Origin of the sequence: Shewanella sp. ENK2, from assembly GCF_043568515.1 — a bacterium.
GTDB lineage: Bacteria > Pseudomonadota > Gammaproteobacteria > Enterobacterales > Shewanellaceae > Shewanella > Shewanella japonica.
The window spans coordinates 865,073-912,500 of sequence record NZ_CP171406.1; the positions used below are offsets into that span (position 1 = coordinate 865,073).

A 47,428-nucleotide genomic window follows, 5' to 3' on the forward strand; every position below is an offset into this window, starting at 1 on the left:
CATGTGTTGCATCGATAATGTCTAGTACTGCAGGCTTTGTTAAGCCATCTTCACTGCGAAGCTGAACGCCTTCTTTAAAGATGTCCACTAGAGATTCATCTAAAGGTTCAGCCACTTCAACATAGTAACGTTTACCGCAATCTTTTTTAGGTGAAGTAATTTTATGAGACCAGAGTCCATCACTGGTGAACAGTACAAGGCCTGTGGTATCGACATCCAATCGTCCAGCAATATGCAAAGTCTCGACCTTTTCAATGTCCATCAAACTTAATACCGACTGATACTCTTCATCAATCGTTGAACAAATAGTATCGACTGGCTTGTTCATCATAATGTAGCGCTCGCCTATCACTTGAATTTGACGGCCTTCAATGCACACTTCAGTATCTTCAGCGACTTTATAACTGGCATCTTTCACCACCACACCATCACAGGTGACTTCCCCTGACTTTAATACTCGTTTCGCCAGTGAGCGAGTCAGCTCAGTACTTTCACAGATAAACTTATCTAAACGCATTATTACAACCAATTCTTTGTCTTAATTGCGCGCTATTATGAGCCGTCAGTGAATAAATGAACATCAAATATTCAGCCCTGTGGCTAAAACGGTAATTTTTAGTTACATATCTCCCTCTTAAAAGCTCACATTTTCTCAACAAAAACGACTTCCCCCTTGTTAAATGTCCTTTTCACCACTTAACATGGGTTTCACAACTATAAAGACTGATTTTCTATTTACACTTTTGCTATTTAAAAGAATAAATGAAAAATCAGCATCTAAAGCTCACTGAAGGGCTTATTAAAATAATGCAAAGGGAAACAACATGAAAAAGCTTGTTATTGGGGGTCTATGTGCCTCACTTATTGCTGGCCTGAGTGCTTGTAGTAATAATGAAGTGCAAACCACCGCTAAAACTGCCACTGCTGAAGCTGTTCAGACTGCGCTAACGTCTGGTATCGACTTCCAAAACATCGATAAGTCAGTTCGCCCACAAGATGATTTTTATGAATACGTTAATGGTGCTTGGTTAAAAACGGCTGAGATCCCAGGCGATCGTACCAACATTGGTGCCTTTTACGATTTACGTGAAAATGCCCGTGAAGATGTAAAAGCCATTATTGAAGAAGTCGCGGCAATGCCGACTCTCAAAGAAGGTACTGACGAGCAAAAAGTCGCTGATTTATACCGCGCCTTTATGGATGTTGAGACATTAAACAAATTGGGCGTCACCCCAATCCAAGCTGAGTTTGACAAAATTGCAGCGATTGATTCAAAAGCTGATTTAACTAACTTTTTTGCTTATAGCCAAGTTAATGGCTACGGCACACCGCTGGCTTTTTACATTAATGTTGATGCCAAAGACTCAACCCGCTACGCCACCCATATCTGGCAATATGGCCTTAGCCTTCCAGAAAAAGACTATTATTTTAACGAAGAAGAACGTTTCGTTAATATTCGAAAAGCTTTCGTTGAGCACATTGAGAAAATGTATAACTTAGCAGGCCTCGCTAACGGTAAAGCCGCTGCAGAGTCTATTTTAGCCCTTGAAACTGCCATTGCTGAAAAGCATTGGGATGTGGTTGAAAGTCGCGATAGCACTAAAACTTACAATAAAATGACAATAGCTGAGCTTGCAGAGCTGGCGCCGAACATTGATTGGAACCAATACCTGACAACTATGGGTGTTGCCGATCAAAAAGATATCATCATCAACCAGCCTAGTTACGTGAGTGGCTTGAGTGAAGTGATTGGTGAAACAGATTTAGACACTTTAAAAACTTACATGACGTGGAATGTATTAACCCACGCAGCAAGTAACTTGTCTGAAGAAATTGATGCAGAAAACTTTGATTTCTTCGCTAAGACATTAAACGGTCAAGAAGAGCAAGAGTCTCGCTGGAAACGTGGTGTGAACACGGTAAGTGGCACTTTAGGCGAAGTGGTTGGTAAAGTGTACGTTAAGCGTCATTTCACTTCTGCAGCAAAAGAGCGCATGAGCGTGCTAGTTGAAAACTTACGCAGCGCTTATGGTACTAGCATCGACTCGTTAGATTGGATGAGTGCTGACACTAAAGTGGCTGCAAAAGACAAACTTGCTAAGTTTAACCCTAAGATTGGTTACCCAGATGAGTGGAAAGATTACAGCAAACTGACGATTAAAGGTGATGACTTAGTGGGTAACGCTCAGCGTGCAAGCGTTGAAAGCCACAATAAAGATATCGCTAAACTTGGCGGCCCAATTGATAAAGGTGAGTGGCATATGACGCCACAAACAGTCAATGCTTATTACAACCCAACCATGAACGAAATTGTGTTCCCGGCAGCAATTTTGCAACCTCCGTTTTTCAACATGCAAGCAGATGATGCAGTTAACTATGGCGGCATCGGCGCAGTAATCGGCCATGAAATGGGCCATGGTTTTGATGACCAAGGCGCCAAGTTTGATGGTGAAGGTAACATGCGTGACTGGTGGACAGAATCTGACTTAGAGGCCTTTATCGCTAAAGGCAAAGCCTTGATAGCTCAGTATGATGGCTACCAAGTATTTGATGATTTACACGTTAATGGTGAGCTAACGCTTGGCGAGAATATCGGTGATTTATCCGGTGTCACTATTGCCTATAAAGCTTACAAAATGTCGCTAGATGGCAAAGAAGCACCGGTCATTGACGGTCTAACAGGTGATGAGCGTTTCTTCATGGGCTTTACTCAAATTTGGCGAGTAAAAATGAAAGAAGAAGCATTACGTAACCGTGTTGCGACAGATCCCCATTCACCAGGTCATTTCCGTGCATTAGGTGCACTGTCAAACATGCCTGAGTTTTACAGCACTTATGACGTAAAAGAAGGCGATAAAATGTATATCGAACCTGCTAAACGCGTCAAAATTTGGTAATGCTATAGAGCAATTGTTATTCATAAAGGAATAGCAGAGTATCTAAAGGGCATCTTATGGATGTCCTTTTCTTTTTCTAGAAAATAGAAATTAGACCCCTACGAAAATCCTCCTTCACACTATTTACATTGACTTTGTAAAGAAGCGTAAACCCTCCGAAACTCGGCAAAATATTCAGCATTGATTCAGCTTCAACCAGCTAAAGTAATCCCATATCTCAAAAGGGTTAGATGATTAACTCCGTTTACTGAATGCACTCAATGTTATCGAGTCTGTGGTATTGCAAATGAATAGAATTTTTCGAACTTTTTTTATCTTTTTATTATTACTAACAACCCGTAATGCTATTGCTGTAACGGTTGATACTAGCGCAGAAAAACCAATTTATGATGTTAGTCATGCTCTAGTCAATGATTTAGACAGTCTATTTAATTTAGCCAGCACAGCAGGTGCAGCCCCATTACAATATACCGATAACCTAGACCAACTGTATGAACGCGCACCGCTAGCACAAAATGAACTTAGCCGTTTATTAAACGACATTAGCCAAACTTGCCATACACAAGTGATAATCCCTGAGATAAAAACCTATCAACGTGCGCAGCAAAAGATTCAACGTAAATTTGAGGGTGATGCGAGTTATATTACCGATATTGCCAGAGCCACACTGGTTGCAGATGATGTCAGCACCCTGATGCGCAGTTATCACGCCCTTAACCAAAGCACTGAAGTTGTTCAGGTTAAAAACCGCTTTGCTGAGCCAAAAGCGTCTGGTTACCGCGACGTAAACCTGCTGGTTAAACTGCCAGAGTCTGAAATGATCGTAGAAGTGCAATTACACTTAGCTAAAATTGCAGACATCAAAAGTGGTCCAGAACATCAGGTATATCAGCAAACTCAACAAATTGAGGATATTGCTCAAGCCGAGCACCGTCCATTGAATGACTTCGAAATGATGCAAATTGTGCATTTACGTCAGTCATCTCACAAGCTTTACCACAAAGCATGGCTTAGCTATAAACGCCAAAGTCTTGCTCAATTTGACCCAACTCATATAGGAGACCAACCCCAAGCGGCTTAAGCCCACTATTTTCCAGTTTCAACGTTTGCCCCCTTCCTTTCGCACCTTACTTTAAGGTGCATTTTTTTGCGTTTTTGCCAGTGAGATAATTGGTTAACAGCGTTAATCAAGCTATACTCCCGCCATTATTGCCGATAACGGGAAAGACTGATGAATGACGTCATCGAAATGCTTCAAGAGTTAAGTGAAACGGTTCCTGTGCCACTTGAATTACCGACTTTCGAGCAACTGGTTGAAGTGGAAGAACAGATATTAATTTCACTACCAAATGATTTAAAAGAATACCTGCTTTTTGGCAGTGATGTGATTTATGGCGCCATTGAAATGGTTACAGCATCAGACCCTTACTCGCATACTTACTTACCAGAAGTCACGAGCTACGCATGGTCAGTCGGTATGCCAAGAGAATACATTGCTATCTGCCAGCAAGGGGATAACTTTTACTGTATCGACCAAGAAGCCAATATTCGTTTTTTCAAAAACGGACGTATGGCAGACATCATGTGGGAATCGTTATGGGATTGGATTCAAGACATCTGGCTTAAACGCAAATAGAGACTTGTTGGTGAATACTTTTCCCTTGCAAATTAAGACTGCAAAACAGATTAAATAGGAAATACCATGGCTAAATCAAACGCCCTAAACGCAATTGAAATGAAGTGCTTACGCTTATCATTGGGCTTGAACATTGAACAAATTGCTGAGCTAACTAAAACTACAGCAGATGCTGTCACTGCATGGGAAGCGGGTGAAGCCGATGCGCCTGAAGTTGCGCAAAAGAAGTTACTGGAAATCGAAGATACGATTGAAATGCAGGTCCTTAATACCACTGACGGTATTGAAGCTTTATTTAAAACTGAGCCTAAACGCCGTTTAGCGTTTGTGGTCTACCCAACACAAGCGATTTATACTCAGTATAATCCTGAGTTTTTAAGCTCACTGCCTTTCACAGAGCTTTATAATACTGCCGCTTGGCGCATCAAAAAAGAGTGCCAAATTGTACTTGAAGTAGAAGTGAGCCTCGTTCCGCTTGAGGTTGAAGCTTATAAAAGCTACCGCGCTGACAGCGGCATGAGTGAGTCTCGTGAAAGTCGAGCTAAATGGGCTGCAACGCAACTTTAGTCAGTCTGTGGCATGTAAAAAGGAAGCAATTGCTTCCTTTTTTGTTGTCATTTATTCATGTTAATCGCTACTCTTCTTGCGCAGCTTTAGCAATCTGTTCTGACTTTTCTAATGCTGATGTCATTGCAGGGCGCTGCTTCACTCTATCGCGATAAGCTGCAAGTTTTGGCGGAATCGTTTGCTCAAATACGGTTGCCCACAATAAAGTTTGCGTCAGTAAAATATCCGCAATGGTTAATTCATCCCCACAAACATAACCTGTCTCTGGCACCCATAATTCGGCAATGTTGGCGGCCTTATCAAATTCAAATTTGGCCACGGGGAGCATGGCATCTAATCGCTGCTCTTCTGGCAATGCAAAACGGTGTTTGCCCATGCTCCATAACGGCTGTTCTAACTCACAAATCACAAAGCTCACCCACCGATGGTGCAGTCCAGCTTGTTTACTGCCGAGTTCAGGTAAAAATTTACCCTTGCCATATTTTTCAGCAAGGTATTGCAAAATCGCAGCTGACTCAGTCATAACAAAGTCACCATCCGAAATAACGGGCATTTTGCCACTTGGATTAAGGCTTAAAAATGCTTCACTCCGATTATCACCTTTCGCAAAATTAAGGAATCTAAACTCCCATTCAACACCTAACTCTTCCAGTAACCATGATACTCTCAGCGCTCTACTTCGGGGCGTGCCATATAAAATGATGCCAGTGCTTACTTCTACGTTCATGTTTTATCTTCCTATGATGAGTTGTCGGTCCGCTTAACAAATGATTGAAAATCAGCTTTCATTAATAGTAAACAAAATAACAGTGCCAGATAGTCCACTTAAAGTAAAAGACGAGCCTGTGGCTCGTCTTACTATTTTCTAGTTTTAAGCTAGCATATGATCATTAAGTTAAAACTGAAATGCGTTAAAACTGATACGTCACTTTACCCTACCATAAAGCCCCAATGGCCGAATGAGTCGCCTGTTCGTATCCCATGAAATCAGCTGCACTAAACAACGTTTGTAATGACTTGTTCGACCTTAACCAAACTGAGCTAAACCACTACCATGTTTGTTTGCAATTATAGTTAAACTTTCCAGTAGACAATGCTTTATGATGCATTACTTCACTAGATACTAAACCCAATCGCGCCTCTCCATTTGTTGCGCAAGAGTTTCAAAACTATTTGTAAACACAATGTTACTTTTCCAATTAAGGAAAATATGACATAGTCGTAAGCTAATATTTATTAACGTTTTATTTCTATTAATTAAAAAGAAAAATCATGCCGAAAAATAAAACCATAACCGATAGCCAATTTTCTACATCGACATTATTGGCCAGTTTAGGCCCTGGAATATTAATGGCAGCAGCAGCAATCGGCGCGTCACACTTGGTTTCTTCTACTCGGGCTGGCGCAGAGTTTGGCTGGCAATTGGCATGGGTGGTTTTACTGGTTAATCTGCTTAAATACCCGTTTTTTGCTGCTGGCGCCCGCTATACCGCAGCGACAAACGAAAGCCTACTGCACGGCTATTTAAAACAAGGTCGTGGTTATTTATTGATGTTCACTTGCCTCAATACCATTGCAGCTATCGCCAGTACTGCAGGGGTGTGTATGTTAACCGCTGCCATGTTGACTCAATTTATTCCTTTACCCATCGATATCCTGGCATTTTTAGTTCTTATCAGTTCCCTTGCATTATTAATCCTTGGCCATTATCAACTCCTCGATAAATTAACCAAAGTCATTATGCTAGCACTAACTTTAACGACCTTAGTGGCAGTTGCACTGGCGTGGCAACACTATCAAGGCCCGATAGTCACAGAGCAAACGGTGAGCCCATGGCAATGGGCTTATGTTGGTTTTTTAGTGGCAATGATGGGTTGGATGCCTGCGCCAATTGAAGTCAGTGCGTGGAACTCCCTTTGGTTACTTGAAAAGAAAAAGACCCAAACTATTTCTAGTAAACAGGCTATATTTGACTTCAACTTAGGCTTTGTTGTCACTGCAATTTTAGCGATTATTTTCCTCGCATTAGGTGCGTTAGTCATGCATGGAAGCGGCGAAGTATTTTCAAGTTCAGGTGCTAAATTTGCCAGTCAGTTAGTGGATTTATATAGCGATGTCATGGGCGAAGAAACCCGATATTTAATTGGTTTAGTCGCTTTTTTATGTATTTTCAGTACCACTGTGACCGTTATTGATGGTTATAGTCGCACCTTAGATATTGGTTGGCAGCTGTTAAATAACAAGCAAGATTGTACTAAAAGATTAACCAGAGTCATGTTATTGGTGTCCTCATTGGGGCTAGTATTGATTTGGTTCTTCAAAGGGGCATTATTGCCTTTACTTGAATTTGTCATGACATTGGCATTTCTAACCACAGTCATTTTTGCTTGGTTAAATTTAAGGTTGATGACCAGTGAGACGCTTCCCGAGCAACACAGGTACGGTACAAAAATGAAAATACTCGCTGGGTTAGGCTTAGTCTATCTCGTTGGGTTTTCGTGCCTATTTATATATTGGAAACTCGCCATCCAGTCGTCGTGACCACAATAAATTTTTGTCTATAATGAATGATGTCAATCTCATTGCAGATAATCTGAACTATTTGGCCTTTTTCAGGTATAATCCGCGTCCGATTTTTATTTAACGACGAAATAACTAACTTTGCCGTTAAAAAACTGCGCAGCCGCGCCCAGAGACTTATATGATTAACAACGATATTATTCGCCGTCTACGTTTTGTATTTGATTATTCAAATGCCAAAATGATTAAGATTTTCGCTCAAGCCAATGTTGAATTCAGCACAGATGAAATAATTAGCTTATTAAAAAAGAAGCGGAAGAAGGCTACAAAGCCTGTAATGACAAGGTTATGTGTCAGTTCTTAGACGGACTAATTATCGAAAAGCGTGGTTTACGCCCTGGTAGTGAAGTTCCAGCACCAGTTAAAAACCTTACTAATAATTTAATTTTCAAAAAATTACGTATTGCACTAGAGCTTCGTGAAGATGATATTATTGAAATTTGTGGTTTAGCGGACTTTGTCATTGGCAAGTCAGAATTAGGGGCGTTATTCCGTAACCCTGACCACAAGAACTATAAGACATGCGGCGATCAGATCCTGCGTAATTTCTTACATGGCTTATCAATTAAACACCGTGGCGTGTAATCAAATTAGATAAACATTTACCTTAAAAGCACAGCATTGGCTGTGCTTTTTTGTGGCTTTTTACCTCTTGTTTAATGCCACTTCATCCCAATAAACAACTTGTTTAAATGCTTGAGCTAATAGCGTATTAAGTTGCTCAAAACTTCTCACTTCTGTTTCTTCACCGCTAATACATGACCAAACAAATCGATGACAGTTATTTGTAAATAAATCATAGTCCCGATATTGATAAATGGCTTGCTCTGCTCGAGCCAATGCTTTTGGCGCAACAAGGGGCTGATGTAAGTGGTTACACGCTTGAAAAATACAACTACCGGTTCGTCCTTGTAAAAAACGCTTAGCCGATATCACTCTAATCAAACCGCTTCCGTGCAATTCAACTAAATGGTCATCCCCCACCCAAATACCTGTATGCTCAATCACACCAAAGACGAAACAACATACAATAGCCCCAGGTGCGGCATCAACTTTGGCGTCACCTTTATGCCAAATACTAGGAGTTAACGGGCTCACTGACTTACCATTGGGCACTTTGGGCGCGCGCCCCATACGACGTTCATGCTGAATTGTTTTTCGCTGCTGGCGATCATCAGCCAGCATGATTGCACCAATAGCGGCAGTACCGAGCCAAATAAGAGGAAGCGCCATTCTCACCCCATCGAGTTACCATCATGTCTATACACAGCATGGCACTTAACGACCATAATGTCAGAACCAAAAATGTTACGACATTTTGCAATCTTAATACTGCTGAATATGCCTATGCTTCATTTAACAAACACTAAGATGACTCTGACGTCACTATTTTGCTGAAAAAAGTGTGAAATAGCTCACTTAACAGACCACAAAAAATCTTAGTTGTGTTAACCTTCATCGATAATTAAAAACGTCTATTTTTAGGCAGTCACAATTGGCTATTTATAGATAAAAATAACAGTCATTCGACACTGACAATAAGGTTTCCAATGGACGATAATAAACGCCCCCTCTATCTTCCTTTCGCAGGTCCAGCCATTCTTGAGTCTCCTTTGCTAAATAAAGGCACAGCCTTTAGTGAAGAAGAACGCATTTACTTTAACCTCGAAGGGCTTATTCCTTGGGTCATTGAAACCATTGAAGAACAAGCATCACGTGCTTACGAGCAATATAAAAGTTTTAGCAATGATTTGGATAAGCACATTTATTTGCGCAACATCCAAGACACTAACGAAACCTTATTCTATCGATTAGTTCGTAACCACATCAGTGAGATGATGCCTATCATCTACACCCCAACTGTGGGGCTCGCCTGTGAGCGTTTTTCAAAAAACTATCGTCGTAACCGTGGATTATTTATCTCATACGATAACAAAGATCGTATTGATGATATTCTCAATAATTCGACTCGCCATAAAGTAAAAGTCATTGTGGTAACAGATGGTGAGCGAATTTTAGGCTTGGGTGACCAAGGCATTGGCGGTATGGGGATCCCTATCGGTAAGTTGTCGCTGTATACCAGCTGTGGCGGTATTAGTCCGGCTTATTGTCTCGCAATCACATTAGATGTGGGCACAGATAATCCTAATTTATTAGATGATCCTATGTACATGGGGTCGCGTCATCCTCGTATTGGCGGCGAAGAATACGCCGACTTTATTGAAGAGTTTATGCAGGCGGTGAATCGTCGCTGGCCTGATGCACTGATCCAATTTGAGGATTTTGCGCAGAAAAATGCAATGCCGTTACTTGAGCGTTATAAAGACAGATTCTGTACTTTTAATGATGACATTCAAGGCACCGCTGCAGTTACCGTAGGCTCACTTCTCGCAGCATGTAAGGCAGCTGGAACCCAATTATGTCAACAGCGTGTTGCCTTTTTAGGGGCTGGCAGCGCAGGTTGCGGTATTGCCGAAGCCATCGTGGCGCAAATGGTGGCAGAAGGTATTTCTGACGAGCAAGCCCGTTCACAAGTATTTATGGTCGACCGTTGGGGCTTGCTATTAGATAACATGCCTACTCTATTAGATTTCCAGAAAAAACTGGCTCAAAAAACGGTGAATGTTCAGCAATGGGATGGATTTAGCGATCATATTTCATTATTGGATGTGGTTAATAACGCTAAACCAACTGTCTTGATTGGGGTTTCTGGCGCACCAGGTTTGTTCACTGAAGAAATCATTCGAGCAATGCACAGCCATTGCGAACGCCCAATTGTGTTCCCATTATCTAATCCAACAAGTCGTGTTGAAGCAACACCGAAAGACGTTTTGCATTGGACATCCGGTCAAGCACTCGTTGCCACAGGCAGTCCGTTTGAGCCTGTTGTCATCGAAGGTGAAACCTATGAGATTGCTCAATGTAATAATAGCTTTATTTTCCCAGGCATTGGCTTGGGCGTATTAGCCAGCGGAGCAACCCGGGTTTCAGATGAAATGCTTATGGCGTCAAGCCGTGCGCTTTCTGAATGCTCTCCTCTAGGTAAAAACGGCACAGGTTCATTACTCCCCGCCCTTGAAGACATTCAAGAGGTGAGTAAATACATTGCTTTTGCAGTTGCCAAAAAAGCCATTGAGCAAGAACTGGCGTTACCTTGCCCTGATGAGCTATTAACGCAGAAAATTGATAGTAATTTCTGGGAGCCTGAGTACCGTCGCTACCGACGCACTTCTTTCTAGTGCTGCAAATCAGCCACAAAAAAGCCTAGCTAAATTAGCTAGGCTTTTTTATATCTTCAATGGTAAATTTACATCACAACTCTGTCTTCTAAAGACTGAGCTAAGGCTGCATAATCATTGATATACAACTTACCTCGAACCAATTCAATTAACCCTTCTTGAGCCAATTTATTCAATACTTCATTGACTCTTGGTCGGCTAACGTTAGCGATTTCGCTAAGTTGTTGCTGGGTAATTTTAATTTCGATTCTAGGAAGATTAGTCGACTTCTTACTTCGTACTAATTCCAATAAAAAGAACGCAATACGCTCTTCAATTCCATAGAAAGACAAATGCATACCTTGAACAATTTTGGGGCTATTTGTACGCATAATACTGTACAAAAGTTTATAAACCTCATTGTTTCTTTTAGCCAACTCATTAAGTTCACTTTTTGGAAAAAACAAACTTTTGAGCGGCTCAAGCTCACAGGTGTATAAATTGATTTTGGGGTATATCTCAATAGCAACAGCACCCACCCACATTTGCTTACCAAAAATAAAGCTCGCTAATGGTCGGTTATCAATACTTGTCGTTGCAAATGTTCCTAATCCTTGAACACAATAATAAATACCGCGTTGTTGGTCACCGTCGATCAAAGTGGAATAACGATCAATTCCATCAATTTCGATAGCCAGATCCATGATTTCAGCTTTAGTGATTTCACTTAACTCACAAGGCCACTGGATCTGCTTAGTTGATAATAAAGACATTTACACTCCCAAAATGCGTAATCACTTGTCTTAAATAGCCATCACTTGTTTAAAGCTATTTAATAAAGAACGGTCAGTTCTTGCTTTCTTTAATTTCTTAATACTTTCTTTGAGTGACTGTTCGGCTAATCGGCCAAACACCCCATCATATTCTTTTTCATCGATCGCTTCGTCTGAGTCTGCTTCATCAGCAATTTCTTGAGCTACACGACTCAACTGCATCCAAGCATTGGCAATATAAAACCCATGAAACTCAGCTTGCGGCATCAATTTTTGCGCACTTGCAGGCAAACTCTGCCAACTTTTTCAAATAAGCCTGCATTATCTTGGATCAGTTCTTTAAATAAGCCTTCATAAGCCTCTAAAAGAGTTTCTGGCAACTTATCCATAGGCAAAACTTTATTTGCCACATTAAACGAAATCGCTTTTGCAGTAGCTTGATATTCAGCAGTTCTTTCAATCATTAATTATTTCTCAAGTTAAGATTTTTATTGTATTGCCGAGTAAAAATTCATCTTGCCACCCCAAATTCATCTAAAAAATCTACTACCATTATTTTATTTTGGTATTTTTTCACAATTATTTAAATGATGTTTGAGAAGGTTAACAAAGTGAATAGACACCTGACTAGTACATTTGTTTTAGTTTATAATAATTTAACTATTATAACCAAAACAAATGTTATTAAAGTAACACTAAGCAACTAATTTAATTAGCTTTAAATACAAACGACATACATTACATTTACTTTTAGCCACTTGATTGAACAATTATAATTATATGCCATAATGGAATAATATTTATAAACAACATGAGAAAAACCTAATCAACACTCTGCTTAAATATGCACTCGCTTTCGCTATTAGCGTGTCTTTGCTAACCCAAGTAGCAACAGCCAGCAGCGCCCCCACTCAACAACGAATAGATCAGTTATTTGAGATATTTTTTTGGGAGAAGAAGGCGATCTTGAGTTATTAAATAAGTATCTTGCAGAGCTTGATCAATTAATCCCAGCTGACGATATAAAGCAACGTGAAAAGCTTATCCCACTCCAATGTTGGTACCATCCTTCTGAAACGACCGAGGAGTTTCAAAAAGCCATCAAGCATGCCGAAGTATTAATGGAGGCGCATCAAAAAAGCTATCCTTCAGAGCTGCATGCAGATTTATTATTATGCCGCGGTTCACATTACCAATATTCAGGTAAACCAGAACAAGCGAAATTGGATTATGACGCAGCAATTAAAGAAGCGTATTTGATTGAAAATATGCGCTTAATAGCAGATGGCAGAAGCATGAGAGGCACCATGTTATCTTATGAAGGTGATTACACTGGTGCCCTTGAAGACCTAATCCCTGCTCAATCCATGTATGAGCAACTCAACCTAGCTTACTGGGCACGGGTTAATTTAAGTGAAATAGCCAATAGCTATCGCCGTTTTGGCGACCCGCAAATGGCACTGACATATCAACTCAAACTTGAAAAAGCATACCTAGACAATAATCAGCTAGTAGAAGCGTTTGATACCAATACGCAAATAGCGTACTCCTATGAGGCATTAGGTGATAATCAATTGGCTTTAGAGCGACATCAAAAAAGTTACCAATATTGGCACCAACAAAAGAATTCACTTTCAGCTGCTGCTTCTGCTGTAGATATGGCTGGAATATTAATCAAGTTGAACCAAGTAGATGAAGCTGTTGAAATTTTAGAGCAAGCAGAAAATACAGTCACAATTGAATTTGATGGCCTTTTTAGTTTCATGAAATTATTCAGTGCCCAAGCGGCACTGATTAAACAACATCCCGAAAAAGCGCTGGAATATGCTGAAGAAGCTGAATCAGGATTTAATGTTAGCAATAACGATCGTGGGTTAAGCCAGCTATACACTCTACGAAATCAAATCTATTTATCCATTAAAGATTACCAATCTGCTCATCAAGCACTAACAGATTATCTCAACGTTCATCATAAGCTTGATCAACTCAGTCTAACGAGTCGAAATAGTGAAATGAGAGCACGGTTTAACACCGATAAAATTGAAGCTGAAAATCAAAACTTACTCTCAATACAGCTCATAAAGGAAAAAGAATTAGCAGCGCTTGAGCAAAACAAACGATTGCAAAACATTATCATTATATTGGTCGCGATCATTTTAATCATCGTGACCATATATGCGGTAAAACAAGTCAAGCGCAAACAAAAATTCAAAGATCTTGCATTGACTGATGAGCTCACGAAACTGGCTAACCGACGCCATACCTACGCATTAGCTAAAACATATATTAACCAAGCAAAAACCGAGCATAGCCAATTTTCGGTTATTTCTTTTGATGCGGATCATTTCAAGAAAGTCAACGATACGCTAGGACATGACATTGGCGACAAAGTGTTGATAAAACTTGCTAAAATAGCAAAAGAGTTGATGCGTAAATCCGATACTGTTGGTAGAGTCGGAGGGGAAGAGTTCCTGATTTTATTACCTGGGGCAAATGAACAACAAGCTTATGATATCGCAAGTAGGCTTATTGTGAGAATTGCTGACGCTGATTGGGATACTATCGCGCCAGAGCTTAAACAAACGGTCAGTGCAGGCGTCACGCATTATCAAAATGGCGATAATTTTGAAAACATGCTTTTGCGTGTCGATAATGCACTTTATCAAGCAAAATCTGCAGGAAGAAACTGCGTTAAAACGGTATAACACATTGCTGTGTCAACGACATTATTGGCCTTTTATAAACAAGATTACGAGTCCAATTATTAAACTCACTTTTTGTCTATGTTTGATTTTATTAGGTTGTTTTACCCAACACGTTTTCGCTAACCCTATACAAAACCAAGCTGCAGACGATATTTTTAATCAGTTCAATAATGATGAACTGACAGGCACGTTATTCACCGATGAAAAATTGCTGGAGCTTAAAGCCCTTATTGCTCCTAATGACTTACCTCGCCTTCAAGCTCTTGAGACGTTTACATGTAAACAAGTTCGTGCACATGAAACTGATAAGTTGCACGCCTTAATCAAATCAACAGACTCAATATCAAACGGTCATTATTATGCGAAAAGCACCCCGATATTATTGAACCTTTGCCGCTCTAAAGCACTACGTTACCTCGGTAAGCATGAGCAAGCTAAAGCAATCAACCTAGCAATGCTAGCCTCAGCGACAGAGCTTAACGATGAAAATGTATTAGCGAGTGTTCATAACTCTATTGGTCAACAGGCGTTATTTGAAAACCAGTTTTTTAATGCTATAGAAAGCATTAGCAAGTCCTATGAGCTTCACCAGAAAATCGGTCATACAAACTCGGCTAATTTGAATATTATCGAATTGGCGAGTGCTTACAGGCGCTTAGGTGATAACGATAAAGCACTATACTATTATGGCATTGCCGAGCAGCGTCTCATTGAAAACCAAAGTCACATTTTACTGGCGATTGTTCAGCATTCATTGGCTTACATAAAACTTGATAATGGTGAATATCAAACCGCTTTAGCGTATTTTCAAGATGTATTAAACGTCGCCAATAAATCGAACAACCAGCTGTATCAAACGCGTATTAAAGTCGATATGGCTGCACCGTTAATCAAACTGTCACGATTAGAAGAAGCGGATAGTATTCTGACTGATGCACAAACCATTATTGATGAAGAAATGTTCTCTCATTATGGCTATATGCATGCTTATCTATTTGAATTACGTTTCTTGCAATCACACAATGAGCAAGCATTACGTCATTTTATAGAAGCTGAAAGAAGCTTTAAAAAATACAATAATAAAAAAGGGCTTTCCCTTATTTACCAACTCATTAGTGAATACTTTGCCCAACAACAGGATTACAAAACGGCTAATCATTGGCATCATCAATTTCTGACTATCCATCTTGAACTGGATAAAGCAACACAAGAAACCTATAACTCTGAAATGCGAATACGATTCGACTCTAAACAACTCGAAGATCAACAAGACCAATTATTGCAGTTTCAAGCATTGAAAGAACAACAACTTGAAGCCCTAAAAACAAAGCAGCGATTACAATACATAGCGTTAATGTTAACTGCGGTATTTTTTATTATTCTTGTGACGTTTTTAATAAAGCTAATAAAAAAATCAATTCAATACAAAAACTTATCATTAACAGACCCCCTCACTGAGCTGCCCAATCGATTATTCGCTTATCAAGTGTTAAATAAGTTATTAGCACAAAAAAACCAATTTTCGATTCTACTTTTGGATGTTGACCACTTTAAATCAGTCAATGATCAATACGGTCATGATGCGGGAGATCGTGCTCTTCAACTCATTGCCAAGCAATGTTTAAGTATACTGAATAAAGATTACACCTTATCTCGTATTGGTGGTGAAGAGTTTTTAATCATCATGCCAAGTACCGATAAAACGCAAGCCATTCGTTTTGCAGCCAACATTAACCAAAAAGTAAAATTAATAGACACGACCTCCTTGGCAATGAATAAACCTTTTACCGCCAGTATTGGTATCAGTAGTGTGACGTCATCAACCACAATTTCAGCTCAGTTAAAGCAAGCCGATATTGCACTTTATAAAGCGAAAAATAACGGGCGTGATAATACGGTTCATTTTCAAGATTGCTCCTCTCATGAAAGGGAGGAACAGCAATGAAGTATTATTTAAGGCTGCCCGCGTTGCTAAAAGGTTGCTTGGGTTTATTAAGCTTATTGGTATCAATCACATCTTTGGCCAATACAATGGAAGCCAATGAATTCAGTAACCCTGAATTTGATGCGCTGTTTACCATCGTTGATCATGGCGATATCAATGATGAACGCTATCAACAAACCATAGAGCAACTCACGCAAATGATCACTAAAGGTGACATGGTTAGAACCCATAAACTGTTACCTAAACAATGCTTAGCTTTTAACTTTTTTGAGCCAGAACAAAATGAGCAGGCAGCAAGTTTCATTATCAATGCCTATGAAAATTACCCAGAAATGCCACACGCCATTCGCATTGAATTATCACTATGTGAAGCAACGCTCCTGCGTTACCGTGGTGAAATAAACAACGCAAATGAATTAATAAAACAAGCGCTAGCTGACGCTAAACAAATCGAACACTTACGCTTAATAGCTGACGCTTACTCCATGCTAGGTCAAATTGCTTCTTATACTGGTGACTTTGCTATTGCGTTAGAAAACTTGCTGCAGTCTTATGAAATCTACCAAGGGCTTAACTTACCAACACTAGAACATTTAGGGTTACTTGATTTAGCGATTACCTACCGCAGATTAGGTGAAACTGACACAGCACTTAAATACTACCAGGAAGTTGAACGTCAATTTAGTTCAACAGGACAAACGGCCTTAGTCATGCTCGTAAAAAACGATATGGCTTACGCCTATGAAGATTTGCAACAATATCAGAAGGCAGCAGACAACTATTTATCGATTTACAATTATTATCAAAAAGTGCATACCGACCCCACATTCGTCGCCCGGGTTGCTGTTGATATGTCATCGGCACTTATACACCTAGGTCAATATCAACAAGCACTCAACTATTTAAATCAATACGAAAACATCGTCAGTCCAGCTGTTGATACCCATTATAGTTTCTTGCAACTACACCAAGCCCAAGCTAAACATGGACTCGGTCAAACAAAAGCAGCATTACCCCATTTAGAAAAAGCCATTGCGGGATTTGATAAAAATAACAATAAACGTGGCCACGAGATGTTGCTCAAACTACAAGTTGAAATTTATGAATCACTTGAATGGTGGCAACAAGCGTACGAAGCACAGTTAGCCTTATACGACATTCATGTATTGTTAGATAAAGCCCTTAAAAACCAAGCTAGTACAGAGATGCGCGTTCGATTTGATAGCCAAAAATTAGAAGCAGAAAACGCAGAGTTAGTCGCCTTTCATCAACTTAAAGATGAGCAACTTGTTATCAGACAGGATAATGAACGCTTACAGGTTTTGGCATTGATGTTAGGAGTAGCATCAGTACTCACACTAGTGTTATTCAGTGTATTTCTTAATAAAAAGTCTAAGCAATTAAAGTATTTAGCGCTAACAGACTTATTGACTCAACTCCCCAATAGATTGAGCTTTTATCGTAGAGCCAATAGTGCGTTTGATAAGCATATTCAAGATAAAACCCCTCTTTCTATTATTTCGATTGATATCGACCACTTTAAAAAGGTTAATGATAACCACGGTCATGTATGTGGTGATAGAGTATTAAAAGCTGTTGCTAATATTATTCGTAAACACATCCAAGAGGATGATATTGCAGGGCGTGTTGGAGGAGAAGAATTTATCATTTTGCTCCCCAAAGCCCGTTCTCAAGCTGCTGTTAGCTTAGCTCAGGAAATTTCAGCAAGCGTTAATTTATACCAATTCTTCAATTTTAGTGACAACCTTGAGGTCACAATCAGTGGTGGCGTCAGCACTAGCCACGGAGAAACCACCTTATCTCAGTTAATCAAAAAAGCTGATTTGGCGCTTTATAGAGCAAAACACCAAGGTCGAAACCAAATCGTTTACTTTCATGATGATGACTAATGCATAAACACGTATAATATCGATATCATCACAGTTGCAAAGCGTGTTTATGTCATATGTCTAATCTACCTTCGGCTACGAACACTCAGCCTATTCCAGAACCCCAAGCCGCAAGCATACCGCCAGTGTTAAGCCGTGCCCTCACCACACAAGAATCAACCAGCCTTGCGCGGTTAATTAAAGCATGGGCTATCGAGTTAGGGTTTGCTCAATTAGGCATCACAGACACAGATTTAGCAGAACAAGAACCTAAACTACAACACTGGCTAGACCAAGGTTACCATGGTGAAATGAGCTATATGGCCAACCACGGAATGATGCGGGCAAGGCCCCATGAATTGCACCCTGGTACCGTTCGAGTATTGAGCGCTAGAATGGATTACCTTCCTCCGCAGGCCGGATTTGCAATCAATCTTGCTAACCCAAATCTAGGTTATGTTTCTCGCTACGCTGGCGGTCGTGACTATCACAAACTCATTCGAAAACAGCTGAAAAAGCTTGGTGATAAAATTGTCGCTCATTGCCAAACACTTGGTGTTACAGGAGTCGACTTTCGACCTTTTGTCGACTCAGCACCTATCCTTGAGCGCCCACTCGCAGAGAAAGCAGGTTTAGGCTGGACCGGTAAGCATTCATTGTTGTTACACCCTGAAGCGGGCAGTTGGTTTTTCTTGGGTGAAGTGCTCACTAATGTGCCATTACCCATTGATATTCCAATAGAGCAAAGCTGCAATACCTGTGTTGCCTGTATTAAGTCATGCCCAACCAATGCCATTTTGGACAATAATGTTGTTGATGGTAGTCGCTGTATCTCTTATTTAACCATCGAGCTTCAAGGCGCTATTCCGCTTGAGTTCCGTAAGGCCATCGGCAATCGCATTTATGGCTGCGATGACTGCCAACTAGTTTGCCCTATTAACGCAAGAGCACCGCTGACAGAACAAAGCGACTTTCATATTCGCCAGCAATTAATACAACCGGATTTATTAACTCTATTTTCTTGGAGCGAAAAGCAGTTTTTATCACTTACTGAAGGTAGCCCAATACGTCGTATAGGCCACAAAAATTGGTTACGTAATATCGCTATTGCCCTAGGCAACGCACCTTATAGTGAGAATATTATTCGCGCACTTAATGCTAAAAAGCAGTCTGAAGAAGTTGATGAAATGGTCATTGAACACATCGACTGGGCACTTCATGAGCAGCAACAAAACCATGAAAACGTGGTTAATCGTAAAACACAGCGAGTGGTGAGAAGTATCGAAAAAGGCTTACCAAGAGATGCATAGTCACCATTAATAATGGCGCAATATCATAACTGAAATGCATAACTTCATTAAAGATGAGTAAACAAAATCAGCGACAAATGAGTATAAGATTACCATCCACATTTGCGCTGATTACAGATAAAAACCATTAACTTTGATCTAAGGTAAAGCCCACCTTAATTGTCACTTGCCAATGAGCAATTAACCCTTCTTCTAAATGCCCTCTTGTCTCTACGACCTGAAACCAACGCATATGCTTGATAGATTTATTCGCTGCAGCTATCGCATTTTTAATCGCATCATCTGAGCTAATGGGAGAAGATCCCGTTAATTCAATCAGTTTGTATGTATGGCTCATTATCACTCCGTTACTTAAATAAGAAGATTTATTCAGTATAGGTAATCTATTAAAGTCTGCTTAATTTCAGCATTATCAATGCTACTTCACTCAGCTTAATCAGCATTTGTCACCTACGACATTAGCTTCATAGAACTGTTCAAATGGCTCTCCTTTACAATTCGGTCGTCAACAAGCTCAGCCATCTGGGTGATGAAATTCATATCAAATGTTATTCAGTGCTCATCTCTTACTCAAAACGGCAAATTATTAAACATTGTAGGGACTTATAAACATTAATCTTGTAATTCCTATATCAAAAACGCCATTAAATTAACAAAAAACACACATTTCTGTAAATTAATTACACAGGCGTCTGGACGTCTAGAAGTTTATTGTGATAGTCTGTCATTAAGCAATCGAATTGATTTCACCCGTAAGTTGAGCAAAATTCATGTGAGGATAATATGATAGAGCTGAGACATCTTCGTACTTTGATGGCACTAAAAGAGAGTGGTAGCCTTGCTGGTGCTGCCAAAAACGGTTCGTTACCCAATCAGCGCTATCACACCAAATTAAAGAATTGGAAACCCGTATTAATTCAGCCATCTTTATCCGTAAAAGTAAGCCATTATCGTTTACTCAAGAGGGGGCAAGATTACTGAACCTTGCCGAAGAAATTTTACCTAAAGTGATGGTCACCGAATCTGATTTGAAAAAAGGTTTGGATGCAGAATCTCAGTCATTAAAATTGGGGATTGAATGCCACAGTTGTTTTCGTTGGTTAATGCCTGTCACTGAAGCATTTAAGCAATTAGCACCTGATGGTCGTATCGATTTGTCGAGCCGTCACTTATTTGATTCTTTAAATGCTTTAGAGCTGGGCGAACTCGATATTGTGCTCACCTCAGATCCTGTGCCAGGACATGCATTAGCGTACCAACACTTATTTGATTTTGAGGTTAAGTTGGTTGTTGCTAACGATAATCCATTAGCAAAAGAAACGTTTATTAAACCTGAACAACTGGCTAAACAAACCCTAATTTCATACCCAGTACCGCTGCAACGCTTAGATATTTATAAGCACTTTTTAGAGCCTGCTGGTGTTGAAGCGGGTGAGCAGAAACAATGTGATTTAACCGCAATGCTGTTACAACGAGTTGCATGCAATGACGGTATTGCCGCATTACCAAGTTGGTCAATTAACGAAAGCCATGGGCTAAACCTATCCTCTGTGAGACTAGGAGTAGAAGGCCTTAAACGGCCATTATTTGCGGCTTACCGTCGTAATGCCGCTAACACCAACTTGATTCAAAAGTGGTTGACCCTAGTTGCTGCTGAAGGGTTAAAGTTGCAAAGGTTAGCTCAACAACACTAAAGCAAGAAAGTGTTAGAGACACCATAAAAAATGCCACTGATACAGTGGTATTTTTGTTATTTAAGATTTGATATTTAAAAAACTGTGGATGAATGAGTTACATCACGAATCGATATCAGATAGTGGATTTATCAAAACATTACGTTTCGCTAAAACATGTCTTAACACCATGCCCGCAGAGTTTGCATTATCTGTCTGCTTAATATTATGAGCAATCATAAACTCATTACGTAAATCATCATCAAGCCCTAATGCTTCAAATGCTTCTATAGACAGGCTTTGTTGTTGAGTATCAATGAGGGTTTTAATCACTTGTAGTGAGATAGCTTTTTCTGATGCGGCATTTAAAAACGCAAATGCACTCAAGGTTATTACCTGACCAAAAACGCTGAATAAGGCTAAAGTTTGCACTTCATCAGCATCAATATCAATCGGTTGATCGCTTTCTTCAATATCACGTAGATGCTGCACCGCATCGACGGCGATACTTTCAGTTAACGCCCAATAGCCTTTGACCAATTTACTGTATGGTTCTTTAAGCTCATCAAGACGTTCTTTTAAATAAAATGAAAACGCATAACGATAAATATTCACTTGACCTAAACGGATAAGTGCATCTTTAATGCTGCGATTTTTAGTCGAAATAATACCACCAGCTTGAGCCGTATTACTGCGCCATAATAAGTGTGCAGCTAACGCAGGATCGCTAGAAACGATATCAATTAATACACGGATATCAGCTTCATTAATGAGGGCTTTCTTCAAAGGGATCAAAATACCGCGACGACCAATCACTTGTTCTTCGTTACCGATAATAGCTTTGACTTGAGTTAACACTTGTTGCTCAAGATAGGTCATATTGTAGTGCTTCCCTTTCAAATTTTTATATTTCTCTAACGAGATTTATCCACATAAGCAGCATAAAGGTCAAGTAATTAATCCTTAATCAAACAAAAAGCCGACAAGCGAGTTGTCGGCTTTAATTTTTCTAGTGTTTTATCCTGTTTGGATTTTTTCCACCGTTTAAAAAACAATCACTTCTAAAAACGGTATCCAGCAGTCAAACGTACAGAGCGGCCATTCCCTGAATAATAACCATTACCCCATGCAGAGTAATAGCCAGCGCTGACGTACTCTTCATCAAATAAATTATCCGCACGCAAACTTGCAGACCAATTATCACGAGTGTAGTTCAGTGCAAGGTTAGCTAACACATAGCTGTCTAATTTAGGGTCAACATTGGCATTATCACCTTCGATATAACGCTCACCGGTGTAAATGCCTTCAGCAAACACTTGCCACTCACTTGCAATGTCATAACTGACATAAGCACGTGCATTATGTTCAGCAACCCAAGACAAAGCCTTACCTTCATTTTCACCTTCAGTGAACTCAGCATCAATGTAATCATATGATGCACCTAATAACCAATCTTCTGATAATTGAACATCGAAGCTGGTGTTAACCCCAAAACGGCGAGATGCATCCGCATTAACGTTTGCACCGCCACCTTGTGGGCCATCTGTGCGCCCAGCGTCATAAACAATTTCATCTTCTAAATCGAGTACATAAGCGTTTAATTTGAAGGTGTATAAGCTTTCTGTCCAATCCCATCCTGCTTCATATGAACGACCAGTTTGCGGGTCCAACCCTATTGTGGTTACTGGTGTGTAAGCCTGCTCATCAACTTTAGCAAAACGGAAGTTATCATTAGCACGAATATAAAAGCGATGTTCGATACTTGGACGATAATTTAAACCTAACTCAAATGCATGGGCGTCATTATCAAGCTCGACACCGTTTGGATATAAAGTTTGATCGGTTAAATCATCAGTCACTTCACTATAGCGGCCACCCACGACGTAAGATAATGTACTTGTTAATGGCACCGAGGCTTGAACGTAAACGCTTGCCATTTTTTGTTCATTGTTTCTTTGAGTGTAAGCCAGATCAAAATCAGCTTCACCAACGCTTAAATCAATACCAGCGACAATGTCTAAATCACCTTGCTCTAACTGGTAATTACCCGTCGCTTTAGGTGAAAAGCTAAATAAGTTACGCTCGATTCGCCCAGCACTCCCCCATAAAAAGTTAGTTGTTAAGGTATCTGAATAATTTATATCAGCGGCTAAAGCCCACTCATTAGTTAATTGATACTCATAACCACTTCGCAGTGCTGTGGTCATTTCATGGGTGTAGTCATCATCTGTGAATGGTGCTGCTTGACTAGGATCATCTTCAAATTGCGCTAAGGTTAAAGCACCTGGTGCTTGACGATTATCGTCATAGTAGCTGGCTTCTACAAAAAACTGCTGTTTATCAGACTGATACTGTAAACGTCCTAAAATAGAGCCCGTTTCACTCTCGTTATTATCACGATAGTTATCGCTTTGGTTGTAGCTACCCGCTAAGTAATAACGCCATGCATCATTGATTTGACCAGTAATATCACCTTTAGCTTCATAGGTATCAAAACTACCAGCGCTTAGCTCAAGACCACCACCAGTTCCGTTAGGAGCTTTAGTGATAATATTAATGACACCACCCACGGCTTGATCACCGTATACGACACCAGCACTACCATATAGCACTTCGACACGCTCAACTTGGTTTAACGCTACCGCATTCAAACTAGGCGCTGAAATATCGATATTATTTAAACGGCGACCATCAATCAAAATAAGAGTGTTACTGGCAGCTTGCGATGCGGTAAAACCACGCATAGCAAAGGTCGTACCTGAATTATTATCAGACACTTGAATACCCGCTTGGCTGCGTAGTAAGTCAGTTAAGCTTACAGCACCGCTCATCTCAATGTCAGCGGGGCCAATGACGTGCACGTTAGCAGCAATATTCAGTGGGTTAGCTTCACTTCGACCTATGACCACAATGGTTTCTGTTTCTGCATTGATAGCAGCAGGCTCAGTAGTTGATGGTGTATTAGTCGTTTCAGCATTAGCAGTTGAAACAAAACTTGCAGCAGAAACACTTAATATCAGGCTCAGTGCAGTGGCGATTTTAGTTGGATTAGTACCCATTTACCTTTAACTCCTAAAAGGAAAAATGGGGCATATTTGCCGCAGCATAGATGCTAGCAATTTGAATGAAATCAAGTTCAATTAACACTCAATGATTCACTCATGGCTAGTAAGGCTACATTTCGAGATCTGCCCACCGAAATCTCAAAATCATTTTTTGGGCCGGTCTCCGGACTCAGGATAAAGTCACCATTGTGACTCACGAAGCTGAATTTTAAACGTTATAGACTTGTCAGTTCTCCAACAAACCTATTCAACGCACTCAGTTCTCACCATTACCGTTGCGGGGGCAGTACCAGGTTCTCACTGGTTTCCCGATTATCCCGATTCTATTCATCGAATGAAATAGAAGCTGGGCACCACAAAAAATTGACGATAAATTTGAATTGTTTACACGACTGTTCATCAGTTACATATAACAACAGATTACATTATAACGTGTTAATGTTTCTTTTTGATATAAAGAATGATGATCTATCATATTATTCAACTGCTAGCGAAATAAGTTGAATAATATGATTAGAAAAACGGCTTACAGGTTTGCGACAAGCATTTGTGGTGAGGCGCGTTAACGGGAGAACTTTACCGTAAGCATATTCGAAATAAAGTCACGGTGGTTTGAGGCATTGAGTGGCGGGTTAGACTGACTAAATACACTTCCTCGCATTGACTTATGCATTAAATATAAATCGTCAGTGTCTTTAATCACGGCGTAATAACCAATTTCACCCTGCTGCTTACGTGACGTTGCGCCGCCATATAAGTTTTTCATAGCCGTGCAACCAATAATGCCATGATATGCTTCTTTACCGCCGATTTGAGTCATCCCCAACTGGTTATAAACCACTTCTCCTTGGCAACTTTGTTGGTAGGTATCAGCAAAATTATCTAAAAACTGGGCGCTTTCGATATTGTCAGCTAACCCTTCAAAACCTTGAATACAAAATAAGTCAGACCAATCACTAAGAGACTCTCCAGCAGGAACAAACTCCGCTTTATACATGGTGCCACGCTCAGCATTGAAAGCCATTTTCCAGCCAGTGGGTAACACAAAAGAGACTTTATTTGAAAAAATTGACAGTTCTTTCTTAGTTGAACCGCCCTCTGAATCAAGGTTTGCAGTAATAGTATTAAGAAATGGTTGTGGCTCTTTGGCCATTACATTAAATGAAGGGCTGAATGATAACAGCCCCCAATTATTATTAGGGTAGCGCAAGCTTTCATACCGAAATCATCCTTGGTATTGGTGCTGAAAGGTGAAGTTTAGTTAATTTTTAATAAAATACAGCAAACTATGTCACCAAAATGTTGTATTACTGTATTATTTTAACTACTAATCTTCAAGCTAATCCTCTGAATCAGTTAGATTCAATTCATTTTCATCGTCAATAAGTGCTTCTGCAGCAATCGCGTCTGCAATTGATTTTGCTTTAATTTTCTTTTCTGTTTTGCGTTTGTTGCGCTCAGCCTGTGTGGCCATAAAGCCTGTCAGTTCTTTTTGGCCCCATGCTGTCGCTTCATCTTCTGTTGCAAAGCCATCATGACTTTTAGATACAACAGTCTTGGTTGCACTCATACGACGGGTGATTTCTGCTTTAAAGGTATCGCCAACGGCTAACACACGAAAATCGTACTTCTTACTTTTGCTCATTACTCGGTTTTCCTAGCTGATTACAGCTTAAATATGTCGCGTTACACGCGAATATGCTCAACTTGGCATTGCTGCCAATACGTAGTTTATTGTTTCACTAACTGGTTTGAACCAACAATCATCATTTCACATTTCTGACAGTCGAAAACCAGCTTTAATCTATCTTTCCCGATATCTAACACCATAGGATCAGCCTTAATACCCTCGACTTCTTTAGGGCATAAATTAAAGCTATATCGTAAACAGTGCTTAGTGACCATTAATGGCGCATCGGTTAACACTTGGTTCTTTTCATAGGTGTCTTCAATTTGAATCACACCGTGCTGCTGATAAAACTCTCGAGATTTATCGTTAGCGACATTTGATAGAAAGCTCAAATACTTCTGTGGGAAGCGCGCTTCTTTGTCGTGCTCGCCTCGAAGAGGTCGTTGATACCCATTAATACGCTTCTCATCTAAAGCCGCAGTAGCGTCACGACGTAGTCCATTAATTACCGATGCTGGTAAAAACCATCTGTTGGCACAGTTCACTTGTAACTGCCCTAATACATAATCACTATTACCTAGCTTTCCTAATTGGGTTCGAAGGCTGGCATCGGCTTTTGCATAGTCTTTTGCTGGCTCTTTTGCCCACTCAAGCTCGGTAGTAGCATAATGACCGTGGTTATCGTTAATGGTCAATGCAATGCCGCTATCGGTATCATTGAGTACCATATTCACTCGTATTTTTCTGGTGGCTGAATCTTTAGATAACAACGCATCAAATTGATGATCAAAGTTTCTAAATAGCTCAACACCCACTTTCAAATCTTTACTAACATCAGTTAAAAACAGGGTATTGCCGTCAGCACGATTAACGCGCAACCCTTTGGTCTTGTTATCAGAAAGACGCTGTTTTTGGTAACCATCGATGAAAAAACATAAACCGTCACCATTATTAAATTCGATGGTTTTACCCGCTTTAGCACTATCAACTTTAATAAAGTCACGACCGACGCCAACAATTGTGCCGACCTTTTCACCTATGTATTTAGGCGAGCTAAAATGTTCAATCAACGCGGTGCGCTGATTAATAAAGTAATCCGTTTTACCACGGTTAAAGCTCTTTTCAGGATCAGGAGTAAACGTAAATTCACTGCGGCCATGGGACATCGACTCTAGATCGCTGCGGCGATCAATAATCGCATCTAACTGTTGACGATAATGAGCCGTAACATTCTTAAGGTAACTAATATCTTTAAGACGACCTTCAATTTTAAATGAAGTCACCCCAGCATCAATTAATGCTTCGAGGTTTTCTGTCTGGTTATTATCTTTAAGTGATAATAAATGCTCATTTTCAGCTAATACTTCGCCATCACGGGTCGACAAGTCACAAGGAAGGCGGCACATTTGCGAACACTCACCGCGGTTAGCACTGCGATTTGAAAACGCATGACTGATGTTACATAAACCGCTGTAACTTACACATAATGCGCCATGGACAAAATATTCCAATTTAAGCTTGGTGTTGTCAGCAATTTGCTTAATTTGCGGCAAGTTTAACTCGCGGGCTAATACCACTTGCGAGAATCCCACCTGCTCTAAAAATACTGCTTTTTCAGGGGTGCGATTATCCATTTGGGTACTGGCATGCATTGCAATCGGTGGTAAATCTAACTGCAATAATCCCATATCTTGGATAATCAGTGCATCGACACCCGCTTCATATAATTCCCAAATTAAACTTTGAGCTTGCTCAATTTCGTCATCCATTAAAATCGTATTTAATGCGACAAATACTTGCGCATGATAGCGATGAGCAAAATCAGCTAATCGAGCAATATCTTCAACACTGTTACCGGCATTATGACGAGCGCCAAATGCTGGCCCACCAATGTAAACTGCATCTGCACCATGACGAATGGCTTCAATACCATAGTCTGCGTTTTTAGCAGGTGCGAGTAACTCTAACTGTTTCTTTTCAGTAGACTTAGTTACAGGTGGTGTCGGCGAAAATATCTCTACAGAACTCATAATCGATGTTTATCTTTTTCTAGGTAATAAAAAATGCATCAAGATAGTAGCTAAACACGGACTAAAACCACGTGTATGTCACTATCATTGACGCACTGTTCAGTTTGCTAGTTTAGCAAAAAATAACCAGTTTCGTTGCTTTTACTTAAACAAATGCTGAATATTCTTAAAATCACTTTTCCCTTCAGCGATTTCTTGTGGGTTTAACCCAGACACTTCATGAGGGAAAACCAACCATTCTTCAGACTCATGGATGAAATAATCAGGTTTTAAGTCAACAGCGGTATTTTTGGGTTTGTAGTAAGGGCATGCTACTCGAATATCTGTTGGGATATTCTTGCGCATAAACTTTTGCAGTTTATCAATTAACGCATCCACACTGCGGCCTGAATCAAAAACATCATCAACAATCAATAAACCGTCTTCTGCATTGGCATTTTCAATAATGTAATGTAAGCCATGCACTTTTATTTTTTTGCTTTGCTTATCAGTTCCAATACCATAATAAGAAGACGTTCGTACTGCGATGTGGTCAGTTTCAACATTTTTGAAATCATAAAATTCTTGTACTGCAATACCAATAGGTGCACCACCACGCCAAATACCAACAATAAATTGCGGTCTAAAACCACTATCGTATACTTGCGCCGCAAGCTTAAAAGAGTCTTCAAGTAACTGCTGCGCACTGATGTAATGTTTATCTGTCATTGGATTGGGCCCCTATCGTTTTTATTGCGGCGAATTTTATACCAAGGATAGCTGCTTGTCTTTGAGCAATGTGACGAAACGTCATATTTGTTACTGAAACTAGACATATTTCAGCAATTATTTAAACCAACCCACCCAAATTGACGCTATTTTCATGGCTCAAGCATAAGCTCATTTTGAATATTTTTTCACCATTGACTCCCTGTGCATCTGTGGCATAGTAAATTAACTGCCCATTCATAGTGAAATAGCCCCTATGCTTGCTGCACACAATGCTAAGCCAGAGTCGTTTTCATCACATGAGTCATTATCTCTTAAAAGTGATAACCCATTAATTTGGCCTCTACTCACTTTACTTCAAGGCCAACATCAAAGCTGGAAGGTGCACCATCTTGCCAGTGCGTTACAAGCCAAAGGCTTGATGCATGATCTTGATCCTTTGCCTGAGAAGGATTTATTCAAACGCAACTTTTTATTGATGAATGCATTGTTTGAATTACAAAGCATGCTGTTACCTAAGCAGTGGCTTCAGGTTCAAGCAATGGATATAAAAATATGTCGTGTATTGCCCCATGACATTGTCCACCAGCAACAACATGATGAAGCGTTAAAAAACTATTACCTTGATTGGCAACATTACGACACTTGTGCCAATGTCGTAAAAGAAATGCTCGAGTCTTTTTGGTCAAGTTACCATGAGTATATTGGGGCTAATCAACAGCTCATGCACGACTCTCATGCTTTACGGATTTTTGAGTTAAACGAAACCGCAACCGACAAAGATATTCGTAAACAGTGGCGAAAGTTAGCCTTAAAACTCCATCCTGATCGCCCAGATGGAGATGCTGAGCAGTTTCGGCAAGTTTGTGAAGCATGGCAAACTTTACGCTCAAAAGCGGGATAACACCGCGTTTTACGCCTATTTATTTTTATAGAAAGCCGTACCACATCACATATTTAACTCTGAAATAAATCATCGTTTAGGTCATAATTCTTGTTAAGATTAAGGCAATTAAGTTTTGGCTTAATTAAGACTATTTTAAGATTTTTCACGACTACCAGCGGGTAACGTGACACTTTTATTGAGGCTGAAATGATTAAGATTAAACCTATAGCATTTACTATGGCACTTGCGGCATTCACAATCGCCTTAACCGGCTGTGGCAAACCTGCTGAAGTAACGAATGAAAAAGCGGTTGAAGTCACGACTGAAGCAGTGGCTGAAAAAGTTGCTGAGATTCCATCTAAGTTTGTTGAAGGACAGCATTACACTAAAATTTCTGATGCACCAGCTTCAAGCGAGCCTAAAATTTCTGAGTTCTTCTCTTTTATTGCCATAACTGTTACAACATGGAAAGTAAGTACCTGCCAGAAATTAAAAGCAACTTGAATAAAGGCATCAGCTTCGAAACTAAGCACGTTGACTTTATGAACAGCGACATTGGTACAGAAGTCATGCGCTCATTAGCTGTTATCCATGAAGTGGGTAATGCAGCTGTGCTTAATACTGCCATGTTCCAAGCGATTCAAGGTGAAGGTGGTCATCACGATCATAGCGCACCAGGCCACACACATGATGAGCCAGAAATTAATAACCGTGATGACATCAAAAAAGTTTTTGCAGCTCATGGTATTGATGGTGCAACTTACGACAAAATCGCAGACAGTGATACCACCAATAAAAAGCTATCACTATGGCGTCAACAGCAAGTGATGTTCCAAGTACAAAGCGTTCCAACTTTCATCGTCAATGATAAATACGCTATCAACATGAATGAAATGCGCACCCTTGGTGACCTAATTGATGTGATGAATTACTTAGCATTAGAAAAGAAGTAATCACCATCGCCAATCGATAACGCAACTCACTCAATTGCTGTTAATCGGACAACAAAAAGCCCAATCATTTGATTGGGCTTTTTACTATCTAAAATGAGTTTATCAATCGTTACTTACCGCCAGTTTTGATTTCCATAACACTGAGATAACGTCAAACCGCCCTCAAGAATTTCTTACCATATCAATAATATGAAATGCTGCAAAAATGATATGGATAACTAAAAAGCCAACAAAACTTTGAGCAAACATGATGTGATATTTTCGCCACATTAACGCATCGCTCGACCCTTGATAAACAAACCATGCGATGCCTGTAATACTGACCAGCGCCATCAACACTAAGCCTATTCCTTCAACGATACTAAAAATCCCTTTGCCGCCTGAACTGGGTAACCTTCCCTGCGGTATTTGCTTTATTTCTTGAACGAGTTGACCAAAATCCAATGTTAGCCACGGAAAAAACTGTCGCCAATGCCCATTTAACAGATTCTTCAATAAAAACAATAATCCAAATATGGCTGCAACCAAGCCAAGGTATACATGTAAGCTATCCCAAATACTGGCTTTCGCACGTAAACGACTGCCAATCAATATCCATGGGCTCGTTACCACTAAAAAGATACTCAAGGCCACGACGATAACATGCAGTTTATCTGCAATGGTGCGGCACCATCTACTCACTTGATTCATAACTATCCTCAGTATGTCTTTAGCCAAAAGCACGGATTATCTATTGCCATAAAATTGCTTTAGCGACTAAAAATAAAGCCAACATTCGATATGTTGGCTTTAAATGATGTTAAGCAGACAGGATTCTTTCGACATAATTGTCGACTTTAGCCCAATCTGTGTATTCCACCTTTGTGTGCGGGTCGGTTGGCCCTTTGGTGATCCACATAATAAAGCGAATAATATTACGATCCATCGGCCCATAGTATTGATAGTCAAGGTTACCACCAAACACTTCTAGTTCTTTAGGCTGCCATTCACTTTGTTTTAGAAATGCCTGCATATACATATTGGTTTCAGGCGTATTTTTACCTGGCTTTCTCGCCACTAAGCTAACTGAAAAGAAACCATTGGGCTTGGTATCAAGTAATGCTTTATTTGCAGCAACATACTGATAGAGCTCAGGGCGGTGCTTACCATGGCGAATACTTGCGCCAATAAAGACTTTATCAAAAGCCGATAAATCAGGTTTATCTTGCAGTGCTGATAAAGTCACAGTTTCACCTGCAGCCTCCAGCTTTTCTTGCATATAATCACATATCTTACGGGTCTGGCCGTGGACTGTTGAATAAACGATTAAAATATTGCTCACGTTAACCTCTAAGATAAACAAAGAACGAGTTTAAAGATGGGGATAGAATTAACACGTTTCCCCTGCTGTTCGATACGTTAGTTACAGTATCAAAAATGTCTTTTAATAGACTAACTGCATTTAAAGACTAGCTTAATTGAATCTCGAATAAATTTACATGAATCAGATCACGACATATTAGCAATAGCAGCTAATTAAATGATGATTTTTTGTCTCGCTCACAAAAAAGTGGCCATATCTGACGATATGCCCACTTATACATTTTGAAAATCAGCAATTTACAAATACGACATCACGCTTATCTTAATAATGACTTGCCGACTAAAGTGACATTAAGAATGACACTAACTGATCACGCTCAGTTTTGCTCAATGCCATGAATGCCTCTTGACTGTTTTGTGCTTCACCACCATGCCATAAAATGGCTTCTTCAACTGTCGCTGCACGGCCATCGTGCAAAAATCCAGCTTGCGGATTAACGGTTTGAGTTAACCCTAAGCCCCATAACGGGCGGGTACGCCATTCATTACCATTAGCCAAAAAGTCAGGGCGCCCATCAGCTAAGTCATCACCCATATCGTGCAATAACATATCTGTGAAAGGATAAATCACTTGGCCCTTTAATGAATCAATGATGTCACTGCCACCAATATCACCGCTAGTTTTAGTGGTAAAACTTGGAGTATGGCAACCACTACAGTTAATTGATGCAAATAAACGGGCACCTTCACGTACATCATAGTCATCAACATTACGTCTGGCTGGTACAGCTAAGGTTTCAGCATAAAAAACCACTGCATCACTAAACGCTTGGTCAACTTCAGGCTCACCATTTTCATCTTCACCGGTATCAACAAAACCTGTTCGGGTTAAATAGGAGTCGTGAAGGCTCGTACCTGCCACACTTTCATCAGGAAATAACGGGTTAGTAATGCCAATATCACCACGTAATGCTCCTAAAGATTGCACTCTTACACTTGGCGTATTGGCTTTCCAACCGAAACGACCTAGAGAGACAGGGTTGTCATCTCCGTTGCGATCTTTAATCGCATCAAAAACCCAATTCGGACGACCTGAAATACCATCGCCGTTGATATCATCGGCATCCGCTAGTTCTAGAATGGCAGCTTCAGGTATAGCTTCCAATAAGCCTAAACCAAATACTGGCATGCCATTGCGCCAACCCATTAACACATCATCTTGAAGTAAATTTGAGGTAATGTTGGTGCTTTGTTTTGTCTCACCAGGTGCGTCATATGGATTTTCGACTTCAAAAATCGGCTTTTTAAGTTCAACACTCGTGCCATCGTCATAAGTCACTGTTGTACGCTCGTATGACAAGTAAACGTCTGCCTGGCCACCAAAGGCATTTTCTTGCCAATCTGCTCGCGCCTTTAGCACGCCACGATGAAACAATTGACCACCAAAATCAGGAACAGGGATTGGAGCACAATAATTATTTGCAGCATTGCCTTGGGTACATTCAACATCTGCAGCTTTACTGATCCGCAAGAATATCCCCGCATCAGACCCTAGCTTGACCCGGGTTTGATCTGCTGACAGGAAAGGCGTTGAGTTACGTCCATCACGTTGATGACACGAGTTACAGTCGGCATTATTGAAAACAGGGCCTAGGCCATCTAATTCTGGATGCTCTATATTTGGCGCTGTGGTAAATGAAATTTCAAAGTTAGCATCACCTTCAAGGTGCAGTGCTAAATCGCCCTCTGATAAATTAGGTGCAGGTGTCGAAAAACCATGCCCAGAATTACCGGCATCATAGGTCGTTGTATCGCCACCACTTGCGGTAATATCGGTAAAGTCAGGATAGGTGACAACAGGTGGCTCTGGCGTCGGTGTTGGCTGCTCATCACCACTGCCACCACATGCTGATAATAGTAAGATGCTAACCATGGATGTCAGCACAATGTTGTTATGTTGATTGGGGAATTTTTGAAACTTGTTCATCTTGCACACTCTTAAATCAATAACACTGCAAAAGGCTTAAACAACACAATTTGGGACTTGCCTTGCTCTAACGGCAGGCTTATTAGTCAAAAGCTTAAATCGCTCTGCCCTTATCAAATTTAGAGCAAAGCGATTGCTTATCCGTTATGTGGCTTACTGAGGGTTCCACTCAGATAAAAGTGGGATAACATCTGACTCTAATGAGGTTTGTAAAGTAGTAAGTGCTGTTACTGCTGTTTCAACACGAGTACGACCTGCTTCATCAAGAATAGCTTGACGGAATGGCATATCATCATTACCAGCAATGGCTTGAATTTTTAAAATTGCATCATCAATTTCGCTAGAAATACGTACTGAAAGCGTGCTGTCAGCTGCGGCAACAAAATCAATAATCCCTTGCTTGTCGGCAGAACCAGTAAACTCACCATGGTATACATTACGAACACCTTGAATGTTGTCTGCAAAGTCAGTTAATGAATTCCAAGAGTATTGAGACTCAACTTTTGAAGTGTCAGCGTTTGCAAGTGAATCACCGAAAGGATCAGCAATTTTACCGTTACCGACTTCATCAACAATACCAATCATGCCGTTGATCAACTCTTCAATGACAGCAAGTTCAGAAGAGTAAACTGTGTTGTTATCACTGCCTGGTGAAGTTAATAAATCAGCATATGGTAATGCGTTCGCATCTTGCGGGTTATGAGAAATCTGCCAAGCATCATCAAGTTGTTTTGCATAATCTCTAAACACTTCAGCAAGTGCGATGACATATTCACGTTCAGCCGTCGTTAAATCACTGATAGACTTATTGTTATCAGCGACACCATCGCCAAACAATAGGTATTCCATGGTATGGAAACCCTGTACATCATCATTCCAGCTTTTAATTGTTTCAGCGTCAAAGCCTGTATTGTTATCTAGCTGAGTCTGTAAATCAGTAGTATTTAGTGGCCAGCTATCCAAATGCGGATCGATACTCAATGAATCAACAGGACCAAAGATGTGAGATTCACCTTGTTCCCACGGCTTACGTGCCGCTTTCCACGCCTCTTGAGCAGCGGTTAAATCTGCTTGTGATGTGGAATTTACGAGTGCTTGGGTCGCCAATAACAATGCATCACCCTGTGCCGCTAAATCAGCATAACCCGCTACAATGACGTCATTCGTTAAGTTTGTGACCATCTCAGTTGCAGCAAAGCTAAACCCAGTTTCAGGTACTACCGGATCTGGGGTAGATGAATCATCAGAACCAGAACCACCACAAGCGGTTAATGTACCCATTAAGGTTAGTGCAATCGCTGTATACTTAAAATTCATGTAAAACTCCATTTCAATCAATAATTTTGGCTGATTCATTTCAGCACTTTCATTTAAAAAAACATGTTAATGCACTGGTTATAGCGAGAACTGATAACCCACACCAAGTGCAAAAAAGTTAGTATCAGGAATACTGGCTACGGCCACTTGCTGAAGCCCGCCTTCTGCTTTGATCACAATTTCAGGAATTGGGAAGTAGTTAACTCCGATACTGCTCCAGGTATTTTCATAACGCTTAGTCGCAGTACCACTTTCCACTTCCATTAGTGGATTTGAATAATCGATATTGGCAAATACAGTCATAGGAATAGCTAAGTAGTCATCAAGCTTAAAGCCTGCTTCAACAAAGAAAGATTGCGATTTAGAGCCCAATTGCGCGAAGTTACCAGGCTGTAAACCTGGAGTGGTTTTATTCGCTAATGTAATTGCATCAGAGTCACTTAAAGTACCGTACATGTATTGACCACGTAGCACCCAAGGCCCCTCAACATATGCAGCTGCAGCTGTCACTATGCTCAACGTTCCGTCAACATTGAGCTTATTGCTTTTATTTCGATTGCCTGAGGTATTGCCGTAATAGTAAGACACGCCAATAGCACTACCAGTTTTAAAGTTGCCGTAATCGATTCGCCCAGCAAATGCTAAGTCGTCAGCGTTGACATGTTCAAACCGGGTTTGATGTCCTGATGCAACCCAATCATAGGTTCGAAAGTATTCAGAGTTTAAGCCGCTAACAATCTGGGCTTGATAATGAAAATCAGAGATTTCACCGTAAACACCAATACCATTCTCGTTCCACACGGCCGGGATCATGGCAGCTTCACTTTTGTGACGGAGTACAGTGAGGTATTGGTTTGGCTTGTGTAAGGTGCTCGTTAGGCCGATTGGCAAGTGAATATTACCGAACTTAACGCCAAAGGCTTCACTAGGGCGATATCGAATTTCCGCTTTTTCAACGACAACTTCGCCGCCTGCTTCTATTTCAGATTCAAATTCACCAAATTCATCAAAACCATCATACTCCAGCGCAGTGCCAGTTCCGCCATGCTCATATTCAATTTCAACTTCCATGCTCCAGTGCTCAGTAAACTGATAACCAAATTCAGTGACGATGCGCTCTAAGTCGAAACGGTTTCTTCTTTCTGGCGTGGTATCTTGTACATTGTCAAAATACTCATCACTCGTGAAATTCGCTGCCCCATAAGATTTGAATGAAAACTGACTGAAACGGTCCTCTGCTGCGGCAACGTTCGTAACAACATCAGAGACTGCTTTTTGCTGTTGATGCTGAGTGACTTCAATTTGCTTTTGAGATTCTGCTTGCTGGGCTTGTTCCTTTGCTATGGTTTGCAATTGCTGTTTTAGCTGAGCGATTTCAGCTTCTTGCTTGGCAATCGCTTTAGCTAAATCTTCTGCTGATATCGCAGCATATGTACTTGCAGAAGTGCCTAAACCAATCACACTGGCTATTGATACTGCCAACAGCGTTAACTTTTTGCTCATCTCATTCCCCACAATATTGCACAACCTTCGTTAATGTGGCGACACAATATATTAAATAAGAATCATTTTCATTATAATTTACATTTATCTTTGCAACTTTATTTACAGCGCATTTACACTTAGCGTAAAAATGTAATCTGTGTAACCATACAAGCACGATATCAAGTTCAGGAAACCTCCCTATGTCAGTCGCCTCCAGTAAGCATCCTCAACAACTTTTATTGTGGATGACTTTCGTTATGTCGATGGTTTTTGCAGTATGGCAGGCGCTGCTAAATAATTTTGTCATTGAAAAGGCGGCATTCACTGGCGCTGAAATCGGCATGCTACAAAGTTTGCGGGAGGTGCCAGGTTTTTTAGCTTTTACAGCGATATTCGTTTTGTTGCTGATCCGTGAGCAATCATTTGCCTTGGTTTCATTAGCCGTGTTATCTATCGGCATTGCTATTACCGGCTTTTTCCCGAGCGTTTTAGGCTTATATTTAACGACGGTGTTAATGTCAGTGGGATTTCATTACTTTGAAACCATCAACCAATCTCTTACATTGCAATGGGTGGATAAAAAAGATACTGCCAGATTTTTAGGTAAGGCGTTGGCATGGCGCTCTGCTGCCGCTTTAATAGGTTATGGCAGTATCTGGATTGTGATGACATGGCTGAAATTAGATTATGTATGGATGTACGCCATTATTGGCGGACTAGGGCTAACTGCCGTGCTGGTAATGAGTATCTATTACCCTCGTTTTGATATCGCCGAACCACAACATAAAAAACTCATTTTCCGCAAACGTTACTGGCTTTACTATGCCCTTACCTTCTTGTCTGGAGCCCGTCGTCAAATCTTTATGGTTTTTGCCGGATTTATGATGGTAGAAAAGTTCGGGTATTCGGTTTCGCAAATTACGGCACTCTTTTTAATTAACTATGTGGTGAATCTACTTTTCGCCCCTGCTATTGGTCGCTTAATTGGAAAAATAGGTGAACGGAATGCGTTAGTTATTGAGTATGTTGGATTAATTATTGTCTTCGCAACTTATGCTGTCGTTGAGCATGCTCAATTGGCTGCAGCACTGTATGTAATTGATCACCTGTTATTTGCAATGGCAATAGCAATGAAAACCTATTTTCAAAAAATTGCCGATCCAAAAGACATTGCGGCCAGTATGTCGGTTAGCTTTACCATCAATCACATTGCAGCTGTGATTATTCCTGCATTATTAGGCATACTATGGTTAAGCTCACCACAGTGGGTATTTATGATAGGCGTATTATTCGCACTGTGTTCCTTGATATTATCGTTAAATATTCCAGCCCATCCGCAGGCTGGAAATGAAACGAATTGGGGTAAATCAACTACTCTTACAACGAGTGAGAGATAATTATCACCCGCTTATTCACCGTTGAAGTATGAGAAAACGTTATGGCAGAAAGTCACCCTCAACAAACTAACAAAGACCAAAAAGCGAGTGTGTCTGCACGAAAAAAAGCATTATTGCTCGGAAAAATTCTCGGATTAGCCAGCGAAGATGATTATCGCCCTTCTCAAGCATCGATTACTGAACGTGCCCAATTTAGATTACAGAAACAGCAAGTTCAGCATCAGCTCAATCTTGAAACCATCTTTGCTTTAGCCCTCAACTATACCCCATCTGATGTTACTGGCGAGGACTTAGATCCTGACTGGAGTTACCAGTTTTTCCAGATGGCAGAACAAATTCAATCTCGACGAATGCAAGATTTATGGGCCAGAATTTTAGCCAGCGAAATTGTAAAACCTGGAAAATTTAGCCTAAGAACCCTTGCCACTCTCAAGAACTTGACCCAACGAGAAGCACAAATACTTGAAAAAGCATTGGGTATGTCTGTAAAAATGAATGCAGAAACTCGATATAAGCTATTAAGTGGTTATCGCATCAGTGGTGGTTTACAGCAGTATTTTAGGAAAACATCACAGGTGAATATTGGCTTATCTAAATACGGTTTACCTTACTCAAATATTTTAACTCTCATGGATACTGGCATACTACATAGCAGTGAATTCGAAACCGGCCTGCTTGATAAAAATTCCGATATTTTACTGTCGATGACCGAGCAGCAATTCAAAATTAGTCCAAAAAATAATAATTCACTCTTTAGTTACTATCGCTTCACCCCTGTGGGCGATGAGCTTAGTTTATTGGTACAGGCCAATGTAGAGAACGAATATGTGAGAGCGTTGAAAGAAACGTTAAAGGCAGGGTTTAGCGTAAAGTAAACTCTAGAGTAAATTGGTTTTGGCCTGAGTGAGCGAGTATACAAGCATGACATGCGATAGCCCCTCAGAAAACTTAGGCTAATTAGGTTTCACTTTTCAGTGATAGTAATGACTTCTCAGCTCCTTCGATATCTGTCTTATCCGAATCAACCACTCGCTCATATAAGTTAGAGTGCTGAGCTTTATGCATAGAGAATAGAAATTGCCTTAATGTTTCTCTAGATTCATCACTGACAACAATTGTCGCTGCTATAACGCCATTTTCAGAGCGTACAACTTGATATTCAATATCAAAACTAATGTCTTTGGTTAAAATTAACTTAGCCTGACGAGCTTCTTCAGTATCATCTATATTTGGAGCATATAACGTCAGCCCGGTGCTTGAAAGAGACAACACATCAATGGCGAGATTAGTATCAAAATCAATGATCCTGACATTATCAAGTTCTTTCATTCGCCAGCTTCTGTCAGCGCCTCGCGTATCAACCACCTCGGGGATCCCCAGCTTAGGGACAAACTGTCCAAGTTCATCCATGGCAATATTTAAAGGGAACCATAATCGGTAATGGCTAATTTCAGCCAATAAAGTCAGTTGAGTTTTACCTAGCAAACTAGCTAAAGTTGCAGGTATTTCAGTTGTCACAGAAACGGTTTCATTAGGACCTTCTGGCACTTTCTTAACGGCAGAAGGTGTTTTAGCGAATAACTCACTAAAACAAGCTAACTCTTCTTTGGTTAAGGTGCTGTCCATTATCACTCCTTGAAACTGTATTTGTTATAATTTGTAACAATTCTATCATGTGAAATCTTAGCGTACAATTCATAGCCAACTTTCTTGGCATAAATCCTAATTAAAATAATAGGTTCTACTGCATTCGACATCGTGCAATAAGCGATGTAACGACACGTTTTATGAAGGATCCGCTTTAAAAGTTTCACTCAAATTTTGCAGTGCACACTTTACGATTTTCACATCGCTCAACTTGGCAATCGCAACCCATAAACTTGGTACGAATGAGCGGCAACTTTAGTTCAAAACAGTTATCCCAATTCAAGTCTTAGATAAATTCAAGCAAGTAAAAACCGGCCCTATATATTCAATTCAAAATGAACAAGAAAAAATTTTGCGCAATTAGATTGCGCACAACATATATTTGCAGTATTGTATATTTCATTGAGTGAGTAGCTAAGATTAATCCAACTGAATCACTTAATTTAACGTTCATTATTTTTCAATTAGGAGTTTTTATGGATATCATTTATTCAGCATCAGCAACAACTACTGGCGGTCGTGATGGTCAATCAACATCATCGGACAATAAACTATCGGTAAAACTTAGCACACCTAAAGAACTAGGCGGCGCAGGCGGTGAAGGTACAAACCCAGAACAGCTTTTTGCAGCAGGCTATTCAGCATGTTTTATTGGAGCAATGAAATTTGTTGCAGGACAAGAAAAGATAAGACTTAGCCCAGATCTTAAAGTTCAAGCTACCGTCGGCATTGGGGCTAATACCGCTGGAGTCGGATTTGCCATCGATGTCAAACTACGCATTAGTTTACCTGAAATGGATAAAACTGCGGCTGAAGCATTAGTCGAAAAAGCACATCAAGTATGCCCTTACTCTAACGCTACCCGCGGTAACATCAATGTTGAGCTAGTTGTAGAGTAAATTGAATAAGTCAGTTACCATTTTGAGCTAGGCTATTTTTCACCATTTGAAAATAGCCTAGTGATTGTAGAAGTTAGCTATAACTTATCGCACACTTAATTTAAGACCTGGTAAAAACTATGGTTCAAGTCTTTAAGTCCTCAACAATTTACACCTTATCCAATAAAGCAATATCAAAGTCATCGAGGCTAATCGACAAATTTAATTGGGCAATTTGTGATTCAACTTTTTGAATATTTTGCTTAACAGCATCGAGGGTCAACGTATTATTATCTAATTCGTAAACCTGCTTTTGAGTGTGGTAGTAAAACAATAATATGGTAATCGCATCAGGTTCATTTTTATCAGCCGCAGCGACAATTTTAGTCAACTTTCGATAGATTCGGTTATGTAGCTGTTTCATTTGCCATACCCAATAAATATCATGCATAAATGGTTTAGTTTTAATGATATTCATAATAAGACTACAAAAGACGACAGCTAAGATAACTCCCATCAAATTTAAGTGAAAATTACCTGTAGACTCACTTCCCGCGACGGGCGTTTGCCCAAAAAAGCGATTAAAATAGCGCCAAAACCTAACGATAGTAAGGTTAAGCAACTCACCAACCCGATCAGTAATTTATTTAGCTGCTGCCTATATTGCTGCTTATTGATTGAGATTAACTTCATAATAATCCTAAACGTAAATGTCTAAAGCATTTTATCCCGAAAAATAACATTGCCCAAGAACTGACACACTCGACTTAATCAAGCATGTCATTGTTTTTGACGATACCGCACCACTAACATTATCGCCAATGCGGTAATGGCTCCGCCAACATGGGCAAAATGAGCAATATTACCAACAGAATATTTAGTTAATCCAAAGAACAGGTCACCAGCAATAATGAGTGGAACAAACCATTTAGCACTAATCGGCACAGGCAAGAAAATCAGCGATAACTTAGCATCCGGATAACGCATCGCAAAGGCCACTAACACGCCATACATCGCACCAGATGCCCCAACAACAGGCGCATGGTAAATAGACATAAACTCAACCAGCCTATCCTTACCCAAGGCCTGTACTAAGTGACCATCAGCCATACCTTGCTGCAAAATGGTTTGAATATCATTTGTGCTGTAACCTAACGTTAAAATGTCATTGGTGATAGCGGAAAACTGATAGTAATTAGCGGCAGTATAAATCAATGCTGCCCCCAACCCTGTTACAAAATAAAAAGCTAAAAACCTTGGCGTCTTCCAAGTCTGTTCAAGTGGGGTACCAAATGACCACAGTGCGTACATATTAAATAGAATATGCGCCACACTGCCGTGCATGAACATATGGGTGACTAACTGCCATAGAGCAAACTTTTCATTCAATGGAAAATAAAGCGCTAAGGACTGCAAAGGTTCAAACTTTAACAATGTACTCGCAATAAAAATAAGGACATTAATCACCATTAAGTAAATAATCAACTGATTTTTGGCTGGCATATTAAGTAACCTTATTGTTGATATTGTCATGATTTGACTAAATTCTACTACGTACTTTTCAACGCTTTTTTGATAAGTTTCCCGAACGGCTAATAGCAAGTAATAAGCGCCCTACCAGTAAACTGCCTGCGGCAGTAATCCCCAAACCTATAATAGAAACTCCTTCATACAAAGGCGGTACGCCACTACTTAACACCATACACCCACCGAGAAAAATGGCGCCACTTAATACCCCGTAAACCAAGCGATTAATAATCGTATCTAAACTTAGATGATTCAAATTAATATCAAAACGACCATTATTAATTTGCTGAGTTAATAACTCGATTTGTTCAGGCAAAGTATTAATGACACGTTGCCATCGATTAGAAGACGCCATGGTTTGTTTGAACATATATTGAGGCGACAACTGGGCAAGTTTCATCTTAATCGCATAAGGACGAATTGCGTCACCTACGCTTATGCTGCTATCTAATTGCTTAGATGCTCCTTCAAGCATGATGAGTACCCTCAGGAGCATCGAAACTTCTGTCGGAATAACTAGCTTATGATGGTGAATAATTCGAATAAATTCATTTAATACGGCAACTAGAGGGACTTCATTAATATCCACTTCCAAAAAGTCTTGTACAAAATCGCTAACATCTTTTTCAAGTAAGACTTTATCTAGCTTAGGCTGCGCCTGACACAATTTGATTATATGGTAAGTTAACTCTGCGGGATCTTTATCGGCAAGGGCTACTAATAAGTGCTGAAAGCGTAATTGAACGGCTTGGGTTAATTTTGCTGTCATCCCCCAATCCAATATACCTAACTGTCCAGACTCCAATACCCAAATATTTCCAGGATGCGGATCGGCGTGAAAAAAACCTAAATCAAAAATCATATCAAGATACACCTTGAGCCCGGTTTCTGCTAAAGCTCTAGTATCTACCTCAGCAGCATTTAGTTTGTCACCATCGGCAACGCTAAACCCCTTTAAGCATTCCATGACTAAAACATGTTTACCTGAAATGTCACGATAAACATGTGGAATATGCACTTTACTATTATCACTAAAGTAAGCACTAGCACGTTGCATACTGCGAGCTTCTTTCACGTAGTCGAGCTCATTCATTAGTGATTTAGTAAACTCAATAATTAACTTAGTCGGTTGATATAGTCTGAGTTCTTTATTGTATTGCTCAACCAAAGACGCCAGCATTTTTAAAATTTCGACATCTGCAACAATTTTATCTTCAATACCAGCGTGTTGAACTTTAACGACAACGTCTTGACCATCCACGGTGACAGCTTTATGCACCTGACCTACCGAGGCAGAAGCTAATGCTTCAAAACTAAAGGATTGAAATAAAGTATCGAATGAGCGACCGAACTCAGCTTCAATGGTTGAAATGATCTGTTGTTTATTATCGGCAGGCGTATCAGATTGAAGCTTAGTTAGCTCGTCAGCAATCTCTTGACCAACCAGATCAGCACGGGTACTGAGTATTTGACCAAGTTTAATAAAAGCAGTACCTAACTCACTGAATGCTAGACGTAAACGAACTGCAATAGAAAGTGACGCAAGTTGCTGACCGCTCTCATTCACAAATACACTTTTAATAAACTCAGGATTACCTTCTTTGACCCAATTAGCTAAACCATACTTTACCAACACAGTGAGGATCTGTCGCGAACGCGCCGAATGATTCATGAATTGCTTAACGTTAGTCAGCATCGCCCAACTCCCTGTTTACCCGATAAAATAAGCTTTAGTTGTCTAGATATTGATAAGACTTTAAAGTCATTACATCATCTAGCTAAAGCTAAGATAAAGCAACGAAAATCAATTAATGGTGATTCGGATAAAAGGACTGAAAAAGGAATTGTACGGTTAATAAAATAAATGTGCAGAAAAGACAAAGGCCTAGCATTTCTGCTAGGCCTTCTAAATTTGGCAGGGGTAGCAAGACTCGAACTCGCAACCATCGGTTTTGGAGACCGCTGTTCTACCAATTGGAACTATACCCCTGTTGACGAGATGCATTATGCTAAAACCACCGACAAAGGTAAAGCATTATTTGCTTCAAACACTACTGACTGTGGGTTTTTCAGCCAAATTAGTAAAATTGAATACGCTTTGGCTTTACCTTATACAAATCTCTTTATCATATACGTTAATACTTCATAAGCAGATCAATCTATAGTGCATAAAAAGATAAGATTAGTTGTGCTATTTGTATTTATCGATTTAATGAGCTGTGGCTTACTGGCTAATGCTTAAATGAGTAACACTAAGTAGAACGAACATATGTTGGCCTCGATAACTAGGAGCTCACTCTGGTTACTCTGAGGTTTATAGGTTAAGGCTCTATTATTTGTGGATGCACTAAGTTGATAGGGCATAATTCAATAATCACTGGTTCACTTCTGAGAGGTACCTAACATTTACTAAAAGCCTTGATATAAACATTCAGTATCTTATTAAGCGTGTTTAGTTGAGTTAGCATCCTTAAATATTGACCGCAAAAGTATCTTTTATAATGGGGATTGTTGGTAGATATCAGAAATCATTGATAACCAAAACGAAAAAAGCCTCTACATTGCTGTAGAGGCTTTCGTCTTTATGTTGGCGGAGCGGACGGGACTCGAACCCGCGACCCCCGGCGTGACAGGCCGGTATTCTAACCAACTGAACTACCGCTCCTTTAGCAAAATGCTTACGCGTAATGCTAAATGCTTTTTAAGTCGTTAACTTGTCAAAGTTAGTAGACTCGCTTTATCGTGATAAAGCTACTCTTTCGAGTAAATTAGGCGCTTGGCGATGACCTACTTTCACATGGGGAGACCCCACACTATCATCGGCGCGATTGCGTTTCACTACTGAGTTCGGGATGGGATCAGGTGGGACCACAATGCTATTGTCACCAAGCAAATTCGGTGTTAATCACTTATCGCAATTAACTAAATTCGGAAAGCTGTTTGTTTCTTTGAGTTTTCTACTTTATTAAGCGCTTTAAATTCTTTACTAAGTCTTACCTTCAACAGTAAGTAATAAATCTAGTTACCATCAACTCAGATAAAACTCATCTGGGTTGTATGGTTAAGCCTCACGAGTCATTAGTACAGGTTAGCTCAACGCCTCACAACGCTTACACACCCTGCCTATCAACGTCCTAGTCTCGAACGGCTCTTTAGAGGAATTAAATTCCTAGGGATGACTCATCTTAGGACTCGCTTCCCGCTTAGATGCTTTCAGCGGTTATCGATTCCGAACGTAGCTACCGGGCAATGCTATTGGCATAACAACCCGAACACCAGCGGTTCGTCCACTCCGGTCCTCTCGTACTAGGAGCAGCTTCCTTCAATCATCCAACGCCCACGGCAGATAGGGACCGAACTGTCTCACGACGTTCTGAACCCAGCTCGCGTACCACTTTAAATGGCGAACAGCCATACCCTTGGGACCGACTTCAGCCCCAGGATGTGATGAGCCGACATCGAGGTGCCAAACACCGCCGTCGATATGAACTCTTGGGCGGTATCAGCCTGTTATCCCCGGAGTACCTTTTATCCGTTGAGCGATGGCCCTTCCATACAGAACCACCGGATCACTATGACCTACTTTCGTACCTGCTCGACGTGTATGTCTCGCAGTTAAGCTGGCTTATGCCATTGCACTAACCGTACGATGTCCGACCGTACTTAGCCAACCTTCGTGCTCCTCCGTTACTCTTTGGGAGGAGACCGCCCCAGTCAAACTACCCACCAGGCACTGTCCCGAACCCCGATTAGGGGCCGCGGTTAGAACATCAAAACTACAAGGGTGGTATTTCAAGATTGACTCCACTCCATCTAGCGATTGAGCTTCAAAGTCTCCCACCTATCCTACACATGTAGGTTCAATGTTCAGTGCCAAGCTATAGTAAAGGTTCACGGGGTCTTTCCGTCTAGCCGCGGGTATACGGCATCTTCACCGCAATTTCAACTTCACTGAGTCTCGGCTGGAGACAGCGTGGCCATCATTACGCCATTCGTGCAGGTCGGAACTTACCCGACAAGGAATTTCGCTACCTTAGGACCGTTATAGTTACGGCCGCCGTTTACTTGGGCTTCGATCATGAGCTTCTCCGAAGATAACCCAATCAATTAACCTTCAAGCACCGGGCAGGCGTCATACCGTATACGTCATCTTGCGATTTTGCACAGTACTGTGTTTTTGATAAACAGTTGCAGCCACCTGGTATCTGCGACTCCCAACAGCTTAGAGAGCAAGTCTCATCACCGTCAGGAGCGTACCTTCTCCCGAAGTTACGGTACCATTTTGCCTAGTTCCTTCAGCCGAGTTCTCTCAAGCGCCTTGGTATTCTCTACCCGACCACCTGTGTCGGTTTGGGGTACGATTCCTACTAACCTGAAGCTTAGAAGATTTTCCTGGAAGCATGGCATCAACTACTTCACCGCCTTAGCGGCTCGTCATCAGCTCTCAGCCTAATGTTCACCCGGATTTGCCTAAGTGAACAGCCTACAACCTTAAACGCGGACAACCAACGCCGCGCTAGCCTAGCCTTCTCCGTCTCTCCATCGCAGTTAGCAAAAGTACAGGAATATTGACCTGTTTCCCATCGACTACGCCTTTCAGCCTCGCCTTAGGGGTCGACTCACCCTGCCCCGATTAACGTTGGACAGGAACCCTTGGTCTTTCGGCGTGGGGGTTTTTCACCCCCATTATCGTTACTCATGTCAGCATTCGCACTTCTGATACGTCCAGTGTGGGTTACCCCTTCACCTTCAACCGCTTACAGAACGCTCCTCTACCGCTTGCACCTAAGTGCAAACCCATAGCTTCGGTGTATTGCTTAGCCCCGTTAAATCTTCCGCGCAGGCCGACTCGACTAGTGAGCTATTACGCTTTCTTTAAATGATGGCTGCTTCTAAGCCAACATCCTAGCTGTCTAAGCCTTCCCACATCGTTTCCCACTTAGCAATAACTTTGGGACCTTAGCTGATGGTCTGGGTTGTTTCCCTTTTGACGACGGACGTTAGCACCCGCCGTCTGTCTCCCGAGTAGTACTCACTGGTATTCGGAGTTTGCAAAGGGTTGGTAAGTCGGGATGACCCCCTAGCCTTAACAGTGCTCTACCCCCAGTGGTATTCGCTCGAGGCGCTACCTAAATAGCTTTCGAGGAGAACCAGATATCTCCGAGTTTGATTGGCCTTTCACCCCCAGCCACAAGTCATCCGCTAATTTTTCAACATTAGTCGGTTCGGTCCTCCAGTTGATGTTACTCAACCTTCAACCTGCCCATGGCTAGATCACTCGGTTTCGGGTCTACGCCTTGCAACTAAACGCGCAGTTAACACTCGGTTTCCCTACGGCTCCGCTATTCGCTTAACCTCGCTACAAAACGTAAGTCGCTGACCCATTATACAAAAGGTACGCAGTCACGGTCTCAAGAACCGCT

33 protein-coding genes, 2 tRNA genes, 2 rRNA genes, 5 pseudogenes and 1 riboswitch (2 of these 43 cut by a window edge) are annotated in these 47,428 nt (G+C 40.7%); of the genes and pseudogenes, 17 read left to right on the top strand and 25 right to left on the bottom strand.

All coding sequences use genetic code 11. The features are described 5' to 3' along the window. Nucleotides 1–517, bottom strand: partial view of a 16S rRNA pseudouridine(516) synthase RsuA gene (gene rsuA / locus ACGEDC_RS03910; protein WP_394496577.1) — the 5' portion only. It extends 176 nt beyond the left edge of the window; the window shows 517 of its 693 coding nt (coding positions 1–517); it begins with the start codon at nt 515–517; its stop codon lies off the left edge, out of view. Between the two features lie 307 nt (nt 518–824). On the opposite strand from rsuA, the gene ACGEDC_RS03915 reads away from it, so the two are divergent. The 4 genes from ACGEDC_RS03915 to ACGEDC_RS03930 all read left to right on the top strand — a co-directional run bounded on the left by ACGEDC_RS03915 (nt 825) and on the right by ACGEDC_RS03930 (nt 5,100). Continuing rightward, complete coding sequence (locus ACGEDC_RS03915) at nt 825–2,897, top strand: M13 family metallopeptidase (protein WP_394496579.1); 2,073 nt, start codon at nt 825–827, stop codon at nt 2,895–2,897. Nucleotides 2,898–3,183: 286 nt separating this feature from the next. Beyond that, on the top strand, nt 3,184–3,978 hold the full coding sequence (locus ACGEDC_RS03920; protein ID WP_394496581.1) for a RelA/SpoT domain-containing protein: 795 nt from the start codon (nt 3,184–3,186) through the stop codon (nt 3,976–3,978). 150 nt (nt 3,979–4,128) lie between these two features. Next, nucleotides 4,129–4,533, top strand: a complete 405-nt coding sequence (locus ACGEDC_RS03925) for an SMI1/KNR4 family protein (RefSeq protein ID WP_055026254.1) — start codon at nt 4,129–4,131, stop codon at nt 4,531–4,533. Between the two features lie 66 nt (nt 4,534–4,599). Next, a complete protein-coding gene (locus tag ACGEDC_RS03930; RefSeq protein ID WP_119968399.1) occupies nt 4,600–5,100 on the top strand; it encodes a DUF4447 family protein in 501 nt (166 codons plus the stop codon). A 67-nt stretch (nt 5,101–5,167) separates the two neighbouring features. Here the strand turns inward: ACGEDC_RS03930 and ACGEDC_RS03935 are convergent, their stop codons facing one another. Continuing rightward, nucleotides 5,168–5,827, bottom strand: a complete 660-nt coding sequence (locus ACGEDC_RS03935) for a glutathione S-transferase family protein (protein WP_394496584.1) — start codon at nt 5,825–5,827, stop codon at nt 5,168–5,170. A gap of 545 nt (nt 5,828–6,372) precedes the next feature. Between ACGEDC_RS03935 and ACGEDC_RS03940 the strand changes: the two genes are divergently transcribed. Then, the gene (locus tag ACGEDC_RS03940; RefSeq protein ID WP_065108734.1) at nt 6,373–7,641 is read left to right on the top strand and encodes an NRAMP family divalent metal transporter; all 1,269 of its coding nucleotides are present in this window, start codon (nt 6,373–6,375) and stop codon (nt 7,639–7,641) included. A gap of 160 nt (nt 7,642–7,801) precedes the next feature. After that, a pseudogene (locus ACGEDC_RS03945) lies at nt 7,802–8,265 on the top strand (DUF1456 family protein). Between the two features lie 60 nt (nt 8,266–8,325). Here the strand turns inward: ACGEDC_RS03945 and ACGEDC_RS03950 are convergent. Further along, nucleotides 8,326–8,913, bottom strand: a complete 588-nt coding sequence (locus ACGEDC_RS03950) for a hypothetical protein (protein WP_394496587.1) — start codon at nt 8,911–8,913, stop codon at nt 8,326–8,328. A gap of 317 nt (nt 8,914–9,230) precedes the next feature. Here ACGEDC_RS03950 and ACGEDC_RS03955 point away from each other — a divergent pair, with 317 nt between their 5' ends. Then, a complete protein-coding gene (locus ACGEDC_RS03955) occupies nt 9,231–10,919 on the top strand; it encodes an NAD-dependent malic enzyme (RefSeq protein WP_055026260.1) in 1,689 nt (562 codons plus the stop codon). Nucleotides 10,920–10,987: 68 nt separating this feature from the next. On the opposite strand, the gene ACGEDC_RS03960 is transcribed toward ACGEDC_RS03955, so the two are convergent. Both ACGEDC_RS03960 and ACGEDC_RS03965 read right to left on the bottom strand, forming a co-directional pair. Continuing rightward, a complete protein-coding gene (locus ACGEDC_RS03960) occupies nt 10,988–11,671 on the bottom strand; it encodes a Crp/Fnr family transcriptional regulator (protein WP_055026261.1) in 684 nt (227 codons plus the stop codon). 30 nt (nt 11,672–11,701) lie between these two features. Then, nucleotides 11,702–12,135 (bottom strand): annotated as a pseudogene (locus ACGEDC_RS03965) (DUF3069 domain-containing protein). A gap of 483 nt (nt 12,136–12,618) precedes the next feature. Here ACGEDC_RS03965 and ACGEDC_RS03970 point away from each other — a divergent pair. The 4 genes from ACGEDC_RS03970 to queG all read left to right on the top strand — a co-directional run bounded on the left by ACGEDC_RS03970 (nt 12,619) and on the right by queG (nt 19,520). Further along, nucleotides 12,619–14,376, top strand: a complete 1,758-nt coding sequence (locus ACGEDC_RS03970; protein ID WP_394496590.1) for a sensor domain-containing diguanylate cyclase — start codon at nt 12,619–12,621, stop codon at nt 14,374–14,376. A gap of 82 nt (nt 14,377–14,458) precedes the next feature. Beyond that, entirely contained in the window at nt 14,459–16,321 is a 1,863-nt protein-coding gene (locus tag ACGEDC_RS03975; RefSeq protein WP_394496593.1) for a diguanylate cyclase domain-containing protein, read from the top strand. Then, nucleotides 16,318–18,231 (top strand): tetratricopeptide repeat-containing diguanylate cyclase, encoded by a 1,914-nt coding sequence (locus ACGEDC_RS03980; RefSeq protein WP_394496596.1) that lies wholly within the window; start codon nt 16,318–16,320, stop codon nt 18,229–18,231. Before ACGEDC_RS03975 ends, ACGEDC_RS03980 begins: the two co-directional genes overlap by 4 nt. A gap of 56 nt (nt 18,232–18,287) precedes the next feature. Continuing rightward, on the top strand, nt 18,288–19,520 hold the full coding sequence (queG, locus tag ACGEDC_RS03985; protein WP_394496598.1) for a tRNA epoxyqueuosine(34) reductase QueG: 1,233 nt from the start codon (nt 18,288–18,290) through the stop codon (nt 19,518–19,520). A 127-nt stretch (nt 19,521–19,647) separates the two neighbouring features. Here queG and ACGEDC_RS03990 read toward each other — a convergent pair whose 3' ends face one another. Next, the gene (locus ACGEDC_RS03990; RefSeq protein ID WP_055026266.1) at nt 19,648–19,857 is read right to left on the bottom strand and encodes a dodecin; all 210 of its coding nucleotides are present in this window, start codon (nt 19,855–19,857) and stop codon (nt 19,648–19,650) included. Nucleotides 19,858–20,303: 446 nt separating this feature from the next. Between ACGEDC_RS03990 and ACGEDC_RS03995 the strand changes: the two are divergent. After that, nucleotides 20,304–21,214, top strand: a pseudogene (locus ACGEDC_RS03995) (LysR family transcriptional regulator). A 102-nt stretch (nt 21,215–21,316) separates the two neighbouring features. Here the strand turns inward: ACGEDC_RS03995 and ACGEDC_RS04000 are convergent. The 6 genes from ACGEDC_RS04000 to ACGEDC_RS04025 form a co-directional block, all read right to left on the bottom strand. Further along, on the bottom strand, nt 21,317–22,072 hold the full coding sequence (locus ACGEDC_RS04000) for an HDOD domain-containing protein (RefSeq protein WP_055026268.1): 756 nt from the start codon (nt 22,070–22,072) through the stop codon (nt 21,317–21,319). A 182-nt stretch (nt 22,073–22,254) separates the two neighbouring features. Continuing rightward, a complete protein-coding gene (locus tag ACGEDC_RS04005; RefSeq protein ID WP_119968392.1) occupies nt 22,255–24,252 on the bottom strand; it encodes a TonB-dependent receptor in 1,998 nt (665 codons plus the stop codon). Nucleotides 24,253–24,395: 143 nt separating this feature from the next. Continuing rightward, nucleotides 24,396–24,632, bottom strand: a riboswitch (cobalamin riboswitch). Nucleotides 24,633–24,820: 188 nt separating this feature from the next. Next, nucleotides 24,821–25,468: a hypothetical protein gene (locus tag ACGEDC_RS04010; protein WP_394496602.1), complete on the bottom strand. Its 648-nt coding sequence runs from the start codon at nt 25,466–25,468 to the stop codon at nt 24,821–24,823. A 129-nt stretch (nt 25,469–25,597) separates the two neighbouring features. Next, nucleotides 25,598–25,903 carry a DUF3622 domain-containing protein gene (locus tag ACGEDC_RS04015; protein WP_055026271.1) on the bottom strand — a complete coding sequence of 102 codons (306 nt, stop codon included), beginning with the start codon at nt 25,901–25,903 and terminating at the stop codon, nt 25,598–25,600. A gap of 86 nt (nt 25,904–25,989) precedes the next feature. Beyond that, nucleotides 25,990–27,918, bottom strand: coding sequence for a peptidase U32 family protein (locus ACGEDC_RS04020; RefSeq protein ID WP_394496605.1), 1,929 nt, complete (start codon nt 27,916–27,918; stop codon nt 25,990–25,992). Between the two features lie 141 nt (nt 27,919–28,059). Further along, nucleotides 28,060–28,626: a phosphoribosyltransferase gene (locus ACGEDC_RS04025; protein ID WP_055026273.1), complete on the bottom strand. Its 567-nt coding sequence runs from the start codon at nt 28,624–28,626 to the stop codon at nt 28,060–28,062. Between the two features lie 256 nt (nt 28,627–28,882). Here ACGEDC_RS04025 and ACGEDC_RS04030 point away from each other — a divergent pair, with 256 nt between their 5' ends. Together ACGEDC_RS04030 and ACGEDC_RS04035 are read left to right on the top strand one after the other, a co-directional pair. Continuing rightward, on the top strand, nt 28,883–29,530 hold the full coding sequence (locus ACGEDC_RS04030) for a DNA-J related domain-containing protein (protein WP_080916523.1): 648 nt from the start codon (nt 28,883–28,885) through the stop codon (nt 29,528–29,530). A gap of 312 nt (nt 29,531–29,842) precedes the next feature. Continuing rightward, nucleotides 29,843–30,465, top strand: a pseudogene (locus ACGEDC_RS04035) (thiol:disulfide interchange protein DsbA/DsbL). A gap of 162 nt (nt 30,466–30,627) precedes the next feature. On the opposite strand, the gene ACGEDC_RS04040 reads toward ACGEDC_RS04035, so the two are convergent. From ACGEDC_RS04040 to ACGEDC_RS04060, 5 genes are all read right to left on the bottom strand, one after another. Then, entirely contained in the window at nt 30,628–31,155 is a 528-nt protein-coding gene (locus ACGEDC_RS04040) for a cytochrome b/b6 domain-containing protein (protein WP_394496608.1), read from the bottom strand. Nucleotides 31,156–31,264: 109 nt separating this feature from the next. Next, the gene (gene hemG, locus ACGEDC_RS04045; protein WP_055026475.1) at nt 31,265–31,786 is read right to left on the bottom strand and encodes a menaquinone-dependent protoporphyrinogen IX dehydrogenase; all 522 of its coding nucleotides are present in this window, start codon (nt 31,784–31,786) and stop codon (nt 31,265–31,267) included. Between the two features lie 321 nt (nt 31,787–32,107). Next, nucleotides 32,108–33,700: a di-heme oxidoredictase family protein gene (locus ACGEDC_RS04050; RefSeq protein ID WP_394498235.1), complete on the bottom strand. Its 1,593-nt coding sequence runs from the start codon at nt 33,698–33,700 to the stop codon at nt 32,108–32,110. A 207-nt stretch (nt 33,701–33,907) separates the two neighbouring features. Then, complete coding sequence (locus ACGEDC_RS04055) at nt 33,908–35,071, bottom strand: imelysin family protein (protein WP_055026485.1); 1,164 nt, start codon at nt 35,069–35,071, stop codon at nt 33,908–33,910. 78 nt (nt 35,072–35,149) lie between these two features. Then, on the bottom strand, nt 35,150–36,574 hold the full coding sequence (locus ACGEDC_RS04060; protein WP_394496611.1) for a hypothetical protein: 1,425 nt from the start codon (nt 36,572–36,574) through the stop codon (nt 35,150–35,152). A 182-nt stretch (nt 36,575–36,756) separates the two neighbouring features. Here ACGEDC_RS04060 and ACGEDC_RS04065 point away from each other — a divergent pair, with 182 nt between their 5' ends. Next, nucleotides 36,757–37,953: an MFS transporter gene (locus tag ACGEDC_RS04065; RefSeq protein WP_394496613.1), complete on the top strand. Its 1,197-nt coding sequence runs from the start codon at nt 36,757–36,759 to the stop codon at nt 37,951–37,953. Between the two features lie 41 nt (nt 37,954–37,994). Continuing rightward, nucleotides 37,995–38,828, top strand: a complete 834-nt coding sequence (locus ACGEDC_RS04070; protein WP_394496615.1) for a TIGR03899 family protein — start codon at nt 37,995–37,997, stop codon at nt 38,826–38,828. 82 nt (nt 38,829–38,910) lie between these two features. On the opposite strand, the gene ACGEDC_RS04075 is transcribed toward ACGEDC_RS04070, so the two are convergent. Further along, a complete protein-coding gene (locus ACGEDC_RS04075; RefSeq protein ID WP_282168081.1) occupies nt 38,911–39,579 on the bottom strand; it encodes a hypothetical protein in 669 nt (222 codons plus the stop codon). Between the two features lie 497 nt (nt 39,580–40,076). On the opposite strand from ACGEDC_RS04075, the gene ACGEDC_RS04080 reads away from it, so the two are divergent. Beyond that, nucleotides 40,077–40,499, top strand: coding sequence for an organic hydroperoxide resistance protein (locus ACGEDC_RS04080; protein ID WP_055026480.1), 423 nt, complete (start codon nt 40,077–40,079; stop codon nt 40,497–40,499). 148 nt (nt 40,500–40,647) lie between these two features. On the opposite strand, the pseudogene ACGEDC_RS04085 reads toward ACGEDC_RS04080, so the two are convergent. From ACGEDC_RS04085 to ACGEDC_RS04115, 7 genes and pseudogenes are all read right to left on the bottom strand, one after another. Continuing rightward, nucleotides 40,648–41,171, bottom strand: a pseudogene (locus tag ACGEDC_RS04085) (DUF3087 family protein). Between the two features lie 87 nt (nt 41,172–41,258). Further along, nucleotides 41,259–41,981 carry a rhomboid family intramembrane serine protease gene (locus ACGEDC_RS04090; protein WP_394496619.1) on the bottom strand — a complete coding sequence of 241 codons (723 nt, stop codon included), beginning with the start codon at nt 41,979–41,981 and terminating at the stop codon, nt 41,259–41,261. Nucleotides 41,982–42,039: 58 nt separating this feature from the next. Further along, nucleotides 42,040–43,701, bottom strand: a complete 1,662-nt coding sequence (locus ACGEDC_RS04095) for an ABC1 kinase family protein (protein WP_394496621.1) — start codon at nt 43,699–43,701, stop codon at nt 42,040–42,042. A 217-nt stretch (nt 43,702–43,918) separates the two neighbouring features. Continuing rightward, nucleotides 43,919–43,995: transfer RNA gene (locus ACGEDC_RS04100), tRNA-Trp, on the bottom strand. 598 nt (nt 43,996–44,593) lie between these two features. Then, nucleotides 44,594–44,670: transfer RNA gene (locus tag ACGEDC_RS04105), tRNA-Asp, on the bottom strand. 109 nt (nt 44,671–44,779) lie between these two features. Beyond that, nucleotides 44,780–44,895 (bottom strand): 5S ribosomal RNA (rrf, locus tag ACGEDC_RS04110). Between the two features lie 167 nt (nt 44,896–45,062). Next, a 23S ribosomal RNA gene (locus ACGEDC_RS04115) occupies nt 45,063–47,428 on the bottom strand (it continues 526 nt past the right edge of the window).

What these genes read in the sequence shown, in the direction of transcription:
- ACGEDC_RS04005 (WP_119968392.1), bottom strand. Translation starts at nt 24,252, where the DNA reads ATGGGTACTAATCCAACTAAAATCGCCACTGCACTGAGCCTGATATTA.
- ACGEDC_RS04015 (WP_055026271.1), bottom strand. Translation starts at nt 25,903, where the DNA reads ATGAGCAAAAGTAAGAAGTACGATTTTCGTGTGTTAGCCGTTGGCGAT.
- ACGEDC_RS04055 (WP_055026485.1), bottom strand. Translation starts at nt 35,071, where the DNA reads ATGAATTTTAAGTATACAGCGATTGCACTAACCTTAATGGGTACATTA.
- ACGEDC_RS03920 (WP_394496581.1), top strand. Translation starts at nt 3,184, where the DNA reads ATGAATAGAATTTTTCGAACTTTTTTTATCTTTTTATTATTACTAACA.
- ACGEDC_RS04060 (WP_394496611.1), bottom strand. Translation starts at nt 36,574, where the DNA reads ATGAGCAAAAAGTTAACGCTGTTGGCAGTATCAATAGCCAGTGTGATT.
- ACGEDC_RS03930 (WP_119968399.1), top strand. Translation starts at nt 4,600, where the DNA reads ATGGCTAAATCAAACGCCCTAAACGCAATTGAAATGAAGTGCTTACGC.
- ACGEDC_RS03950 (WP_394496587.1), bottom strand. Translation starts at nt 8,913, where the DNA reads ATGGCGCTTCCTCTTATTTGGCTCGGTACTGCCGCTATTGGTGCAATC.
- ACGEDC_RS03935 (WP_394496584.1), bottom strand. Translation starts at nt 5,827, where the DNA reads ATGAACGTAGAAGTAAGCACTGGCATCATTTTATATGGCACGCCCCGA.
- ACGEDC_RS03955 (WP_055026260.1), top strand. Translation starts at nt 9,231, where the DNA reads ATGGACGATAATAAACGCCCCCTCTATCTTCCTTTCGCAGGTCCAGCC.
- ACGEDC_RS04090 (WP_394496619.1), bottom strand. Translation starts at nt 41,981, where the DNA reads ATGCCAGCCAAAAATCAGTTGATTATTTACTTAATGGTGATTAATGTC.
- ACGEDC_RS03990 (WP_055026266.1), bottom strand. Translation starts at nt 19,857, where the DNA reads ATGAGCCATACATACAAACTGATTGAATTAACGGGATCTTCTCCCATT.
- ACGEDC_RS03925 (WP_055026254.1), top strand. Translation starts at nt 4,129, where the DNA reads ATGAATGACGTCATCGAAATGCTTCAAGAGTTAAGTGAAACGGTTCCT.
- ACGEDC_RS04050 (WP_394498235.1), bottom strand. Translation starts at nt 33,700, where the DNA reads ATGGTTAGCATCTTACTATTATCAGCATGTGGTGGCAGTGGTGATGAG.
- ACGEDC_RS04095 (WP_394496621.1), bottom strand. Translation starts at nt 43,701, where the DNA reads ATGCTGACTAACGTTAAGCAATTCATGAATCATTCGGCGCGTTCGCGA.
- ACGEDC_RS03915 (WP_394496579.1), top strand. Translation starts at nt 825, where the DNA reads ATGAAAAAGCTTGTTATTGGGGGTCTATGTGCCTCACTTATTGCTGGC.
- ACGEDC_RS04065 (WP_394496613.1), top strand. Translation starts at nt 36,757, where the DNA reads ATGTCAGTCGCCTCCAGTAAGCATCCTCAACAACTTTTATTGTGGATG.
- ACGEDC_RS04030 (WP_080916523.1), top strand. Translation starts at nt 28,883, where the DNA reads ATGCTTGCTGCACACAATGCTAAGCCAGAGTCGTTTTCATCACATGAG.
- ACGEDC_RS04040 (WP_394496608.1), bottom strand. Translation starts at nt 31,155, where the DNA reads ATGAATCAAGTGAGTAGATGGTGCCGCACCATTGCAGATAAACTGCAT.
- ACGEDC_RS03980 (WP_394496596.1), top strand. Translation starts at nt 16,318, where the DNA reads ATGAAGTATTATTTAAGGCTGCCCGCGTTGCTAAAAGGTTGCTTGGGT.
- ACGEDC_RS03960 (WP_055026261.1), bottom strand. Translation starts at nt 11,671, where the DNA reads ATGTCTTTATTATCAACTAAGCAGATCCAGTGGCCTTGTGAGTTAAGT.
- ACGEDC_RS04075 (WP_282168081.1), bottom strand. Translation starts at nt 39,579, where the DNA reads ATGGACAGCACCTTAACCAAAGAAGAGTTAGCTTGTTTTAGTGAGTTA.
- ACGEDC_RS03940 (WP_065108734.1), top strand. Translation starts at nt 6,373, where the DNA reads ATGCCGAAAAATAAAACCATAACCGATAGCCAATTTTCTACATCGACA.
- queG (WP_394496598.1), top strand. Translation starts at nt 18,288, where the DNA reads ATGTCTAATCTACCTTCGGCTACGAACACTCAGCCTATTCCAGAACCC.
- ACGEDC_RS04020 (WP_394496605.1), bottom strand. Translation starts at nt 27,918, where the DNA reads ATGAGTTCTGTAGAGATATTTTCGCCGACACCACCTGTAACTAAGTCT.
- ACGEDC_RS04080 (WP_055026480.1), top strand. Translation starts at nt 40,077, where the DNA reads ATGGATATCATTTATTCAGCATCAGCAACAACTACTGGCGGTCGTGAT.
- ACGEDC_RS04025 (WP_055026273.1), bottom strand. Translation starts at nt 28,626, where the DNA reads ATGACAGATAAACATTACATCAGTGCGCAGCAGTTACTTGAAGACTCT.
- ACGEDC_RS04070 (WP_394496615.1), top strand. Translation starts at nt 37,995, where the DNA reads ATGGCAGAAAGTCACCCTCAACAAACTAACAAAGACCAAAAAGCGAGT.
- ACGEDC_RS04000 (WP_055026268.1), bottom strand. Translation starts at nt 22,072, where the DNA reads ATGACCTATCTTGAGCAACAAGTGTTAACTCAAGTCAAAGCTATTATC.